Source organism: Sphingomonas sp. Marseille-Q8236 (assembly GCF_965112005.1).
The window spans coordinates 230,012-282,500 of the sequence record NZ_CBCOPO010000002.1; the positions used below are offsets into that span (position 1 = coordinate 230,012).

A 52,489-nucleotide genomic window follows, 5' to 3' on the forward strand; every position below is an offset into this window, starting at 1 on the left:
CGTCGCGGCGTTTCTATGCGGGCGGCGGGGCGTCGGTGCGTGGCTATGGTTTCCAGGCGATCGGGCCGCGCGATGCCAATAACGATCCGATCGGCGGGCGCAGCCTGGCGGAATTCTCGATCGAGGCGCGGGTGCGCACGTTCGGCAATTTCGGCGTCGTGCCGTTTCTGGATGCGGGCAATATCTCCACCTCGCCTCTGCCGCGCCTGACCGGACTGCGCTTCGGAACCGGACTGGGCGTGCGTTACTATTCCAATTTCGGGCCGATCCGCCTCGACGTGGGCACGCCGCTCAATCCCCAGCGCGGGGATAGTCGGGTCGCCGTCTATGTCTCGCTGGGACAGGCATTTTGAGCGAGGAGGGACCGATCGCGCCCGAACAGGCGCCGTCCCCGCCGCCGCGCCGGGGCATGCGCTGGTGGCGGATTCTGGGGATCGCGCTGGCGTCGCTGGTGGCGATCGTGGCGGCGGCATTGATGATCGTCGATACCTCGATCGGGCATCGCTGGGTCGCGGACCGGATCGGCGCGATCCGGACCGAGACGGGGTTGCGCTTCTCGGTCGGGCGGATCGACGGATCGGTCTATTCCGACATGCGGCTGGTCGATGTGCGCGTCTATGACCTTGACGGCCTGCTGGTACAGATACCCCGCGCACGGCTCGACTGGCGGCCCCTGGACTGGGCGCGCGGGACGCTGGACATTCGCCGGGCCGAGGCCCCGCTGGCGACGCTCTACCATGTGCCGCGCACCCGGAAGACAGGGCGGCAAAGCCCGATCCTGCCCGATTTCGACATCCGGATCGACCGGCTGCATCTTCAGCGTCTGATCCTCGCCAAGCCCGTATTGGGCCAAGTGCGGGTGGCCCGTGTCGATGCGCAGGCGGATATTCGCGACGGACACGCGCTGGTGACCGTGAACGGCGCGGTGGCGGGAAGCGACCGGTTGCGCCTGAAGTTGGATGCGCGGCCCGACCATGACCGTTTCGATCTGGCGGTCGAGGCACAGGGACGGCGCGATGGCCTGCTCGCCAGGATGGCAGGCGTGAGGGCGCCGGTGTCGCTAAGCGTCGCGGGGGCGGGGCGCTGGTCGCGTTGGGCGGGCCGCGCGCAGGGGGCAATCGGATCGGCACGGGCAGTCGATCTGTCGCTTTCGGCGCAATCGGGTCGCTATGCCCTGTCGGGGGAGGTCGCATCTTCGCTGGTCCTGCATGGTCGCTTGCAGCGACTGACCAGCCCGCGTGTCGTCGTTGCGGGGCAGGGGGATTTCGCCGACCGGCGGCTGAGCGGCGCGCTGGTGCTGCGCTCCCCGGCCTTGCGTCTCCGGACGCGGGGGCTGGTCGATTTAGGCAAGCGCCGGTTCGAGGGGGTGCGCATCGACGCCAGCCTGCTTCGACCCGAAGCGCTGTTCGCCAATATGAGCGGACAGGCGATCGCGCTGACCCTGCGGCTGGACGGCGCGTTCGAGCGGGCGGCGTTCGATTATCGCATGGCGGCGAACCGTTTTGCGTTCGACCGAACCGGGTTCGAGCAGGCGGCGGCGGTCGGCAAGGGGCAGCTTGCCGGGGGCTGGCCGCTGACGCTGCCGGTACGCTTCACGGCACAGCGCGTGACGGGGGTTGGCGAAGCGGCAGGCGGCATCCTTCATCGCCTGTCGGTGGCGGGCAATCTGCGCATCACCAAGCGCGAGATTTTGGGCCAGGGCTTGGCGCTGCGCTCCGACAAGCTGGCGGGGCGGCTGAACCTGCGTATCGACCTGACCAACGGCCGTTACGATGTCGGGCTGGACGGCGCGTTGCAGCGGTACCTGATACCCGGCCTCGGCATCGTCGATGTCCAGTCGCGCCTGACCGCGGTTCCGGGCGCAAATTGTCATGGGACGCGCATCGTCGGGCGGGGAGAAGCGCAGGTCCGGCGGTTCGACAACGCCTTTCTCCGCTCGCTGGCGGGGGGATTGCCGCATCTCACCACCGATCTGGAACGCGGGGCGGATGGGGTGTTCCACTTTCATCGCCTGGTCCTGACCGGACCCGACATCCGCCTGACCGGCGAGGCGATACGACGGAAAGACGGCACCTTCCGCTTCGTCGGCGGTGGGCGGCAGAAAAGCTATGGCCCGGTCCAGCTCGTGCTGGATGGGCATATCGAGCGCCCCGCTTTGGATCTGGTCCTGACCGCGCCCAACGCCGCGCTGGGCCTGCGCGATGTGCGCGCGCACCTGGACCCGACCGATCAGGGATATGCTTTCCGCGCTGCCGGGGGATCACGCCTTGGGCCGTTCCAGGCGGCGGGCGCGATTCTGTTGCCCAAGGGGCAGGATGCGGTCGTCCAGATCAATTCGCTCGACGTCGCGGGCACTCGCGCAACCGGGGCGCTGACCGTCGTGCAGGGCGGCTTTGCCGGTCGCCTGGGCGTGGCAGGCGGCGGCCTGTCGGGCGAGCTGCTGTTCCGGCCGGTGGGGGAGGTGCAGCGGATCGAGACCCACCTCGCCGCGCGCCAGGCGCAGATTTCGGGCATCGCCGTTCGCCAGGGGCGGCTGGACCTGATCGCGCTGCTCGATCCCGCCGGGGCCTCGGTCGAGGGGACGGCCAATGCGCAGGGGCTGCGGCACGGCGCCTTCAATATCGCCCAAATGGGCGGGACCGCCAAACTGCGTGGTGGCACCGGCGAGGTTCGCGTCGGTATATCCGGATCGCGCGGTCGTGCCTTCTCGATCCAGACGGTGACCCAGGTAGCGCCGAACCGTTTCGCCGTGACGGCGCAAGGGACACTCGACCGTCGCCCGCTCCAGTTCCTGTCGCCCGCCATCGTGACACGCGACGGCGATGGCTGGGTGCTGGCTCCGACCCGGTTGAGCTTCGCGGGCGGTGAGGCGAAGCTGGCGGGGCGGCTGGACCCGGACGGAACGGAGGTGCAGGCCAGCCTGACCCGGATGCCGCTGACCGTACTCGACATCGGCTATCCGGGGCTGGGGCTGGGCGGCAGCGCGACGGGGACGCTGGTCGTGCGGCAGGGGGCGGGCGCGCCGACGGGCAAGATCGACCTGACGATCCGGGGACTGACCCGCGCCGGGCTGGTCCTGACCTCGCGTCCGATCGACATGGGCGTGGCAGGCGTCCTGTCAGCCGACCGGCTGGGCGTTCGCGCCGTCATGGCGTCGGGCGGGCGAATCATCGGACGGGCGCAGGCCCTGCTCGTCCCGACCGCCGAGGGCGATTGGGCCAGCCGGATGCAGGCGGGGCGGCTGATCGCGCAGCTTCGCTATGCCGGGCCCGCCGATACGCTGTGGCGGCTGACCGGCGTGGAGATGTTCGACCTGTCCGGCCCCGTCGCCATCGGCGCGGACGTCAGCGGGTCGCTGAACCAGCCCGTCATTCGCGGCGCGGTGAAGGCGATCGGCGCACGGATCGAAAGCGGCACCACCGGTACCGTCCTGACCGATGTTCAGGCCAGCGGCAGGTTCGGTGGATCGCGCCTGGTCATCGATCGCTTCGCGGCACAGGCAGGGCGCGACGGCCGGGTCAGCGGGACCGGCCAGTTCGAATTCGCCGCCGCCAACGGCGTCGGCCTCGACCTGTCGCTCCAGGCGAGCAATGCGACGATGATCGCGCGCGACGATATCGGCGCGACGGTGACGGGGCCGTTGACCTTCCATTCGGACGGGGCTGGCGGCACGATCGCGGGCGATGTGGTGCTGAACCGCAGCCGCTATCGCCTGGGTCGCGCCACGGCCGCTACGGCGGTGCCGCAGCTCAACATCCGCGAGATCAACATTCCCGGTGGCGGGGAGGAAGACGACATGCCCCGCAAGCCATGGACACTGGCGATCCGCGCGCGGGCGCCCAATGGACTGATGGTCTCCGGCCTGGGACTGAACAGCGAATGGTCGGCGGAGTTGAAGATCGGCGGCGCGCCCGACAATCCGGCTATCACTGGACAGGCCACCCTGATCCGCGGCGATTACGACTTTGCCGGACGCGACTTCGATCTGGCGCGCGGCGTGATCCGCTTCGGCGGCGAAGTGCCCGCCAACCCCGCGCTAGACATTGCGGCCAATGCCAATGTCCAGGGCCTGAGCGCCTCGATCCGCGTCACGGGCACCGCGCTGAAACCCGAGATCGGTTTCTCCAGCACGCCCGCCTTGCCCAATGACGAGCTTTTGTCGCGCCTGCTGTTCGGGACCTCGATCGCCAGCCTGTCCGCGCCCGAGGCTCTGCAACTGGCGGCGGCAGTGGCGGCGTTGCAGGATGGCGGCGGCGGGTTGAACCCGATCAACGCGGTGCGACGTGCGGCGGGGCTCGACCGGCTGCGTGTCCTGCCCGCCGATGTGCAACAGGGGCGCGCCACCTCCGTCGCGGCGGGGAAGTATATCACCCGGCGGCTCTATGCGGAGATCATCACCGATGGGCAGGGTTACTCGGCCACTCAGGTCGAGTTCCAGGTGACCCGCTGGCTCTCGCTGCTCTCCAGCATATCGACACTGGGGCGGCAAAGCGTGAACGTTCGGATATCCAAGGACTATTGAGGCGTTGCCGCGCGCAACCGAACAGGAGCATCGCATGGAAAAGATCGCCTTCATCGCCCGGACCGGCGGGCCCGAGGTCATCGAATGGCGGGAGGCCGAACTGCCGCCCCCCGGCGCGGGCGAGGTGCGGATGCGGCATCATGCGGTCGGGCTGAACTATATCGACACCTATCACCGCAGCGGACTCTATCCGATCGATCTGCCCGGCGGGCTGGGGTCCGAGGCGGCGGGCGTGGTCGAGGCGGTGGGCGAAGGCGTCACCGACTTTGCGGTCGGCGACCGGGTCGGCGTGTTCGGCCCGGCGCGGGGTGCCTATGCGACCGCGCGCAATGTCTCCACCGATCTGCTGGTGCCGCTGCCCGAGAGCGTCGATGACCGGACGGCTGCGGCGATCCTGCTGAAAGGCGCGACCACCGCCTTCCTGATCGAGGATTGCGCCGAGGTCCGGACGGGCTGGACCGTGCTGGTCCATGCGGCGGCGGGTGGCGTCGGGCATCTGGCGGTCGGCTGGCTGAAGGCGATCGGCGCGAGCGTGATCGCCACGGTCGGCAGCGAGGCGAAGGCGGCGCGCGCTCGGGAAGCCGGGGCGGACCATGTCATCCTCAACCGGCAGGAGGATGTGGCCGCGCGGGTGCGCGACATCACCGGCGGGGCGGGCGTGCCGGTCGTACTGGACGGCGTGGGCAAGGCGACGTGGCAGGCCTCGCTCGACAGCGCGGCACGGCGCGGGCTGGTGGTCAGCTTCGGCAATGCCTCTGGCCCGGTCGACGGGGTGAATCTGGGCATATTGGCGTCCAAGGGATCGTTGTTCGTCACGCGCCCGACGCTGTTCGATTATGCCGTGTCGGCGCAGGACAAACGCCGCCTGATCGCGCGTGTCTTCGCGATGCTGGAGAAGGGGGCAATCACGCCGGAGATCGGGCAGAGCTTTGCGCTGACCGATGCGGCGGATGCGCACCGCGCGATCGAGGCAGGGGAAACGGTGGGGAGTACGGTGCTCATTCCGTGACGACACGGGGAAAGCCCAGGGGATATCCCTGGCCCCCAGACCGCAATAAGCTGACACCCAATTGATGTTCGGAGACCCCCCATGATCCCGCTCCTGTCGCTTGTCCTGCTGGCCGCCCAAACCACGGCGGTGTCGCCTCCTGCGCCCGCAACGACCGAGGCTCCCAAGCCCGTCATGGTCCGCGTCGCGATGCAGACCAGCCTGGGCCCGGTCGTCCTGGAGCTGGATCGCACCCACGCGCCCATCACCACGGCCAATTTCCTGCGCTATGTCGACCAGCATCGGCTGGACGGCGTGACCTTCTACCGGTCGGTCCGGCCCGCCGCGAATTTCGGCTTCGTCCAGTTCGGTATCCAGAACGAGCCCAAGCGCATCCTGCCCCCGATCGCGCATGAGCCCACGACCAGGACCGGCATCAAGCATCTCGACGGCACCATCTCGGTCGCACGGCTAGCGCCTGGTTCGGCACGCGGCGACTTCACGATCATGGTGGGCGACCAACCCTCGCTCGACGCCGATCCCTCCAAGCCCGGCGACAATCTGGGCTATGCCGCCTTCGGCCATGTCGTCGAGGGGATGGACGTGATCCACAGAATCCTCGACGCGCCCGCTGACCCGGCCAAGGGGCCGTTCAAGGGAGAGATGCTGGCCGCGCCGGTCAAGATACAGTCGGCCAAACGGGTGGCGGCGACGAAGTGAGCAAGACGCTTCTGATCCTTGGAACCGTGCGGCTGCCACCCGAGAACCTGGCGGCGGCTCGGCCCATCATGCGGCGCATGGTCGAGGCGAGCAGGGGGAGGATGGCTGCCTCGAATATGTCTATGCCGAAGATGTGCTGGATCCTGGTCTTATCCATGTGAAGGAAATGTGGGTCGATCAGGCGGCGCTGGACCGACATTTCGAGGCAGCTCACCTCACCGAATGGCGGGCGGCATGGCCCGGGCTGCGCATCGGCGACAGACGTTTGCGGATTTATGATGTCGGCCAAGCGCGTGACACCTGATCGACCATGGGATTGCCACGCGGTTTGAGCCGCTCACGGTCGTGATGGCCGGAGGATCATGCCGTAGACGGTATATGGAACAGGAATGCGGAAGAAGTGCGCGGGACGGGCCAATGGTGGAGGCCGCCCGCTGACAGCGATCAGCTGGCTTCAGACCGGCGCAGCGGCGTCGGTTTTCGTCCGCGTCATCAGGATGGGCCGATCGGCGACGCTATGGGCTGCGGTCTTGCGCCAGGACGCGTGATGCATGGAGCGCCTGGCGATCAAATAGAGACCGATAGCCCTAAGACCCAGGCTACATGTCCTGTCGTGATCGAAAGTCGAGTCTGGCCACACCACGACAGCGCGCGATATGTTGGCGCAACGCTCCGGTCCATGCCGCAATTGTCGGGCTTGCTTCCGAACCTATAGGCAGTTTTGGCGGTTCAGGCCGCGATAGAAGGCCGGATGCGGGCTCGACGCTGACGGATCTTGATCGGGACGGCAATCGCCACGAAGACGATCATGCCGATAAAGGCGAGGGCGGCGTCGGTCTGCTTTTCGGCAAGCGCCAAGGCGACCGCGCTGGGCAAGGCGATGATCGGGGTGATTTTGGTCATCCACCACAACCACGAACCCCAGCCCGGACGATCGCGGGCGTCCTGGCCGAAGAGCAGGAGAGCCATCGTACCCATGGCCTTCGCGCCCAGGGACATGATGACGATCGCGCTCACCATATCGGTCAAAGTGGCGAAGCCGAAGGCGACCATATGGCGTCTCCCAAAAAGAAAGGGGCCTTGCGGCCCCTTTCCCCGTAGTGACATCGTGCAGGGGCTGGATCAGCCGCTGTAGTACATGTCGTATTCGACCGGGCTGGGGGTCATTTCCCAGCGCATCACTTCGCTCATCTTCAGCTCGATATAGCTCTCGATCTGATCCTTGGTGAACACGTCGCCCTTCAGCAGGAAGTCGTGGTCGGCGGCCAGCGAATCGAGCGCTTCGCGGAGCGAACCGGCGACCGTGGGAACCTGGGCCAGCTCGGCGGGGGGCAGGTCGTACAGGTTCTTGTCCATCGCCTCGCCCGGATGGATCTTGTTCTGGATACCGTCCAGACCCGCCATCAGCAGCGCCGCATAGGCAAGATACGGGTTCGCCAGCGCGTCAGGGAAGCGCACTTCGACGCGCTTCGACTTCGGACCGGTGCCGTAGGGGATGCGGCACGAGGCCGAGCGGTTGCGCGCCGAGTAGGCGAGCAGCACCGGCGCTTCGTAACCCGGCACCAGCCGCTTGTAGCTGTTGGTGGTCGGGTTGGTGAAGGCGTTGATCGCCTTGGCATGCTTGATGATGCCGCCGATGAAGTACAGGCAGGTTTCCGACAGGCCGGCATAGCCGTTGCCGGCGAACAGCGGGGTCTTGCCTTCCCAGATCGAGAAGTGGGTGTGCATGCCCGAGCCGTTATCTTCCTTGATCGGCTTCGGCATGAAGGTCGCGGTCTTGCCATAGGCATGGGCGACCTGATGCACGACATACTTGTAGATCTGCATGCGGTCGGCGGTCTGGGTCAGCGTGCCGAAGGTCAGGCCCAGCTCGTGCTGCGCGGCGGCGACTTCGTGGTGGTGCTTGTCGCAGGGCAGACCCATTTCGAGCATGGTGGTGACCATCTCGCCACGGATGTCGACGGCCGAGTCGACCGGCGCGACGGGGAAGTAACCGCCCTTGGCACGCGGACGGTGGCCGAGATTGCCGCCCTCATATTCGCGGCCGGTGTTGGTCGGCAGCTCGATATCGTCGATCTTGAAGTAGGACGACGAATAGGTCGTGTCGAACTGCACGTCGTCGAACATGAAGAATTCGGCTTCCGGGCCGACATAGACGGTGTCGCCGATGCCGGTGGTCTTCACGAACGCCTCGGCGCGCTTGGCGGTCGAGCGCGGATCGCGCGCATAGAGCTCGCCAGTCGACGGCTCGACCACGTCGCAGAACACGATCAGCATCGGGGTGGCCGAGAAGGGATCGGTGTAGACGGCGTCGAGGTCCGGCTTCAGGACCATGTCCGACTCGTTGATCGCCTTCCAGCCCTCGATCGACGAACCGTCGAACATCAGGCCGTCGGTGAACTCGTCCTCGCCCAGGATCGAAGCGACCATGGTCAGATGCTGCCACTTGCCCTTCGGATCGGTGAAACGCAGATCGACCCACTCGATCTCTTCATCCTTGATCTTCTTCAGGATGTCGCTGGCCGTATTCGCCATGTGCCGTTCTCTCTCTGCTTAAGGCCGAGCCCCGGAAAAAGACCGGGACCGGTGAAAAGGTTTTAATTATCCCGGGTGTCATCCCGGTGACGATAAGGTGTCGGACGGGTCAGATCGCCGCGTCGTCGCGTTCGCCGGTGCGGATGCGGAGCGCCGTTTCGACCGGGATCACGAAAATCTTGCCGTCGCCGATGCGGCCGGTCTGCGCGGCGGCGGCGATCGCCTCCACCACGCGTTCGGCCAGACTGTCCTCGACGACCACTTCCAGCTTCACCTTGGGAAGGAAGTCGACGACATATTCGGCGCCGCGATAGAGTTCGGTATGACCCTTCTGGCGCCCGAAGCCCTTGGCCTCGGTGACGGTGATACCGGACACGCCGATCTCGTGCAGCGCTTCCTTCACCTCATCGAGCTTGAACGGCTTGATGATCGCCTCAATCTTTTTCACGAGCCTGAATGCCCCCGATGTTGTTCGAACCCTCGCCCGGCCCTGCGCGTAGCATGGACCGTGCCAACTGCCTTTCCCTCCTTAGAGGGTAAGAAATCGATAAGATCGGCGCCCGAAAAGCGGGCAGCAATCGGTATGATGCTCAAAATATGAGCACCGATCACAGGATGCTCCGAACGGCTTCGGGCGGACGGCCGATCACGACGCCCTTGTCGGTTTCGACCAGAGGGCGCTCGATCAGCATGGGATTGGCAGCCATCGCAGCCAGGATTGCTTCGTCCTCCGCGCCCGAAAGAACCTTGGCCTCCGCCTCGACCTTGCGCAGACCATCGTGCGGGGACAGTCCGCCCTTGGCATAGAGTCGCGCCAGTTCCTCGGCGTCCAGCGGTGTCTTGAGATATTCGATCACCGTCACATCCGCGCCCGCTTGCTTCAGCAGGGCCAGCGCCTCGCGCGATTTCGAGCAGCGCGGATTGTGGAGGATCGTCGCCTTCATCGCCACTGCTTGTGGCATGGGTGGCGGGCAATGTGGAGGGGTAATCCCGGCCTTTGGGCATATAAAAAGTCCCCTCCCGGATGGGGAGGGGGCCTTAAACCACTCTTTCCTGGTGATGGGGAAGAAAGGGGGCTCAAGCGTCCTGCTTGGCCAGCCATTCCTCCAGCCACTTGATCGTATAGTCGCCGGTCTGGAATTCGGGATCGTCCAGCAGCGACTGATGGAGCGGAATGGTGGTCTTCATTCCCTCGATCACGAATTCGTTCAGCGCGCGGCGCAGACGGCGCAACGCGCCTTCGCGGGTCGTGCCGTACACGATCAGCTTGGCGATCATGCTGTCGTAATAGGGCGGGACCTTGTAGCCCTGATACAGCCCGCTATCGACGCGGACATGCATGCCGCCCGGCGCATGATACATCTTCACCGTGCCCGGCGAGGGGGCGAAGGTGCGCGGATCTTCCGCGTTGATGCGGCATTCGATGGCGTGGCCGCGGAACTGCACGTCTTCCTGGCGCAGGGTCAGCGGATGGCCCTCGGCGACACGAATCTGTTCTCGGACCAGGTCCAGCCCGGTGATCATCTCCGTCACGGGATGTTCGACCTGAAGGCGGGTGTTCATTTCGATGAAATAGAACTCGCCGTCTTCCCACAGAAATTCGATCGTGCCCGCCCCGCGATAGCCCATATCGGCCATCGCCTTGGCGACCACACCGCCCATGCGCGAACGCTCCTCGGCCGTGATGATCGGCGAGGGGGCTTCCTCCAGCACCTTCTGGTGGCGGCGCTGCAGCGAGCAGTCGCGCTCGCCGAGATGGATCGCGTTGCCGTTGCCGTCGCCGAACACCTGGAATTCGATATGCCGGGGGTTGCCCAGATATTTTTCCATGTAGACGGTCGAATCGCCGAACGCGGCCTTCGCCTCCGAGCCCGCCTGCTGCATCAGCGTTTCGAGCTGATCTTCGGAGGGCACGACCTTCATGCCGCGACCGCCGCCGCCGCTGGCCGCCTTGATCAGCACGGGATAGCCGATCTCCGCTGCGAGCGCCTTGGCTTCCTCGACATCCGAGATCGCGCCGTCCGAGCCGGGCACCAGCGGCAGGCCGAGCGCACCCGCCGTCCGCTTGGCTTCGACCTTGTCGCCCATGATCCGGATATGTTCGGGCTTGGGGCCGACGAAGATCAGGCCATGCGCCTCGACGATCTCGGCGAACTTGGCGTTCTCCGAGAGGAAGCCATAGCCCGGGTGGATCGCGTCCGCGCCCGAAATCTCGGCGGCCGAGATGATGTTCGGGATGTTGAGATAGCTGTCCGTCGCGGAGGGCGGGCCGATGCACACCGCCTGGTCGGCGAGGCGCACATGCATGGCATCGGCGTCGGCCGTGGAGTGCACGGCGACGGTCTCGATCCCCATTTCGTGACAGGCGCGGTGGATGCGAAGCGCAATCTCACCGCGATTGGCGATCAGGAGTTTCTTGATCTGCGCCAAGGCGGCTTACTCGACGACGACCAGGGGCTGGTCGAACTCGACCGGCTGGCCGTTCTCGACCAGCACGGCGGTGACGGTGCCCGCCTGGTTCGCGGTGATCGGGTTCATCACCTTCATGGCTTCCACGATCAATAGCGTGTCACCGGCGGCGACCTTCTGGCCGACGGCGGCGAAGGGCTTGGCGCCGGGTTCCGCCGACAGATAGACGGTGCCGACCATCGGCGACTTCACCGCATTGGCCGAGACGGCCGGCGGGGCGGCTTCCGCCGGAGCAGCAGCGGCCACCGGGGCAGCCGCCGCCGGAGCGGGCGCGGCGGCGACGGGCGCGGGCGCATAGGCGACCTGCGCGGCGGGAGCCGCCTTGCGTGCGACGCGGATCTTGCGGTCGCCATGCTCGACCTCGATCTCGGTCAGGGCGGTGGCGTCGAGCAGCTCGGCGAGCTGACGGACGAGGTCGACATCGACCTTCATCGCTTGTTCAGTCTTTTCGGTCATGGGCAGCGCTCCTGTCAGAACCGGGCCGCGGCTTCAAGCGCGAGCAGATAGGATTGCGCGCCAAAACCCGCGATTGTGCCTTTTGCGGCACGCCCGATGAAGCTCTCATGACGGAATGGCTCCCGTGCATGAGGGTTGGATAGGTGAACCTCGATCACCGGGGTCGTCACCGACTTGATCGCATCATGGATCGCGATCGACGTATGGGTGAAGCCCCCGGCATTGAGCAGCACGGCCTTGGCCTCATAGGCCTGGGCCTCGTGCAGCCAGTCGATCAGATGGCCTTCATGGTTGGACTGGCGCATGTCGATCGCCAGGTCGAGCTCGCGCGCCCGATCCTCCAGCAGTCCCGCAATATCGTCCAGCGTGTCATGGCCATAGATATGCGGCTCGCGCAGGCCGAGCAGGTTCAGGTTCGGCCCGTTGAGGACATAGACGGTCGCGGACATCCGCACTCCCATGGTTGCGGCTCGGGGTGGCCGGGCCTAGATCGAAGGCCTTCCTTAACCGCATGCCCTATCCCACGTCGAGCGGGCAGCGACTTGCATGGTAAGTGACACTGATATGCCCCATACCGACGGAACCGTGACGATCACCGTGAATGGCGAGCACAAGCGCGTCGCCGCCGGCCTGTCGCTCGCCGATCTGGCGAGCCAGTTGGGGCTGGTGCCCGAAAAGGTGGCGGTGGAGCGCAATCTGGAGGTGGTGCCGCGCTCGACGCTGGCGCAGGTCGAGGTCGAGGATGGCGACGAGATCGAGATCGTCCACTTTGTCGGCGGCGGAGACCATGGCGCGGCCATCGATGACGACTCATGGGAAGTCGCGGGGCAGCGTTTCCGCTCACGCCTGATCGTCGGGACTGGCAAATACAAGGACTTCGCGCAGAACGCAGCTGCGGTCGAGGCGGCGGGGGCCGAGATCGTCACCGTCGCGGTCCGCCGGGTCAACGTGTCGGACCGCAACGCGCCGATGCTGACCGACTATATCGATCCGAAGAAGATCACCTATCTGCCCAACACGGCGGGCTGCTTCACCGCCGAGGATGCGATCCGCACGCTGCGTCTGGCGCGCGAGGCGGGTGGCTGGGAGCTGGTCAAGCTGGAGGTGCTGGGCGAGGCCCGGACGCTCTATCCTGACATGGTCGAGACGCTGCGCGCCACCGAGATCCTGGCCAAGGAAGGCTTCAAGCCCATGGTCTATTGCGTCGACGACCCCATCGCGGCCAAGCGGCTGGAGGATGTGGGCGCGGTCGCGATCATGCCGCTGGGCGCGCCGATCGGGTCGGGGCTGGGCATCCAGAACAAGGTGACGATCCGCCTGATCGTCGAGGGGGCAAAGGTCCCCGTGCTGGTCGATGCAGGCGTGGGCACCGCGTCCGAGGCGACGGTGGCGATGGAGCTGGGCTGCGACGGCGTGCTGATGAACACCGCGATCGCGGAGGCCAAGGACCCGGTGCTGATGGCGCGCGCGATGCGGGCCGGGGTGGAGGCAGGGCGCATGGCGTATCGTGCGGGACGCATGGGAATGCGGCGCTATGCCGACCCGTCGAGTCCGCTGGCCGGCCTTATCTGACGTTAATTTCAGGGAACTTGCCGCGTAACGAAGTGTTTTGTCTCCGAGTGTTCAACGGGATCGATCGATCCCCAGTAAATGGAGGCCGCGATGGGTGAGCTCACCGACAAGATCAAGGGCAACGTCAACGAACTGGTTGGCAAGGCCAAGGAAGCGATCGGCGATCACAATCACGACGCCGACCTGAAGGCAGAAGGCGAAGCCCAGCAGCTTAAGGGCAAGGGCCAGGAAATGAAGGGTTCGGTGAAGGGCGCTCTTGGCGACAACATCTGAACCTGCTAACAGTTTCTGACTAAAGCGATCAGCAACGAACTCGCCGCTCCGGTTATACCGGGGCGGCTTTCTTTTTTTGTGCAGCCAATAATTGTTGGTAAATCGATTGCATGATAGCGTTATCTTAAGTTTCAAAGTCTTGCAGGTCTCCAATCGTTCTTTGCTGTGTACGATTGCAGAGCAGCAGATGAGGGCTCGAAACTCCTGTTTCCGAGCCGTCCAAGTCAGCGTTGCGCGATCCGGGGGAGGGTCATGGCGGGCGTAATGACTTCGATGTCGGTTTTCAGATGGAGCAGCCGCACACCGGTTTCTGCCATGGCGCGAAGCAGGGCAGGGACGAAATCCTCGGTTCGGGTCACCGTTTCGCTCCAGCACCCATAGGCACGCGCCAGCGCCGCGAAGTCGGGATTGGCCAGCGTCGTTGCCGCCACCCGACCGGGATATTCGCGTTCCTGGTGCATTCGGATCGTGCCATAGCCGCTATTGTCGACGACGATCACCAGCATCGATACGCCATGCTGCACGGCGGTCGCCAGCTCCTGGCCGTTCATCAGGAAACACCCGTCGCCCGCCAGCGCGACGACGGTTCGCCCGGGATGGCGCAGCGCGGCGGCGGTGGCGGCGGGCACGCCATATCCCATCGCGCCACAGGTCGGGGCAAGCTGGCACCCCGGCTCATACCGCCAATAACGATGCCACCAGCCGGAGTAATTGCCGGCGCCATTGCAGATGATCGAGTCGGCGGGCAGCGCCTTTCGCATCGCGGCGACGCATTGGCCCAGGTCCAAGGTGACGCCGTCCCGCGCGGCCGGGTCGGACCAGGCCAGATAGTCGGCATGGGCTTCCGCGCCGGAGGGATGAGGCGTGCCCGCCTCGCTCGCCTGCAATTCGAGCAGGCCGACCGCCCGGTGAATGTCGCAGCATAAGGCGAGATCGGTGCGGTAGACGCTGTGCAGTTCCTCCGGGTCCGGGTGGATATGGACCAGCGTCTGTCCCGGATGATCGGGCGTAATGATGGCATAGCCATCGGTGGTCGCCTCCCCCAGACGCGCGCCCAGCCCGATCAACAGGTCGGCCTCTCGCACCCGCTTCACGAGGGCCGGGTTGGGGCCATAGCCCAGATTGCCCGCATAGACCGGGCAGGTGGCCGACACCGCATCCTGACGCCGAAACGCCGCGACCAACGGCACGCCCGCCGCTTCGCCCCATTGCTCAACCAGCGCGACCGTTTCGCTGTTCCAATACGCGCCGCCGATGATGGCGACGGGGCGCTGCGCCTTGGCGATCAGGTCGTGCACCGCGAGCACATCCTCGATCATCACGTCCTGCGACGGCCGTTCGATCCGGGGGCGGGGTGTAGCCTGTACCGGATCGCACAGCATGTCCTCGGGCAGCGCGAGGACGACCGGCCCCGGCCGCCCGTTCATCGCGGTGGCATAGGCACGGGCGACATATTCCGGAATGCGCGCGGCATCGTCGATACGAGCCGCCCATTTGGCGAGCGGCGCGAAAATCGCCTGAAAATCCACCTCCTGAAAGGCTTCGCGGTCGCGTGTGCCTCGGTCGACATCGCCGATGAACAGGATCATCGGCTGCGAATCCTGTCGCGCGACATGCACGCCGATCGCCGCGTTGGTCGCACCCGGTCCGCGCGTGACGAAGGCGACGCCCGGCCGCCCGGTCAGCGTCCCGTCGGCGCAGGCCATGAAGGTCACGCCGCCTTCCTGCCGACACGTGATGAGGTCGATGGTGGGCGTGTCGTGCAGCGCGTCGAGCACCGCCAGGAAGCTCTCGCCCGGCACGGTGAAGATACGTTCGCACCCCTGTTCGAGAAGCGCATCGACAAGCAGGCGTCCGCCGGTTCTGGTGGTCATGGGGCAAGCCTAGACCCGCTTCTTTCCAAAGCGCAAACGCTGGCCCCGCGCAAAGCGCAAATGCTGGCCCAGGCAAAGCGCAAGCGCTGGGTTGACCCGGCTCCACGCCTCCGCCTAACGCAACGGCAACCCTAGGGAGGACGCCCATGCAGAAGCTTTATCCCGACGCCGCCGCCGCGCTCGACGGCCTGCTCCATGACGGCATGACGATCTGCGCAGGGGGCTTTGGCCTGTGCGGTATCCCCGAACGGCTGATCGATGCGATCGAGGCGGCGGGGGCCAAGGACCTGACCATCGCCAGCAACAATGCCGGGATCGACGGCGTGGGGTTGGGCAAGCTGCTCCGCTCGCACCAGGTGAAGAAAATGATCTCCTCCTATGTCGGCGAGAATAAGGAGTTTGAGCGGCAATATCTAAGCGGCGAGCTGGAGGTCGAGTTCTGCCCGCAGGGCACTTTGGCGGAACGCTGCCGGGCGGGGGGCGCGGGCATCCCCGGTTTCTATACGAAGACCGGTGTCGGCACCAAGGTGGCCGAGGGCAAGGAAGTGAAGAGCTTCGACGGAGAGGACTATATCCTCGAGCGTGGCATTCGTGCCGACCTGTCGATCATCAAGGGGTGGAAGGCCGACGAGGCCGGGAACCTGATCTTTCGCAAGACCGCGCGCAACTTCAACCAGCCCATGGCGACCGCCGGACGCATCTGCGTCGCCGAGGTGGAGGAGGTGGTGCCGGTCGGCAGCCTCGATCCCGACCAGATCCATCTGCCCGGCATCTATGTGAAGCGGATGATCGTCGGTGCGCCGTACGAGAAGAAGATCGAGTTCCGCACGGTGCGCGAGCGGGCTTCGGCATGAGGAGGGCCCGTTTCGGCGCGGGCTTCGCCACGCTCGCGGCTGCCCTGACCCTGTCGGGTTGTGTCGTGGCGGTCGGCAACAACAGCCCGGCTTCACCACCCGTTGCCGCCGTCAATCCGAAGCTGGCGGGCATGCAGTATCTCTATGGCTCGGCGGAGGCGGACGCGATCTCGCGCCAGGCGTGGAACGCGCTCGTCACCTATGCGGCCGACCGGGTGCGTCGTCCGCCACGCGACAGCGTCGTATTGGAGCAAGGCGCGACGCCCGATAATCCACGCTTCGCATCCTGCGCGAGCAAGCGCCCGGCGGCGGTGTTCGACGTGGACGAAACCGTGCTGCTCAACCTCGGCTTCGAGCAGGACGATCTGACGGGCCGCGCCGACCGCGCCTTCGCAGGCCGCTGGCGCTCATGGGAGCAGGGCGATGGCCATGCGGTCTTGCCCGTGCCCGGTGCGGCGGCGGCGATCGCCGATCTGCGCACCATGGGCGTGACGGTCATTTTCAACACCAATCGCGACGATGCCGCCGGCGCGGCGCGGGCGATCGAGGCGGCGGGGCTGGGCCCGGCGGTCCATGGCGACACGCTGTTCGTCCGCACCGACACGAACACCGGCGATGGCAAGGATGCGCGTCGTTGGCGGATCGCCGAGCGCTATTGCGTCATCGCGATGGGCGGGGATCAGCTTGGCGATTTCAGCGACCTGTTCAACGTGCCCGGCACGGTTTCCCAACGTCGCGCCCTTGCCGATGGCCCGCGTGTCGCGGCGCTTTGGGGGCGCGGCTGGTTCGTCTTCCCGAACCCCGTCTATGGCAAGGCGCTGAAGGGCACCCCCGACGACATTTTTCCCGCCGACCGGCGGTGGCATCCGACAGGAGAGCAGTGACGATGGCCTGGACTCGTGACGAGATGGCCGCGCGTGCGGCCAAGGAACTGAAGGACGGCTTCTACGTCAATCTGGGCATCGGCATTCCGACCCTGGTGGCCAACCATATCCCGCAAGGGGTTGAGGTCACGCTGCAATCCGAAAACGGGATGCTGGGCATCGGGCCTTTCCCCTATGAGGACGAAGTCGATCCCGACCTGATCAACGCGGGCAAGCAGACGATCAGCGAACTACCGCACTCGGTCTATTTCTCCTCCGCCGACAGCTTCGCGATGATCCGGGGCGGGCATATCGACCTGACCGTGCTGGGTGCGATGGAGGTGTCCGAAGGCGGCGACATCGCCAACTGGATGATCCCCGGCAAGATGATCAAGGGCATGGGCGGCGCGATGGATCTGGTCGCGGGCGTCAAGAAGATCATCGTCGTCATGGAGCATAACGCCAAGGACGGCAGCCCCAAGTTCATTCCCGAATGCACGCTGCCGCTGACCGGGCGCAATGTGGTGGACATGATCGTCACCGATCTGGCGGTGTTCCAGCGCCCGGATCACGACAGCCCCTTCCGCCTGATCGAGTGCGCCCCCGGCGTGACGGCGGACGAGATCGCCGCCAAGACCACGGCCAGCTTCGAGCGCTGACACCATGGCCTATACCCTCATCACCGCGAACCGGAACTATTCGAGCTGGTCGCTGCGCCCCTGGCTGCTGATGAAGGCGCTGGGGATCGGCTCTGCCGACCGGATCGAACCGTTCGCCGCGACGGAGAATTACGAAGCGTTCCGCGCCTTTTCGCCGACCGGACAGGTGCCGGTGCTGCTGGATGGGGAGCGGGTGATATGGGATTCGCTGGGTATCGCGCTCTATTTGGCCGAGCGGCATCCGGGCGTCTGGCCGGAGGATGACGCCGCGCGCGCCTGGGCGATGTGCGCGGTGACGGAAATGCATGGCGGCTTCGCCGCGCTCAGGGCGGAACGGACGATGAATGTCGGGGTGCGGGTCGATGCCCGGCCCGCCTCCCCACGCCTGGAACGCGACGTGGCGCGGCTTGCCGAGCTATGGGGCGAGGGGCTGACGCGGTTCGGTGGGCCTTGGTTGGCGGGAGAGGTGTTTTCGGCGGTCGATGCCTTTTATGCCCCGGTCGCCTTTCGCGTGCGGACCTATGGCATCGACGTCGGCGCAGCGGGCGCGGCTTGGGTCGAGACGCTGCTGGCGCATCCTGCGGTTCGCGACTGGGAAGCGCAGGCCCTGGCGGAGACGTGGCGGGAGGAAGGCCATGAAGCGGAGTTGTTGGAATGTGGCAGCGTGCGCGAGGATTTCCGCGCCACGCCCTGAGCGCAGTCGAGGGTTCAGCGAGTCCTTATAACCGCGCCGTCTCCGGCATCACCAGCCGGTAGAGCACCAGCCCGCCGCCTGCGATCGCCGCGAGCAGCCAGAAGGCGGCGTGATAGCCCGCTCCGACGATCATCACTCCGGCCAGCGAGGTGCTGAGCGCGCCGCCGATCCCCTGGATCGTGGTCACCGCGCCCTGTGCGACATTGAACCGTCCGGAACCGCGCATGATCGCCGCGACGATCACCGGACCCAACGCTCCCAATATCCCCGCGCCCACGCCGTCGAGCAACTGGATGGCCAGCAACCAGCCGGGCGCGTCCGACAGGGTATAGAGCAAGCCACGCGCCGCCAGCACGGCAAACGCGACCAGCATGATGGGTCGGTGCCCCCAGTCCTCTGCCTTTCGTCCGACGATCATCGCCATCGGCACCATGACGAGTTGCGCCCCGACGATGCAGGCGGAGGTCAGCGAGGTTGCCTTGTCCCCGCCTACCTCACGCGCCAGCAACTGCCCCACCGATGGAAGCATCGCGGCGTTGGAGAGGTGGAACAGAAATCCCGTCACGGCGAACCAGGCCAGTGTCGGCGCGCCCTTCAAGGTCTGCCACAGGGAAGGGGGATCGCAATCCTCCTGCTCCTCTTCCTCTTCGGTACAGCCGCGCGCCATGGCATGATTGATCCGATTGGCATCGAGTGACAGGGTCGCGCCGATACTCAGCGCCGCCAGTCCCGCCATCAGCCAGAAGACCACCACGGGGCCAAATTTCCAGGCGAGCAGACCCGCCAGCGCGGCGGACACGGCGTTCCCGGCATGGTTGAACGCCTCGTTCCGCCCGATCCGCGCGGTGAAGGCCTTGGGCCCGACGATACCCAGCGAGATGGCGGCGATCCCCGGCGCGAAGACCGAGGCCGCGACGGCGGCCAGCGACTGGCCGGCGGCCACCGCCCAGAATCCGTCGACGAACGGTAGCGACAGGGACGCCAGCGTCACCGCGACCGCCGCGGCAACCAGCACCGCACGCTTGGCATGGACCCGGTCGATCAGCGCACCGGCAGGGGCATTGGCGATCAGCCCCGCGATCCCGGCGATGGTCATGACGACCCCCGCGCTTGCTTCGTTCCAGCCATGGCTCGGCCCGCGCACCGCGACCAGATAGATGGCGAGATACGGGCCCAGGCCGTCGCGGACATCGGCCAGGAAGAAGTTCATGGCATCCAGCGCGGGCAGGCGCTCGCGCCGCGCAAGGGGAGGCCGGTGCGGCGCGGCATTGGCCATGATGTCATACACCTGGGTTAAGGAAGAGGGACCGCCGGAACGCGGGATTCCGCCCACGGGTTCATGACAAATTCGACATCCGAAGCGCGACAACGAAATAACATTGCGTCCGGCCTTTGCCTCGCGCATGTTTTCGGATAACAGCGCCCCCATCATGGCCCAACGACCCCAGACTCTGTACGAGAAGATCTGGGCCGCCCACGTTGTCGAACGGCGGCCCGATGGCACCTGTCTCATCTATATCGACCGTCACCTCGTCCATGAGGTGACGAGCCCACAGGCTTTCGAAGGGCTTAGGGTCGCAGGACGCAAGGTACGGCGTCCCGAACTGACGCTCGCGGTCCCTGACCATAATCTGCCGACCACGCCGCGTGTCGGCGCGGATGGCCGGTTGCTGCCCATTGCCGACCCGGAAAGCGCACAGCAGTTGGAGGCGCTCCGCCGCAACACCGCCGAGTTCGGCATCGACTATATCGATGCGACGGCGGCGGCGCAGGGCATCGTCCATGTCGTCGGCCCCGAACAGGGCTTCACCCTGCCGGGCACGACGCTGGTCTGCGGGGACAGCCATACCTCCGCGCATGGCGCGCTGGGTGCGCTGGCCTTTGGCATCGGCACGTCGGAGGTCGAGCATGTGCTGGCGACCCAGACGCTGCTGCTTTCGCCGTCCAAGACGATGGAGGTCCGCGTCGACGGCACGCTGGGTTACGGCGTTTCGGCCAAGGACGTGGTGCTGGCGATCATCGGCAAGATCGGCGCGGCGGGCGGGACCGGCCATGTCATCGAGTTCACGGGCAGCGTGATCCGCGACCTGTCGGTCGAGGGACGCCTGACCATCGCCAACATGTCGATCGAGGGCGGCGCACGCGCCGGTCTGATCGCGCCCGACGAGACGACCTTCGCATATCTGAAGGGGCGTCCCATGGCGCCGCAGGGCGCGGAATGGGACAAGGCGGTGGCCTGGTGGCGGACGCTGCCCAGCGATCCGGGCGCGGTCTACGACAAGGTCGTGACGCTCGACGCCGCCGATATCGCACCCAACCTGACCTGGGGCACCAGCCCGGAGGATGTGGTGCCGATCACCGGCATCGTCCCCGATCCCGACAGCTTCGCCGATCCGTCCAAGCGCGAAGCGGCGCGCAAGTCGCTGGACTATATGGGTCTGGCGCCGGGCACCGCGATGCGGGACGTGGCGATCCAGCATGTCTTCATCGGCAGTTGCACCAACAGCCGGATCGAAGACCTCCGCGCCGCCGCCGCCGTGGCGCGCGATCGCAAGGTGGCCGATGGCGTCCGCGCGCTCGTCGTTCCCGGCTCGGGCCTGGTCAAGCGCCAGGCCGAGGCGGAGGGGCTGGACCGCGTCTTCGTGCAGGCGGGCTTCGAATGGCGCGAGCCGGGCTGTTCCATGTGCCTGGCCATGAACCCGGACAAGGTGCCTGCCGGCGAGCGTTGTGCCTCGACCTCCAACCGCAATTTCGTCGGGCGGCAGGGACCGGGCGCCCGCACCCATCTGCTTTCTCCCGCCATGGCGGCCGCGGCGGCGGTGACCGGGCGCCTTTCCGATGTTAGAGAGTTGATGCATCACGATTATGATCGTGAAGGCGTTTGATCGGCAAGGCAGGGGAGACATTCTATGAAGCACGTATTGGTCATGCTCGTCACCGGCGCGGTTCTGTGCGGCGCCGCCGCCTATGCCGCAGGCATCGCATCGCGCCCCGCCACGGCGGAGCAGCGCCGCTGACGCGGACGCTTTGAAGACAGGATAATCGCATGAATCCGGTTACGACCGTTTCCGGCACCGCCTATCCCTGGGGTGCCAAGAATATCGACACCGACGTCATCATTCCGGCGCATTGGTTGAAGACCATCACGCGCGCCGGGCTGGGACGCGGCGCGTTCGAAACGGTGCGGGCGCAGCCGAGCAATATCTTCGACGATCCCGCCTATGCGGGCGCACCGATCCTGATCGCGGGCGATAATTTCGGCTGCGGATCCAGTCGCGAGCATGCCGCATGGGCGCTGGCCGATATGGGCATACAGGCGGTGATCGCACCGAGCTTTTCGGACATCTTCTCGGGCAACGCCTTCAAGAATGGCATCGTGCCCGTGGTTCTGCCGCAGGAGGCGGTGGACCGGTTGCTGGATGTGGCCAAGGACCAACCGATCACGGTCGACCTGGAAACGATGAGCGTGACCACGCCGTTCCAGGATCGGTTTGCGTTCGAACTCGACCCTTTTCGTCGCGAGTGCCTGATGAACGGGCTCGACGAGGTGGGGCTGACCCTAGCCCGCGACGAAGCGATCGGTGCGTTCGAAGGACAGATGGCGACGGGCCGTCCGTGGATCGAGGGTCGCGCACGGCTTTCGGCGGACGCTGCCCAAGGCGCTTGAGCGGGGCTCGATAGCCCGTGCGCGTGGCCGTTGCGGCGTCCCGTTAAGACGCAGCGATCACCATCGCCGCGATGACGGCCCAGATCGCCAGCGATCCGATGATGCCATTGATGATGCCGATCATCGGGCCGCCATCATGGGGCGCGGGAAAGGTGTTGGGCATGGCTCTCTCCTAACCGGGAGACGAGGTCTTCACGGCTGTCGGGGCCGGGCGCTTCGTCTCGTTTTGCTAGTGATTACAATACGATCAGGGTGCTGCCCTGGTTCCCGTCGTTGCAGCTTCGTAACGACAATTGACCTGCTGTCTCGATGCCGCGCGGAGCATCGGTTGCGCGGGGCGGCGGTGCGCCCTATCTCGGGCGCATGATTATATTGCCCTTGGCGGGCAGGGGGATGGCGGATCGATGGACAGTTTTGACGAACGCAGGCGAGGGTATGAGGCCAAGTTCGTGGCGGATCAGGATATGATGTTCCGCATCACGGCGCGGCGCAACCGACTGGTCGCGCAATGGGCCGCCGAGCGCATGAAGCTGACCCCCGCCGAAACCGATGCCTATGCCAAGGCGGTCGTCCAGGCCGATTTCGAGGAAGCCGGTGACGAGGACGTGATCCGAAAGCTGCTGGGTGACCTGACCGCTGCCGGGATCGATGTGGACGAGGCCGAGGTCCGCCGCGCGCTGGACGAGCAACTGGTCGAGGCGCGCCGCCAACTGATGGAGAGCCGCTGACCATGCCGATGGCTGCCGACGATATTGCCGCGATGATCCGTGCCGCCATTCCCGATGCCCAGGTCGACATTACCGATCTGGCCGGCGACGGGGATCATTATGCCGCGCATGTGACCGCCGCCAGTTTCGCGGGCATGAGCCGGGTGGCCCGCACCCGTGCCGTCTATGCCGCGCTGGGCGGGCGCATGGGGGGCGAACTCCATGCGCTGCAACTGACGACCGCCGTGCCTGCCGGGGCTGACCCCGCGGCGCCGACCATTTCCTGAGGACGAATGATATGACCGACGATACGAATGCGCGCATCGATGCGCTGGTGAAGGACAATGCGGTCCTGCTGTTCATGAAGGGCACCCCGCTTTTCCCGCAATGCGGTTTTTCCAGCCGTGCGGTCGCGATCCTGAACCATCTGGACGTGCCGTTCGAAAGCGTTGACGTGCTGCAGGATCAGGGCATCCGCCAGGGGATCAAGGCCTATTCGGACTGGCCGACCATTCCGCAGCTTTATGTGAAGGGCGAATTCGTCGGTGGATCGGACATCATGATGGAGATGTACGAAAGCGGCGAACTGACCGAACTGGTCCAGGATGTGAAGACCGCATGATGCGATAGGGCCGGGTTTCGATCCGGCCCTTTCTTTTTGCGGTCGCGACACGATCGTCGCCTATTGACTACGCCTGTAATCGTAGTAGGATTACGTCTGTAGTCATGAGGAGGCGAGTCGATGGCCGAGCGTATCAGCGATGCCGAGCATGCGGTGATGGAGGTGCTTTGGGACGAAGCGCCGCTGACCGCGCAGGACGTGGCGGAGCGGGTCGATCCCGAACGCGGTTGGAGCACCAACACGGTCAAGACCCTGCTTGGCCGGTTGCTCTCCAAGGAAGCCATCGCGCATGAGGAACAGGGGCGGCGCTACCTCTATCGCCCGCTGGTCGCGCGCGACGATTATGTCGTCGGCGAATCGCGCCGTCTGATCGACCGGCTGTTCGGTGGGCGTCTGACTCCGCTGGTTGCGCATCTGGCAGAGCGTGACGAACTGACCGCGCAGGATATTTCCGAGATCGAGGCGCTGCTCAAGGAGCTGAAGGCGTGAGCGGCGAGGCCCTGGGCTGGATGGTGGAGGCGATGGTCGCCTCGACCCTCCTCATGGTGCTGGTCCTGCTGGCCCGCCGCCATGTCCGCGCCGCCTTTGGCCCGCAGATCGCCTATGCGCTCTGGGCGCTGCCGCTGCTCCGCCTGCTATTGCCGCGTATGCCGCATCAGGTCGCCGAACAGGCGACCCCGCCGCTGTCGGCGATGGGCGAGACGCTGAATACCTATGTCGTCCTGCCCGTGACGACCCAGCTCCCCGAACCCATCGCCGGGGCGAGCCTTTGGCCCAGCCTAGGGCAGGGGGTTGCGCTGTTCTGGATCGTCGGGGCCGCCGGTTTCCTGGCGTTCCAGTTGCTGCGGCACTGGCGGTTCCGCACGCGGTTGCTCGCCACGGCCGAGCCGCTGGAGGCCGTGGACGGCGTGCGCGTGGTCGCCAGCGACGGTGCACCAGGACCGCTCGCCTTCGGCATCTGGCATCGTTACGTCGCCTTTCCCCGCGACTTCGCGGAACGCTACGATGCCGATGAGCGCGACCTGGCGCTGGCGCATGAGCTGGGCCACCATGCCCGAGGCGACCTGATCGCCAATTGGATCGCGCTGGGCGTGCTGGCGCTGCACTGGTTCAACCCGGTGGCGTGGCGGGCCTTCCATGCCTTTCGCAGCGACCAGGAACTGGCGAACGACGCCCGCGTCCTGAAAGGGCGCAGCCGGGCCGACCGGCATGTCTATGCCTGCGCCATCGTCAAGGCCGCGCATGGCCGTGCCCTGTCGGGTGCATGCCATCTCCACACCATCGATGATCTGAAAGGGAGGCTGAAGATGTTGACCACTTCTCCGAAATCGCGTCGTCAGCTGGCGCTGGGCGGGGCGACGGTGTCGCTGCTGGTGCTGGGAGGTCTGGGGGCGACCGCATCGGGTACTCCGGCGGCGGCGGCATTGACCAAGAAGGTCGAACGCACGATCGGCGTAGACCTGACTACGCTGGCCGCGCCCGAGCAGATCGAAGCGCCGGAAACGCGTGAGACGCTCGAAGCGCCGGAGGTTCCCGAAACCGTCGCCGCCGTTGCGCCAGCCGCTCCGGTCGCTCTCCGTGCGCAAGCCGCATCGCCAGCCATGGCGGAAGCCCCCGCCGTACCGGCGGTCCCGGCCAAGCCGCATGCCTATGTCATTCGCAGCACAGGTTCGAAGACGTTGCGTATGGTCATGCCCGATGGCGACGAGAAGGTGATGACGGTGCATATCCCCGACATCCGTTCGCAGAAGTGCGGCGTCGGGGGCAGCGATAGCCGAACCAGCTTCACGACCAGCGGATCCAATGGCGGCACGGTCACGATCATCTGTACCGACCGGATCGAGGCGTCGGCCAAGGCTGCTTCCTTCTCGGTCCAGATGGCGCAGCGGATGGTGCGTGGCAATGTGGCCATGGCGTTGGCGAACATCGATATGGCGCGTCGGAATATCGAGCAGAACCGCACCCTGTCCGACGAAGCGCGCACCGAGGCGCTGGCCGGACTGAACAAGGCGATGACGGAACTGAAGGCCCAAATGGCCACGTCCGAGCGCGACTGATCGAACCCTTTACCCCAACTCGACCCCCGTACCCGTCAGCGGTACGGGGGTTGCCCTTTGTCCGCGGCTTGCCCACATGATTGATGATGGCTGAGCATCCGACCGGCATTCCGATCCTGCTTGAGCCGCTGGTCTCCCGCGTGCTCGCTCCCAATCCCTCGCCCTTCACCCATACAGGGACGCAGACCCATATCGTCGGCGACCGAGACGTGGCGGTGATCGATCCGGGGCCCGACGATCCCGTCCATCTCGATGCACTGCTCCGCGTGATCGCCGGGCGAAGGGTGGCGGCGATCGTCATCACCCATCATCACCGCGACCATAGCCCGGCCAGCCGTCCGCTGGCGCGGGCGACCGGTGCGCCGATCGTCGGGGCCGCTCCCTTCGCACCCGACTATGAGAACGGGCGCTCCGATGCGGCATTCGATCGCGACTATGCCCCCGACCTGATCCTGGCCGAGGGGGAGGGCGTTAACGGTGATGGCTGGACGCTGACTGCGCTGGCGACGCCGGGGCATACCTCCAACCATCTGGCCTTCGCGTTGCCCGAGACCAAGGCGCTTTTTTCCGGCGATCACGTCATGGGCTGGTCGACCAGCATCGTCTCGCCGCCCGACGGCGATATGGGCGACTATATGGCCAGTCTAGAAAAGCTGATGGAGCGCGACGATCGCATCTATTACCCTGGGCATGGCGAAGCGGTGGAGAATCCGCAGCGGCTGGTGCGCGGGATGCTGGGCCATCGCAAGCAGCGGGAGGGCCAGATATTGCGGTTGCTGGCGAGCGGCGAGGGGATGGCCGTCGCGGCGATGACCGCGCGAATGTATGTCGGATTGAACCCCAAATTGCTTCCGGCAGCGGAACGATCGGTCCTGGCGCATCTTTACGACCTGCGATCGCGCGGGCTGGTCCGCGAGGAAGGAGTATCATGGACGAGCACGGCGTAACTCCACCGACCATGGCGGCGCGATCGCGCGGCGGCGTCGGCCTGTTCCTGACCAAGGTCGCGGGTGCGCTGATCCTGCTGGTCCTGGCGGGCCTGATCGCGGTGTGGGGCGTGCAGCGTTATGTGGCCGACCGGCTGACCCCCGATCCCACGACGATCGCTCGTGCGAGCCTGGATGGGCTTCGCGAGCAGAACCGGCTTTCCGCCTTTGCCGCGCGCTATGTCGCGGTCGTCACCTCGCGCCAGTCGCAGCTCGGCTTTTCGACCGAGCGGACGCTGATCATGCCGGGCATGGTTCGCTACGAGGTCGATCTGGGCAAGCTGCGGCAACAGGATGTCCGCTGGGACGCCGGGACACGGACGCTTGCGGTCACGCTGCCCCCGGTGGAGATCGACGGGCCACAGGTCGATCTGTCGGCCATCCGCGAATATGGATCGGGCGGGGTGCTGACCACCTTTACCGATGCCGAACAGCGGCTGGACGCGGCCAATCGGACCGCCGGGCAGGTGGAGTTGATGCGCCAGGCGCGCGCGCCCTCGCCGATGAAACTGGCCCGCGACGCAACCCGGCGCGCGGTGGAGCGCAGCTTCGCCATGCCGCTCCGCGCCGCCGGAGTGGACGCGACCGTCAAGGTCCGCTTTTCCGACGAGCCGTCCAATGACGAACACTGGGACACCAGCCGGTCGATCCAGGAGGTTCTGGGCAACGCCGGATAATGTCGATGATTGTCGGCGCATCGCCTTGCGCCTAGGGGAGGTATCATGACCATCCAGACGAATCTGACGGGCCTCGACTTGCGCGCCGAGATCGATCGCCTCCGCAAGGAGCGCAACGCCGTCATCCTCGCTCATTATTACCAGAAGCCCGAGATTCAGGACCTCGCCGATTTCGTCGGCGACAGCCTGGACCTCAGCCGCAAGGCGCAGGCGACCGATGCGGACGTGATCGCGTTTTGCGGCGTGCGCTTCATGGCGGAGACGGCCAAGATCCTGTCGCCCGACAAGATCGTCGTGCTGCCCGACATGGCCGCCGGATGCAGCCTGGAGGATAGCTGCCCGCCCGAGCAGTTCGCCGAGTTCCGCGCGCAGCACCCCGACCATATCGCGCTGACCTATATCAACTGCTCGACCGAGGTGAAGGCGCTGTCCGACATCATCGTGACCTCGTCTTCGGCAGAGCAGATCCTGGCGCAGATCGATCCAGGCCAGAAGATCATCTTCGGACCCGACCGCAATCTGGGCGGCTATCTGGCGCGCAAGACGGGCCGTGACATGCTGCTGTGGCCGGGCGTGTGCATCGTGCACGAGGCGTTCAGCGAGACCGAGTTGCTCAAGCTGCGCGCCGAGCATCCCGATGCACCGATCGCCGCGCACCCCGAATGCCCGGCGGTGATCCTGGACCATGCCGATTATGTCGGATCGACGCGCGGCATCCTCGAGTTCGCGCAAAGCATTTCCGGTGACACGCTGATCGTCGCGACCGAACCGCACATCATCCACCAGATGCAAAAGGCGATGCCGGGCAAGACCTTCATCGGCGCCCCCGGCGCGGACGGCAACTGCAACTGCAACATCTGCCCCTATATGGCGCTCAACACGATGGAGAAGCTGTATCTGGCGCTCCGTGACCTGACCCCGCGGGTCGAGATCGAGGAAGGGCTGCGGCTTCAGGCGAAGAAGAGCCTGGATGCGATGCTGACGCTGGCCAGCGCTTCGGTCGGGCAGGGTGATCTGGGCCCGGTCCGCGCGGGATGATCGCCCCTTTCCACCTCGAGGGCTTTGATCTGGAGGCGTTCGTCACCGCAACGCTGGCGGAGGATTTGGGGCCGGGCGGCGATATCACCTCCGCTGCCGTGATCCCGGCCGATGCCCGCTTCGTCGGGACCATGGCCAGCCGGGATGCGATCACCGTCGCGGGCTTGCCCATTGCCGAAGCATTCTTCCGGCGGCTCGACCCCGATGTCACGATCGAACTTCTGGTCGAGGACGGTGCGGCGGTGCCAGCGGGCACGGCCTTGATGCGGCTTTCGGGGAGCGCCCGCGCGATGCTGACCGCCGAACGCTCGGCGCTGAACACCGTGCAGCATCTGTCGGGCATCGCAACCATGACGGCGGCCTATGTCGCGGCGATGGCGGGAAGCGGCGCGACGCTGCTCGACACGCGCAAGACGATCCCCGGCCTTCGCCTGATCGAGAAATATGCCACCCGCATGGGCGGTGCGCAGAACCATCGCTTGGGTCTGTGGGATGCGGCGATGATCAAGGACAATCACGTCGCGGTCGCGGGCGGCATCGGGCCTGCGGTCGCGGCAGCCAAGGCGGCGGGGATCGCGCGGATCATCGTCGAGGTCGATGAACTCGACCAGATCGAACCGGCGCTCGCGGCGGGTGCGACCCATCTGCTGCTCGACAATATGGGGCCGGACAGACTGGCCGAGGGCGTGCGGATCGTCGATGGTCGCGTCCCGACCGAGGCGTCGGGCGGCGTCCGCCTCGATACGATCCGCGCGCTGGCCGAAACCGGGGTCACCTATGTCAGTGTCGGCCGCTTGACCCAGTCGGCCCCGGCGGCGGATATCGGGCTGGATTTCGCGACCGCCTGAGACTGGCGGGTGGGAAAAGGGGAATGGGTGTGCGACCGAAATCGGTGATACTGGGCGAGCGATTGTCGTTCCTCGCCATCCTGTTGCTGCTGGTCCTGGCGGTGCTCGGCTGGTCCGATACGGTGGCGCAGGTCGGGATGGCGATCGCGGTGATCGCCAATGGGCTGTTGATCGGCCTGTTTCTGCTGGCGACGTGGCTCGTCACGCGGATGGCGAGCCGGGGCGGCTTGGTGTTTCTGATCGTCCTGACCGTGCTCAACCTGCTCGGTTTCCTCAATCAGGTGTCCGAAGGCGTCCTGGCCCAGGGGCTATTCGGCGTGCTGACCACGATACAGGCGGCGGCTTCGCTCGTTGCCGTCGTGATGCTGATGCGGCCCAATGCCATGGCCTGGTATCGAACGATGGCGGAGGTGGAAGCATGAAGAAGACCTTGATCGCGCTGGCGATGCTGACTGCGCCCCAGCTGGCGGGGGCGCAGACGCTGCAATGCGCCGCGCCATCGGGTGCGCAGAGCATTCGCCCCGATCTCGCGACCGACAGCCAGCCGATGCGTGTCCTGCCCATCGGCGGCTATACGCTGGCGATTACCTGGAGCCCGCAATATTGCCGCGATCCCAAGGGGGACAGCCGCTTCCAGTGCGGATCGGGCAACCGCTTCGGCTTTACCCTTCATGGCTTGTGGCCTGACGGCGAGGGCAAGGAGTGGCCGCAATATTGCCGCTCGACCGCGATCCTCCCGCAGGCGGTGGTCCGCCGCCATATCTGCGCCACGCCTTCGGCGCAGTTGATGCAGCATGAATGGGCCAAGCACGGCACCTGCATGGCGGGATATAGCCCGTCACGGTATTTTCGGCAGTCCAATGCGCTGTATTACCGGCTGCGCTTCCCCGACATGAATGCGCTGTCGCGGCGGGGCTCTCTGACGGCGGGCGATCTGGCGGCGGCGGTCGCGGCGGCGAACCGCGGAATGACGGCGGACATGATGCGCGTCACCGCCACGCGCGATGGCTGGCTCGACGAAATCTGGATCTGCCTGAACAAGGCATTCCGCTACAGCCGCTGCCCGGTGCACCAGGGTGGGCTGTCCCCCAATGCGCCGATCAAGATCTGGCGCGGCGGTCGCTGATCCCCTTATCCCTCCACCGTCACGGTGGAGGGGTGATGCTTGTCGAGATGCTTGCGGATGATCCGCAAGTTGCGCGTGTTGGAACGGAACAGCACATCCGCCGCGTCACCGACGAGCGGCACGAAGCCCAGCACCGCATCGAACCCGACATTGCCCATCATCCGCAGCATCTGGAACTTCGACAGGCCCAGGTTGCGCGCCTCCCAGATGATATAGCTGCCCAGCGCGGCGGCGGCGATGTCACCAACGACGGGGACCAGCCCCAACATCACGTCCAGCCCGACCGGGCGATTGATCCCGGGGATCCGAACGACGCGTTCGAGCAGCTTTTCCATCGCCTCGATCCGGCGACGGCTGGCGGCGATTCCCTTGTCGAGGGTAAGCGCGTCGAAGGCGATCGGGTCGATACGGGATGCGTTGGCCATGACTGTCAGTTGGGGGCACCCCGGAGATGGTTCAATGGATGCCATGCCCGGATATTGGGCTGATATTGCCGCAGCCGGTTGGTGACGAGCGACCAGCGCAAGGGGCGGGCCAGCGGAATGAACGGCGTATCGGCATTCAACGCCGCATCGGCCAGCGCGATGGCGCGGCTCCGTTCTGCTAGGGTCGGGGCGAGCCGTGCTCGCTCGATCGCGGCCTGTGCCGCTTCGCCGCACGGCGCGCAGGCGGTGGCCAGATACCAGCGCGCGCTGTCGAAGGCGGCGACCGCATCGATCAGGCGCAGATCGGCCTGGGCATCATCAGCCACCCGTTGCGGCGTGATCCCGATCCTTCGCAAGGTCGCGCCGATCTGCCCATATAGCAGATTGGCACCGGGGCCTTGGGGGAGCGCGATACGAAGGCTGACCGGCCGCCCCCAAGCCGCCACCCGAGCCCGAGCCGAAGCCCGCCGCTCGTCCAGCGTCAAAAGCGCCCAGCCCGGAATCTGCGGCGGTCCATCCGAATCCAGTGCATCGGGCAGAAGGCGATCGGTGGCCTCCCAATTGGGCGCCACGGCCGCGAGCAGGCTCGCCCGGTCGAAGGCCGAGGACAGGGCCTGGCGATTGGCGGGCTCGCCCAGAAATCCGTCGCGACTGGCGATCGCAAGCCCAAATAGTCCGGCGGCGGGATCGACGCGAACGGCGGTGGGGTTGATCTGAACCGCGTCCAGGAAAGGCCAGTCGGTAAACCGCCCGCCCAGCATCAGGTCCGATCGGCCCTTGGCAAAGCGCAAGATCGCCCGAGCGGGGCTTTCGGCGATCAGGCGGACATCGTCCTCGGGCGCCGGGGTCGCATCGTCATCGGGCTCGACACGCCTTGGATCGGGTATGGGACGGAGCAGGGGCGGGGGACCCGCGCGTACGATATGAAACGGGCCCGTGCCATGGCGGGATCGGTCGATGATCGCCATTTCGGGCTGGGCGAACAGCTTGAGGAGATCGGGACGGGGGCGCGAGAGCCGAACCTCGATCACTTGCGGCGTCATCACCACAATCTCGTCGATCGCGGTCAGAAAGGGGGTCAGCAGGTTGCCCGAGCGCGGCGACGCCAGGCGGCGCAGGATCGCCACGACCTGATCGGCGGTAACGGGGCTGCCGTCATTCCACTTGGCCTCACGCAACCGGAAGATGAAGCTGCCACCGTCATCGATGACGATCCAGCGCTCGGCCAGCCCCGGTTCGATCTGTCCATTGGCATCGAAGCGCACCAAGCCCTGCGCCAACGAGTCGCGCAGCAGGCGATGCGCGGTGTCGCCCTCGGTCGATGCCAATGGGCCATGGCCCGGTCCGGCATCCTGTCGCTGAACCGCACTGACGACGACGGCACCCGTATCGGCATGGCGGTCACAGGCACTGACGGCCAGCAGGGCGGCACCCAAAGCCATGGTGCGGACGGCGGGACTCGAACCCGCACTCCATAGGAAGCCGATTTTAAGTCGATGCTGGGCACTTGCCCTGAAGTGCCCTTTTCGACCTAGATTCATGCTCTTAGCGCTCTTCCGTGGTGAATGTGGGTGACCGGGAATACCCGCTTTTACCCCCATTTTCCTGGATCGATTACACCAAAATTACACATGGTTTGCCGTAGCAGGGCATCCGACCTTTGGGGCAGGGGCGTGATACATCCACCTACCACCAGGAGGGGTGTTGTGGCCGTTCGCTTGCACTTCGATGCTCCAATCTGATTTTTGCATCCGATCAAATGCCCTTCATGCTACCTCATATACAGACAGACGCACAAAACGCTGGCTTTTTAGGGCCGGTTGGCGACGATAGTATCCCTTAAACGGAGGAACTTCGAGTGAGCAACAACCGGCGTGTGTTGGCACAAGCGCTTGCTATCGATGCTTGGCACGAGCCAATGCGGTTCGATGGACAAACTTTTTCCGTGCATGTTGAACTTAGCTTTAAGAGTGGACGGATCGGTGGAGACGACCCAAATTTTCCGTTTACGTTTAACATAGCTTTAAAGCGCGCCCTTCTCATACTGAAAATGGAAGAGCCTTTAGTTATTGATAGAAGAACGGTAGCTAGAAGTATTCCTGCTAATACGGCAGAAATGACGCGGATTGTCGATGCTAGGGTCAGGACTCGTTGATCACAGCCAGAAGATGACGGTGGCAGCGAGGGTGACGGCGGCAAAGAAGGCAGTGGGGCAGCGATCGTAGCGGGTAGCGACCCGACGCCAGTCTTTGAGGCGGCCGAACATGATCTCGATGCGGCTGCGGCGCCGGTAGCGGCGCTTGTCGTATTTGACCGGCTCGTTGCGTGATCGCCGGCCCGGGATGCAGGGCTGGATGCCTTTGGCCTGGAGGGCGTCCCTGAACCAGTCGGCGTCGTAGCCGCGGTCGCCGAGCAGCCACTGCGCCTTCGGCATGTCATCCAGCAGCGCTGCCGCGCCGGTGTAGTCGCTGACCTGGCCCGCGGTCATGAAAAAGCTTAAGGGGCGCCCGTTTGCATCGGCGACGGCATGTAGCTTGGTATTCATACCGCCTTTGGTGCGGCCGATCAGGCGGCCAAGATCCCCTTTTTTACCCGCAGGCTTGATGCCGTGCGGTGCGCCTTCAGATAGGTTGCGTCGATCATGACCGTCTGCGGCTCGGCGCCAGCTGCAGCCAGACCTTCCATCATTCGCGTGAACACGCCGGCCTCGCCCCAACGCTTCCACCGATTGTACAGCGTCTTGTGGGGGCCATACTCGCTAGGCGCATCTCGCCAGCGAAGCCCGTTGCGATTGACGAATACGATGCCGCTCAGCACCCGCCGGTCGTCCACCCTCGGCTTGCCATGGCTCTTGGGAAAGAAGGGCCGCAGCCGCTCCATCTGCTCGTCCGTCAGCCAAAACAGGTCACTCATCTCGGTCTCCTTGCGGAGCCTGAATCAGATCGCGACGCTCACATCAATGGGTCCTGACCCTAGCCTTGCAGCAGCAGCAAATGACAATGGTTATATGTGGTGCTGCGCTTTTTCTGTCCGGTGTAGTGCTTCACGCTTTCGATGTGGTCCGTACGGGGCAGACGGATCAGTCCGGTAGGGATCGGCGGTCCGTATGGCGGGCTTATCGTGACGAAGTAAGCCGTATCGATGCCCAGGCTAGCGAAGATGGGCACCGGAAGCAGTGATGACCGTATGAGCTACGGACGATGGGGGCAGGAACGATCCTGCCCCTCTCTGTGCTATTCGCCCGATGTACCCAAATGCGCTTGGGCAGCAGCCTTAGCATCCGAAATCGACTTGCCCTTACGAACGGGCTTAGCACCCGCCTTATTAGTTTGCTCTGCCTTCGGGCTTTGACCGGGCTTACGACCGAGACCAATCTTCTTCGCCATGGCACGACGGCTTTCCGAATAGGTTTCGGACACCATCGGATAATCCGCCTTAAGGCCATAGCGATCCCGGTATTCTTCCGGGGTCAGGCCATTGGTCGCAAGGTGACGGCGTAGCGTCTTGTAGGGCTTGCCGTCGATCATCGAAATAATGTGATCCTTTGACGCCAGCGACTTTCGAACTGATACAGCCGGGATGTATTCGGTAGGAGCCTGTTGTTCAGTGCCTTGGGTGTCGCCGCCGCCGAGCAATGCTGAAACCGTTTCGTGCATCTTGCCAAGGAAGGCCGGAACCTCATCGGCAGGGGTGCGGGTGTTGGGATTGCCTAACCACGCGACAGTCAGGTCTGTTGCCAACTCTACGGCATTCACGTTTACGGCTTCGTCCGCCATGGTCGCTCCTTTGCTATGACCCTGTAATCATAATGGTAGCGGAAGGTTGCGGTCACGTTGATTTCGGACGTTCCACCCATAGGTAGGCTGACGGTCGACACCGCTAACCCATTGCAAATTGTTCATGCTTTGTTCTAACCTGTTTGGAACAATGGAGCATAGGTCATGCAGCACGATATGCAGCTAAGGGCAGCGGCAGAGGCGATCTACAACGAAGTATATCCGTCCGAGGAATGGAGCCCGCTGCCATTCGAGGACGCCGAGCGGTATGGCACGATCCATTACCGACAGGCGGTAGGGGCGGCACAGCGGGCAAGGGCCGTATTGTCCGCGGCCGGGGTGCAGTTGCAGCTAACCGCCGTCCTGTAAGCCGGTGTGCTGAACGATGACGAATATGACCATCTAAACCGGAAGCTGCGGAACCTAGAGCATTGCGCCCTTCATCGGCGAACGATTGAGGTTACCTGTTTACGATGTAGCCGGATTAAGCGGTTCGATGCCGTTGCCCTGTGGTGGCTCTTTCAGAGGCGGCATTGGGATGATGGTCAACGGATGCCGCCAAACGTTTTCGGTGCTCTAGCTGCCCTAAAACGGCAAATAGAGGGGCGATACGTTGGCGGATAACCCGTGATTGTCCAGACGACCAGCCGCCGTATCCTGATGATATAACACAGAAGCGGTCGGTTTCGCCGGTTAGGTTTGTGACGGCCATATGCTGACGGGCTAGGCAAAGCATCACAATATTAGGCGGCCGCGCTCTGGCTTATAAGCTTTGAGAACGACGAAGACCGTTTCCCCGCCGTTCCGGCCAATTTTTGATAATCAAAGCATATGGATAGACAAATATCAATTATTATAAAAGATGTTGATATAAATCTCTCAATCTCGTTGCGTATTAATGATGGGCTTTCAAATATTGTCTCGCGCTTTCTCCAATCCCCTATCTTGTTCATCATATATTCGAAGCTAGGGTTTTTCTTTGAAAAGGGAAACCATACGCCATGGGAGGATTTATAATTCACGTCGTTTCGAACGACAGATAGCCAGTTGCCAGCAGGAAATCGCCCTCGTGCAGTAAGAGCGTCGGCAATGTCAGAAAAAAACTTAGATAAAGTCTCGCGACGATCTTTGCTGGCTATACCTTTAAGCAATTCGGATGATATGTCTTGTATTAGGGCATGAAAGCATTTCCATAAGTCCTTATGGCTTTCATCATACTTAAAGAAATCGATATTATTCTCTTTTTCTTTGAAGCTCATCAAGTAATACCCTGATGAGAGCTTAGGGTCATATCCGGCTTCTGTAGAGCATCTCTTATTCAAAAATTTAACATGACCCGTTTCGAGATGGGAAAAGGATTTTCCAAAGAACCTCAGTATGGCGTGTGCCGAAAAAAAGGATGCATAATATGTCTGAATAAGTCGCCAAGCCGTAAAGTTTGGATAAGCCTTACTGCATTCTATCTCGAAAACAGTCTGGGCCGAATGAGTTGCGAATCGGAAGGCATCGATAGACAATGCCCCCTTTAATTCATTATCTATTTGGGCATAGAGCGAAAATACTGGCTGTAAATTGTTTACATAATAATTTCCGTCTATAAGCCACGTTTTCAATGGATCAAAAAATTTTTCACTATCAGTAAAACTTTTGTCAATCCAAAGGGGGCGTAGCAAATTCAATTCCAGAGCATTCAAAGTTGAAACTCCCCCTTGAAATGCTTTTCGAGGTATTCCATAATCTTCGATTGCGAAGTGCCGGAAAGCCTTGCTACCTGAATATTGTCAAATAGAGGCCCTAAGACGGTATCAAAATTATCAACAGAGTAGTCAGGGCCAAATCTATCTTTAACACGCCGAGCTGCTTGTATAAAAAATCCAACAACAGCCCGAAATGTTACACTATTGCATAGTATATCTGGATCACCATTGCTTCTGATTATCTGATCCCTAATGCTAGCCAAGTATTCAGATAGGATGGATTTTACTTCCAAACTGCTTCTAGCTGCTAGGGCTGGATATATACTTTTCAAAGCGGCGTTAAATGTAACTCTAGATATCTTTGAGCTAACGCGCTTCGCCGGGGAAAGTTTGCCAAATAGAGGGCTATTTGGATCAGAATTCATTAAGTCAAATACTTCCCTGAAAAGCTGATCTTCCGAATTCTCGTATTCTGCCTGTTTTTTTATGTCCAAAAGCAATTCGGACGGAACACCCCTTTGCTTAGAGTTTATATCAATAAACAATCTAGATTCGTCTCGTCGGCTAAGTCCATCATAGACTATAACAGGAACCCTAATTTTTGTTTCGGCAATCTTAAATCCGTAAACTCGATGCTGGCCATCTAATATTAGAAAAGAATTGGGCAAGACCTCGAAGCTTATTGTTTTATTGCGTGACTCATATTCCAGCCCGCAAATTTCCTGGGCAGAAAGAATTATTGACGTCGGGATCGTCCCATGCCCGGAGTCAATGTAAGCTGCTATCTCTTTAGCCCTCTTCTTATCGAGTAGGCGTTGGAATCCTGTTTCTGGGTCCGTTTCTCTCGTTGAAACGGACGTGCAGCCCGCGAGTACGTCGCTAGGCATGGCTAGTTGATAAAACCTATGTTCGCCCTGCGTTAGCAGTACGGCGGAGTAGCTTTCTCTTGCCACGGAGGCTCCAATTCGAAATATTTGAAGGTAAATTGACGCTTCTTGTCCGGTTACGTCAAGTCGGCGCTCGCGGTTCTAACCGCGCCTTCCTAACCACCGGCTATGACGGCGATCCGGCTGCCCATGTCGTTGGGGCCGTCCACCCCAAGGCTATGCCGATTATAGTCGATGATGATGACTATGAGCGCTGGCTAACCGCACCTGTTGAGGATGCCCTGGGGCGGGCTGTGCCGTTTCCATCGCAATTATTACGCGATGCCAAACTTAACACCCTTTAAATTGCCATTAGAGGGCCTTGGGGTACAATTCTATTGCGTCGGCTATCATGCAGCCAAATATTCAAAAGGGCTCTGTGCGGCCTTTAAAATCGGATATCAGCGTTATCGAGCCTTATTCATCGATGTTGAGGCGTATTCGTAAAGCAAAGGTCGAAGTCCCAGGGCGGATTTCGACCCTGCTTTCCTGTTCATCCAGATTTTTAAGGTGAAACTATCTGTATCCTCACCATCCTTCTGATTCCTTGATCGTGCTAAGGTCTATTGGAATGAGGAGAGAAGAGAGAGATAGATAGAAAATCACTTAATTATAGGTCTAATGTTTGTATTTTTGAAAAACATATCACTTAACACGGCTTTGGCAACAGCTGCATAATCAACAGGCGCTCTGATGGCGTCATGGACGGGTAGGGCGGTTATTCCATGGTCATAGGCCAAGCAATGAACCGCATCTATGACGATGGTACTTTCAATATAGAACAGGTCAGCCCAGCTATGGGAGCTATCTACCCATTCTTTTATAATGGGAAGGTTTTTCAATACGTTGTCTCTTACTAGATCAATTGAAAATCGAGCCCGCACATTGGGTATGCCTTTGTTTTTTTCAAGGAAATCAACCGTCTCCTTAGGCCATGCCTTATGGTAACCGGAATTGCCTATGGTCAGGTTGACCCACGATTTGACGATCTCGCGCGGGTAAGGCGAAAAATCATACAAATCGACGTTGTTGGAAAACGATTTGCCAAGGAGGAAGTGCAGCAGTGTCAAAAAGCACGCGCTAATATCCACTTCTAAAGTTTCCTGACCATTGATCTTGATCTTTCTGCGCTCTTCGCGCTCAAGGCTTTGGAAGTCGGCATATGCTCGACCACCCTTTTTGAAATCGTGGCCGGGCTGATCCCCAAGATTGAAGCCGCGATACAAGGCGATATCGAGCTCTTCGCCATTTGGCCCAGTGATGACCTGTTTGGCGTAATGGCGGTTGATTTCCCGGATTTGGCGGGCGTGATCCTTGACGGCTGGGTTTGTCCAATCGACCGGAAGCAGCGCGCCGCGCTCACGGTTGCGCCCCTTGCGTTTCGAGGTGGCTCGAAGCTGGATCGGCGGAATGTCATCGGCTGCGCGGGGGTACGTAAAATGGGAGCGACGATTAGCGGGGGTGATCCCGTGGGTTGCTAGGTGGTCGGTTAGCTTGGGCGTCGCGTAAATCCGGGTAATGACGCCCAGGATATCATTAAAGCCACGTTTTCCTGCATCGATGCGGGCAAAGCCGTTCCGCTGCATATCGTCCATGACACGCTTAAAGGATTGATAGCCAACCGCATCGGCCTTGGATGCGTCAGGGTCCGCGGGGGTGAAGGTGTTTGCATCCATCGGGCGGAAGCAAGGGCGAACAGGGGCATACGACGCAGCCCGTACAAGCTCGGCAATGGCTGCCCCAAGGGCAAGCATGTATTGGTCACTTGGCTTTTTGCGATTGCCCCGAAGCTCAATGATTTGGCTTGCCAGTGCATCGGTCGCATTCATTGCCGCCTCGCTTCGGGGGCGAGACGTAAGGTGCATGGGGGCGGTAGGTTGGTCGCGTAGGTTTGGCGCTGTGGGGCTAGGCTGTTCGGCGTTAGGTAGCGGTAATTCAAGTGCTGTATCGGTCATTTGAGGATCCGCAAGCAGCAGGATCGCTGCGGGAGCGCATTCATCTACACATATTCCACACCGAGAAAACAGATCGTGGCGGGGTTAGTGACCGGGTTACTGACAGGTTTACTGGTTTTCTATTCCGATACTCGTATTATGTTTGAATATATTTAGTAAAATTTAGGAATTTCGTATGATTTGATGTTAAGTTTGCTCGTATATTGTTAAAATGCTGCCATGCATAAACTTATGAAAAATCAAGAGTTCTAACTGATTAGGGTTGCAGAAGGCATTTCGGGTCAGTTGGAAAGGGTGTTGGCGTGGGATCGCGGCGAAAAACCACGATCCTCACGGGCCAAAGATGAAAACCGAGTTGCAGTTGCTATAGGGCTGCCGCTTTCAGGTCTAAATCTTGCCCCTCTACGAAGGCTTGAAGTTCTCTGAGCCAATAGAACCGCCTGCCGCCCACGCGGAATGAGTGCGGCGGCAGTCCTCTGCCGTTTCGGTTCGCAAGCGTTTTTACAGATAGGCCAAGGAATGCAGCTGCGTCGTGTCGGGTGAGCCGTCCGTCCGGTGTGACCTTCACTTTCACCATTTCCATTCTGAAAATCCAGTATTAGTCGATGTCGTGCGAGTCGAGTCGCGAATCGACGGATATCGGGTCAGTCTAGAGTCGCAAACCTTTAGTCGTAACGATGCTTGCGCGGCTATTATAGGGATTATTGGTTTCTTTATAGGCCAGATATTTGACGAATTTCTATCAGTGATCCTGATGGAATGAAGAGGTATTTTATGGCGCTCACGTTTTCAGTTTTGAATCGAGCTGCAATTCGAGTTTTAACGGCAGGTAATAAGCTGTCCGAGCATGGGGTGATTGTAGAGCGTCTTTCGAACGGCGATTTGCGATGGAAGGTCAACGTCATGGTCGATGGGCAGCGTATCCACCGTACCATCGGCCGCGAGAGCGAGGGCGTGACCCGCGAGCAAGCCGTGCGCGCTATTGAAGCGTTCCGTACGAAGGCGAGGGAAGGGCGGTTGGACCTGCCGAAGGGTAGGAAGAGCCACGCTACCTTTGCCGAATTGGCACCGGAATACGTCAAGCGGCTTGAAGAAATTGGGGGCAAGAACATGAAGGCCAAGCGCCAGCATGTCGCCAAGCAGTTGGTGCCTTTCTTCGGTTCGTACCGCGCTGACCGCATTACGACCGCATTGGTCCAGGATTATACGCATAGTCGCTTGGCTACGGGGTTGAAGCAAGCGACCGTCAACCGGGAGCTAGCGACCTTATCTCACCTCCTACGGCGTATGGTCAAATGGGGATGGATTAAGCCCGAAGCCATTCCTGACATAGAAAAGGGGCAGGAGCCTCGAAAGCCGATTGTTGTCCTTTCCGAACAAGACGCCCAAGCCCTAATGAAGGCCGCTATCGCGGATCGAGATGATCGGCTCTGGCTGTTCGTCGCATTCGGGTTGAACACCGCTATGCGACACGGAGAAATCCTGACGGTGCGCTACGAACACATCAATTTTGAAGCCCGTCGTATTTTTATACCGAAGGCCAAAGCGGGTGAGCGAGAGCAGCCTATTACGCCTGCCCTGGCTGCCATGATAAAGCGCCAGCAAGAGGCGGACGGGAAGGATGCAACGTGGCTGTTCCCGAGCAATAGCGTGCGAGCCAAGCAGCCTCATAGGTCCAACATGGCAAAGGCATTCTTAAGGGCAGTGATTCGCGCTGGCCTATCGCCCGACAAGGTGACGCCACACGTTATGAGGCATACCGCTATAACCCGGCTTGTTAAGGCGGGCGTAGACCTGCCAACCATCCAGCGGATCAGCGGGCATAAGACGTTGGCGATGGTCCTGCGCTACGTCCACATTCATGGAACGCATATCGACGCCGCCATATCGGCCATCGACAATTCCTTTGAAGGCGCAATTACACCAGAATTACACCAGCTTTCGAAGCCCGTCTCCGCCTTGGGATCGCTGCCCGCCTAAAAGGGCAGCAATATCAAAGCGGTAGGCCATGGTGCGGACGGCGGGACTCGAACCCGCACTCCATAGGAAGCCGATTTTAAGTCGGCAGCGTCTACCGGTTTCGCCACGTCCGCGCACTTCGACAGGAAGAGACGAGGTCGCCGCAAAGGTCAAGTCGCGAGCGACCCTTCGTCAGCAGGACTCGGTACTGCCGCGTCGAAATGCCGTTTGGGCAGGAGCGATCAACCCGCCTCGACGTTCAGGCGGGCACGCATTTCCTTGCCGGGCTTAAAATAGGGAACGCGCTTGGCGATCACCGCGACGGTCTCTCCGGTCCGAGGATTGCGACCCGTCCGTGCGCCGCGCGAGCGGGTCGAAAAGGCACCGAAACCCCGCAATTCGACACGGCCGTCATCCGCGAGACGCTTGGTGATCTCGTCGAAGAAAATGGTCACAATCAATTCGACTTCGCGCGGGTTGAGCCCCGGATTGTGGTGGCTGATTTTTTGCACAAGTTCCGAACGGATCATCGTCTAGTCCCAAGATACAGACGAGGCGTTCTTAACCTGTGTTTCTCGCTGCTGAAAGTTTTTTTATTATACGATTAAGCCACTGAACAGGCTAATTAAGTTCCTGTCTAGGCAAAACCGGGACACGTTGTGAGAAACGTGTCCCGGTCCAGTAGCTTACTTCTGGGTACGCGCCTTCAGCGCTTCGCCCAGAATGTCGCCCAGCGACGCGCCCGAGTCGGACGAACCGTACTGAGCCACCGCCTGTTTCTCTTCGGCGATCTGCATCGCCTTGACCGAGAAGGTCGGCTTCTTCGAACGATCGAAGCCGGTGACCATCGCGTCGAACTTCTGGCCGACCTGGAAGCGCTCGGGGCGCTGCTCGTCACGGTCGCGACCCAGATCGGTGCGCTTGATGAAGCCGGTCGCACCATCGTCGCCAGCCTGGACTTCGAGGCCCGCGTCGCGGACTTCGAGGACGATCACGGTGACGACCTGGTTCTTGTTCAGACGATCGCCAGCCGCAGCCACGCCGCCGGCGACGGGGCCGCCGCGCTCGAGCTGCTTCATGCCGAGCGAGATGCGCTCCTTCTCGGGGTCGATGTCCAGAACAACGGCCTGAACGACTTCGCCCTTGCGGTGCAGGTTGAGGGCATCCTCACCCGACACGCCCCAAGCGATGTCCGACATGTGGACCATGCCGTCGACATCGTTGTCCAGGCCGATGAACAGGCCGAACTCGGTCGCGTTCTTGACTTCGCCCTCGACGGTCGAGCCGATCGGATGAGCGGCGGCGAACGCCTCCCACGGATTGGCCTGAGCCTGCTTGAGGCCGAGCGAGATGCGGCGCTTTTCCTGATCGACCTCGAGGACGACCACATCGACTTCCTGCGAGGTCGACACGATCTTGCCCGGATGGACGTTCTTCTTGGTCCAGGACATTTCCGACACGTGGACCAGGCCTTCGATGCCCGGCTCCAGCTCGACGAACGCACCATATTCGGTGATGTTCGTGACGCGGCCCGACAGCTTCGCACCGACCGGGTACTTGGCGCCGGCGCCATCCCACGGATCGCTCTCGAGCTGCTTCATGCCGAGCGAGATGCGCTGCGTGTCCTTGTTGATACGGATGATCTGGACGCGCACGGTGTCGCCGATCGCGATCATCTCCGACGGATGATTGACGCGCTTGTACGACAGGTCGGTGACGTGCAGCAGGCCGTCGATGCCGCCCAGGTCGACGAACGCACCGTAATCGGTGATGTTCTTGACGACGCCGTCGATGATCTGACCCTCGGCCAGGCTCTGGATCAGGCCCGAACGCTGCTCGGCGCGGGTCTCTTCCAGGACCGCGCGACGCGACACGACGATGTTGCCGCGCTTGCGGTCCATCTTCAGGATCTGGAACGGCTGCGGGATGTCCATCAGCGGGGTGACGTCGCGGACGGGGCGGATATCGACCTGCGAACCCGGCAGGAACGCCACGGCGCCGTTCAGGTCGACGGTGAAGCCACCCTTCACGCGGCCGAAGATCACGCCTTCGACGCGGGCCGACTTCGAGAATTCGAGCTCCAGCTTGTCCCAGGCGGCCTCGCGGCGCGCGCGGTCGCGGCTGAGCATCGCTTCGCCGTGCATGTTCTCGACGCGGTCGACATAGACCTCGACCTCGTCACCGACCTTCAGGTCGGCCTTCTGGCCGGGGGCAGCGAATTCGCGGAGGGGCACACGGCCTTCCGACTTCAGACCGACGTCGATGACGGCCATGTCGTTTTCGATCGCGGTGACGGTGCCATGCACGACGCGACCCTCGAAGCTGTCGGCACCGCCGAACATGTCATCGAGCATCGCCGCGAAATCGTCGCGCGTGGGCTGGGGGTTGGTTGCCATAAAAGGGTTAGGTTCCTGATAGTTTTCCGCCTCTGGCCGGGGCATGCCCCAAGCCTTCGACGATGGCCGCGCCGACCCCATGCCGACGCCACCAGGCCCGAAGATTGTGCTGAAACACGGAAAAGCGGCGGTCCGCGAAAAATGCGGAAAGGACGCTGAGGACAGGGCCTCGCGTCAGCCTCTCCGCGGAACAGGGTCCGCGAGCGGGGCGCCTATAGCCGAAAACGGGTTTCGGCGCAAGGTAAGGGCTATCCTCCCCGGCACGGGGAGGGGGACCAAGCGCAGCATGGTGGAGGGGGCGTGCCGATAGGGGCGTCCTGTGCGGCTGACCGCCCTCCGTCAGCGCTGGCGCGCTGCCACCTCCCCATGCTGGGGAGGATTAGATCAGCGGACCTTGGCGGCCACTTGCGCGTCGACGAACTGGATGGCGCGGGCGACGGCCGCGTCGATCGTCAGGCTGGACGTATCGAGCGCTGCGGCGTCCGCGGCCTGGGTGAGGGGGGCCGTCGCCCGCCCGCTGTCGCGCTCGTCGCGGGCGCGGATGTCGGCCAGCACCTGTTCGAAGGTCGCGGTCGCACCGTTCGCGGCCAGTTCGTTATGCCGACGGCGCGCGCGGACCTGTGGGCTGGCCTTGACGAACAGCTTGGCATCGGCGTCCGGCGCGATGACCGTGCCGATATCGCGCCCGTCGAGGATCGCGCCGCCCGGCTGGTTGGCGAACCGCTTCTGCCGCTGGAGAAGGGCTGCGCGAACTAGGGGATGCGCCGACACGACCGAGGCGAGCTTGCCCGTCTCGTCGTCGCGAAGGATCGGATCGGCGAGCAGGCCATCATCGAAACTGCAGGCGGCGACGGCATCGGCTTCCTTGGTCGGGTCGAGGCCCATCGCCCGGACCGTCGCCGCCACCGCGCGATAGAGCAGCCCGGTATCCAGATGCGGCAGCCCATAATGTCGGGCGAGCGCGCGGGCGATGGTGCCCTTGCCGCTGGCCGCCGGACCGTCGACCGCAATGATCATGCGAAGGCCCCCAGCGTCTCCAGCGTATCGAAGAACACGGGATAGCTGGTCGCGACCGGGGCGGCATCGTCCAGCGTGATGGGCTCGCGGGCGTTGAGCGCGGCGATCGTCATGCTCATCGCGATGCGGTGGTCGAGCAGGGTGGCGATGGTGGCGCCGCCGGGAATGGGCTCCCCGCCGGTGCCGGTTACGGCCATGCCGTCCTCAAATTCCTCGCAGGCCACGCCGCACGCGCCGAGCGCATCGGCCATCGCGGTGATGCGGTCCGACTCCTTGACGCGCAATTCCTCGGCGCCCCGCGCGATGGTCGTGCCGCTGGCATAGGCCGCCGCGACGAACAGCACGGGATATTCGTCGATCATGCTCGGCGTCAGTTCGGGCGGGACTTCGATCGCCGAGAGGGGGGCGTGACGGACTCGGAGATCGGCGACCGGCTCGCCACCGACGATGCGCGCGTCGAGCTCGGTGATGTCGGCGCCCATCATCTTGAGCGCGGCGATGATACCGGTGCGGGTCGGGTTCATGCCGACATTGGTGATCGTCACGTCCGCGCCCGGCACGATCGAGCCCGCGACCAGCCAGAAGGCTGCCGATGACGGATCGCCCGGCACGACGATATTCTGGGGCTTCAGCTCCGCCTCGCCGCGAATCGTGATGATCCGGCCCTCGGCGGAGGGGGTGACGGTCAGGTCCGCGCCGAATCCGGCCAGCATGCGCTCGCTATGGTCGCGAGTCGCGATCGGTTCGATCACCACCGTCTCGCCCGGCGTGTTGAGCCCGGCGAGCAGGATCGCCGACTTCACCTGCGCCGAGGCGACGGGCAGGGTGTAGCGGATCGGCACGGCGGGGCTGATCCCGCGGACCATCAGGGGCAGGCGGCCGCCCGGCGTATCCTGGAACTGCGCGCCCATTTGCGACAGCGGTTCGATGACGCGGCCCATGGGGCGCTTGGAAAGCGAGGCGTCGCCGATAAAGGTCGCGGTGATCGGGTGGCTGGCGACCAGACCCATCAAAAGACGTGTGGACGTGCCGGAATTGCCCATGTCGAGTGCCGTCTGCGGCTGGAGCAGGCCACCGACCCCGACACCGTGGATCACCCACACCCCGTCATCCTGACGGACGATGTCCGCGCCCATCGCGCGCATCGCCGCGGCGGTGGCGAGCACGTCCTCGCCCTCCAACAGTCCTTGCACCCGGCTTTCACCGACCGCCAGCGCGGAGAGCATCAGCGAGCGGTGGCTGATCGATTTGTCGCCCGGAACGGCGATGGTGCCGCGAAGGGCGGCGGCGGCTCGCACGGTGCGAGGCTGGGGAAGGTTATGCGCCATGATGGCGCGGGCTTTTGACAGGGGCCTTGCGCTGTGGCAAGGCGCGCCCACTTTTCGCTCCGGCGGAAAACCCAATCCGAAAGGTATGAACGGCATGATCAAGCCGGAATGGGGCACGAAGCGTACGTGCCCGAAATGCGCGACGCGCTTTTACGACCTCGAAAAGGACGACCCCGTCACCTGCATCATTTGCGGGACGCAGTGGGAGCCTGAGCCCATCCTGAAGTCGAAGCAGCCTCTGCCCTTCGAGCAGAACAAGCCCGAGAACAAGGAAGCCGACAGTGATCTGGCGGGCGGCGACGACGAAGATCTGGACATCACCGGTGAGGACGAAGAGCCCTCGCCCGACGATGAAGTCGATCTGGGCGGCGACGACGATCTGGGCGTGGAAACGTCCAGCGAGGACGACGAACACTAAGTTGTCCGATGGGCTCGGCGGGCGCTCGAAAAAAGTGCTTGCCGAGCCCCGGCGGCCCCGCTAGTGGGCTGCCTCCACAGCGGAATGGGGCCGTAGCTCAGCTGGGAGAGCGTCGCAATGGCATTGCGAAGGTCAGGGGTTCGATCCCCCTCGGCTCCACCATTCCGCCGGAACGCCAGCGTTTAGCAGAAGCGCTGACAGGCAAGCCCGCTTCCCGCCGGGACTTCGCCAAATCGATGGGGCCGTAGCTCAGCTGGGAGAGCGTCGCAATGGCATTGCGAAGGTCAGGGGTTCGATCCCCCTCGGCTCCACCACTTCTTCGACATCTCTAAAGTGATCCCGCCGCCCTGGTGATTCCTGGGCGGTTTCCTGTGTTCGGGCATCGACGGCGCGGCGAGCAGGACCGATCGGCATCCTGCCCTGCAAGCCGATCTCCTTACCCATCGCTCCGGCGAAGACTGGGGCCGGGGCCCCGTCAAGACCGGACTGATGCGACGTGCCAGCGTCTACCCGACCGGATCCTCGCCTTCGCTGGGACGGAGTGCCGGAATTGCAGTGATTGGCCGCAAGGGGAGGCCCGTAGACGCCGGTCGGCGCTATACCAGCGCCAGCCGCCGGTGCATCTGATGGACCGGGTTCTGAATGTCGCCTGTCATGTCGCCCAAGCAAAAGCGGGCGACCTCGCGTGCCAGCGTTTCGGCTTCCTGCGCCAGGGCCCGCGCGGAGTCGGTGGCTTGCTCGACCATCGCAGCATTGCGCTGGGTGACGCCGTCCATCTCCGCAACGGCGCAGTTGACCTGTTGCAAACCGACCGACTGCTGACTGGCCGAAGCCGCGATCTGCGAGACCAGTTCGCTGATTTCGCCGATCCGGCTGATGATCCGTTGCAGTGCTTCGCCCGCCTCGTTGACCAGCGCCACGCCAGCCCCGACCTGATCGGATGAGGTCAGGATGCGGGTCTTCACGTCCTTGGCCGCATCGGCCGAGCGCTGCGCAAGCGCGCGGACTTCGCTCGCGACCACCGCGAAACCCTTGCCCGCTTCCCCGGCCCGGGCCGCCTCGACCCCTGCATTCAGCGCGAGGAGATTGGTCTGGAAGGAGATGCCGTCGATGACGCTGATGATCTCGCTGATTTCGGACGAGGATCGTTCGATTCCGCCCATCGCCTCGACCGCGCGGCGGACGATCTGACCCGATTCCTCGGCCTCCTGTCGCGCCTCGCCGACGATCTGGTTGGCGCGGGATGCACCTTCGGCGGTCTGGCGGACGGTGCTGGTGATCTGCTGCATCGCGGCGGCGGTCTCCTCGAGCGAGGCGGCCTGCTGCTTGGTGCGATCGGACAGGTCGTCCGATGCCTGGCGAATGTCGCCCGATCCGACCCGGATATGCTCGCCCGACTGGGTCACGACGCCGAGCGTCGCGCGCATCTGCGCGCGCATCGCCTCGAAACTGTCGGCCAGCGCCTGATATTCCTTGGGCAGACCGACGAGCGAGGCGGTCAGGTCACCCTTGGCCATCCGGTCGAAGACGTCTCCGCATCGCTCGATCACGGCGCGGCGTCCGGCCTGCTCGGCCTCGAAATAGGCGGCCAGCGCGATGTCCATGTCGATCAGCGACGCCTTGACCAATGCCGTCGCCGCACGGGCGCGCCGCCGCGCGCCGAACGGCCAGAACAGCCGGCCGAGGATCAGCTTGGGCAGGACATATTCGAGCATCCGGGCATAGCCGCTGATATACCATGTCGGCGCCAGCCCGATCCGCGCATGGACCTGCCCGATATGGGTCGAGGCGGCGGCATAGTCGCGGTCGAGCGGGCGGGAGAACAGCTTGCGCCAATGCTCCATCTGCTTGTCGCGGGCGTGATCCATATGCGCCTGCGACGCGAAGAGGTCGCGAATCTGCGAGGTCCCTGCGATATGCTGGTACAGCCTGGTCAGCGCGGCCGGTGCATGACGCTCGATCGCGCGCTTGATCGTCGGAAACGTCGCGTAGCTTCGCCCATCATAATCGAAGGCGGCCAGCCGCTGGTCGAAATTGATCTGCTCCGCTCCGCTCATAACCCCCTCATTCCACTCCTGATTTGCAGCGCTACGCTAAGGCGGAGATGGTTAAGGAGCGGTGGGCGACTTCGGGGCTGGAAATGGGTTTCTTACTGATTTAGGTCAAATGCGCGGACGGGCCGGGGCGGTTTGCGCGCCCCGGCTTTCATGCTCAGGCTGTCAGCCCATGATGGCGAAGCAGCGCGTCCGGCTCCGGCGCACGTCCCCGGAAGGCGCGGAAATTGTCGGCCGCCGGACGGCTCGCCCCGCGCGCCAGCACCTCGCGGCGAAAACGGTCGCCCGCCGCCTGACCTTCCTCGGCAAAGGCGGCAAAGGCATCCGCCGACAGCAGCTCGGCCCAGAGATAGCTGTAATAGCCCGCCGCATAACCGCCCGCGAAGATATGGCTGAAGCTGTGCGGGAAACGATTCCATTCGGGCGGGCGGATCACCGCCACCTCGTCGCGTACCGCGTTCAGCACCTGTAGCACCCGGCCACCCTGAACGGGGTCATAGTCGCGGTGCAAGCGCAGGTCGAAGGTCGCGAACTCGACCTGGCGCAGCAGGAACAGCCCCGCCTGGAAGCGTCGCGCCGCCAGCATCTTGGCGAACAAGGCATCGGGCAAAGGCTCGCCCGTTTCGACATGCGCCGACAGGTCGGTCAGCGTCGCGCGGTCCCAGGCGAAATTCTCCATGAACTGGCTGGGCAGCTCGACCGCATCCCATTCGACGCCCGAAATCCCGCCGATCGAGGGCAGGTCGACCTCGGTCAGCAGATGGTGCAGCACATGCCCGAACTCGTGCAGCAGCGTGACGACATCGCCATGCGCCAGCAGGGCAGGGGTGTCCCCCGTCGCGGGCGGAAAGTTGCAGGTCAGATAGGCGATCGGCCGATGGAACCGATCGGCATCGCGGAAGCGCGGGCGGCACACATCCATCCAGGCTCCGCCCCGCTTGCCCGCGCGCGCATGGAAGTCGCAATAGACGCCCGCGACGATCTCGCCGCTCGCATCCTGCACGTCATAATAGCGGACATCGGCATTCCATACCGATACGCCCGGCCGCTCGACCAGGCGGATGCCGTAAAGCCGTTCGATCAGGGCGATCGTGCCTTCCATTACGCGGGGCAGCGGGAAATAGGCGCGGATCGCCTCACGATCGACGCCGAACCGCTCGCGGCGGATATGCTCGGCGATATAACCTGTGTCCCAGGGCTCCAGCTTGGCGATGCCGAATTTCTCAGCGGCATAGGCGGTCGCCTCCGCCAGCTCGCGTTCGGCCAGCGGCCGGGCGCGGGCGGCCAGGTCGGACAGGAAGGCCAGCGCCTCGTCCGCGGACTGCGCCATCTTGGTCTCGACAGACCGCGCGGCGGCATTCTCGAACCCGAGCAGCCTTGCGGCCTCGTGTCGAAGCGCCAGGATGCGATCGATCCGTGCGCTATTGTCATGGGCCGGATCGGCCGCCTGATCCGAGGCGCGGGTGGCATAAGCCTTGGCCACGCGCGCGCGCAGATCGCGATTGTCGGCCTGGGTCAGGATCGCCTGTACGCTCGGTTCGCGCAACGTCACCAGCCAGCCGTCCAGTCCCTTTTCGGCGGCATAGGCGGCCAGGATCGCCTTGGCATTGTCGGTCAGGCCCGACAGCAGCGCCTCGTCGATGATATGCTCGCTCCACGCTTCGCTCGAATCGAGCACGGCATTGCCGAATTCGGTGGTCAGCTTGTTCAGCTCGACCCCGATCTCGCGGAACCGCGCCTTGGCATCATCGTCCAGCCCGACGCCCGACAGCGTAAAATCCCGCCGTGCCAGCGTGACGGCGCGCGCCTCGGCTTCGGTCAGTGGGGCCAGATCGACCCGGTTGAACGCGGCGAACAGACGCGGATCCTGTCCCGCCTCCAGCCCGTATTCGGCCAGCTTGGCCTGCGCCTCTGCAAAGGCAGCACGCGATTCGGGGGTGTCGGCGACCGAATGCAGATGCCCAGCGGGTGACCAGCCGCGCGCGATGGCAAAGCCCGCGCGCTCGCTGGCCAGCATGACATCGCCGAAGTCGCTTGCGTTAAACCCGCCGATGCGGTCGGCGGCGGCACGGGCATCGGCAATCATCTGGTCCACCGCGGGCACCAGATGCTCGGGCCGGATCGCGGCGAAGTCAGGAAGGTCGGTATCGGCGAGAAGCGGATTCATGGTCATTCGGCATCCTTGAGCAACATGGTGCGCAACGCCATCTCGGCAGCGTCGACGCTTTCGGCAAGTCCCTGCGTCGCCAGCCAGTGCCGATCATGATGACAATCGGCATAGCGGGCGCCGTGGTCGCAGATCAAAGTCGCGATCGATCCGCACTGCCCCGCCGCGGTCATTTCCAGCGCCAGCATCGCCGCGGCCACGAAGTTGGTCCCCGTCGACGGACCCACCGGCCGACCGAGCATTTCGCTCGCAATCCGCATCCCGGCGATGGAAACCGCATCGGGCAGCTTCATCATCCGGTCGATCGTGCCGGGCAGGAAGGACGGCTCGACTCGGGGGCGGCCGACCCCTTCGATCCGCGAAGGGCGGGTGCAGAGCGCCGCAGGGTCCCGATCGCGATAGCCCGCGAAAAAGGCGCTATGTTCGACATCGGCGACGCATAACCGGGTGGGCAGGCCGCGATGGCGGCAGTGGCGGCCGATGGTCGCGGCCGTCCCTCCCGTTCCCGCGCCGACGACGATCCAATCGGGGACCATATGCGGCTCCCCCGCCATCTGGGTCAGGATCGCCGAGCCGATATTGTCGCACCGCCAGTCGGTGGCCGGCGCGGCATTGGTGAACTGGTCGAGATAGACGCCGCCCAGCGCGTCGGCCAGATCGCGCGCTTCGTCATAAAGGTTGTGCGGCTCGACCAGATGGCACTGGCCACCATGCGCGGTGATCGCGCGGATCTTGGCGGGGGCGGTGCTGGCGGGCATGACCGCGTGGAAAGGCAGGTCGAGCAACCGGGCGAAATAGGCCTCCGACACGGCGGTCGAGCCCGAGGACGCCTCGATTAGCGGCCGCCCCTCACGGATGACGCCCGCGACCACGCCGCTGGTGAACAGCGAACGCGCCAGCCGGTGCTTTAGGCTGCCGGTGGGGTGGGCCGACTCGTCCTTCATGTACAGGTCTATGGATGGTGCCGCGGGAAGGCCGACGGCCAGCAACGGCGTTTCGGGACAACGCCGACGATCGCGATCGAGCACCGCCAGGGCCTTGGCGACGAACGCCCGGTCCACCGCTCGTTCGGCGGTTTCTATCCCCAGCATCTCGGCAATCGAAAGATCAGGGGCAGGGCGGTTCTCGGCGGTCATCAACATGGCATTCCCCTTTGCGTGCGATAAGGATATGCCGTTCGGCGTGCCAAATCATACCAAAGTTCCCGGCTTCGCGCGGGTTATGGTGTGAGAATTTTGCGGATAAATGCGATATGGTCGATAAAATTGATAGCGCCATTCTTGCCGAGCTACAGTCCGATGCCAGTCTGTCCGTCGCGGAAATCGCGGCGCGCGTGAACCTGTCGCAAAATGCCTGCTGGCGGCGCATTCGGCGGTTGGAGGAAGAGGGATATATCCTGCGGCGCGTCGCGCTGCTCGATCCGGAGAAGCTGGAGGCGGGGATGGCTGTCTTCGTCAGTGTCCGCACGGCCGAGCACTCCGCCGCATGGCTGGACGAATTCGCCCGCGCCGTCAGCGATATGCCCGAGGTGGTGGAATTTTATCGCATGGCGGGGGAGGTCGATTATCTGCTGAAAATTCGGGTCGCGGATATCAAGGCCTATGACCGCGTCTATAAGCGCTTGATCGAGCGTGTCCGCCTCATCGATGTCAGCGCCGCCTTCGCCATGGAAGAGATCAAGCACAGCACGGCGATCCCGTTGCCGGGCATGGGGCGATAGCCCAATTCAGCACAAATTGCATTTCGTGCAATTTCGTTTGCTAATGTTGCAATTGCGTCAACCATCGCTGCGGTGCACAAGGAACACGCCTTTCAGGCATCCTCTCCTAAAAACTTTTCGGCCGGTCGCTTGACCGGCCTTTTTTTTGGTCCGCATTTCCCCTAGGGAAGCTTTGCATCGTCGGCCAAACACACAAAAGAATCGACAATCGGGAGCGGAAGCCGCCGGGAAGACCGGCACCGGCAGGACGATCGGGGCGGGGGTTGAGCGATTCGGGCATCGCTCCCCCCTCTTCAGCCAAAAAGCGATGAAACGGCGACGGTGAAACACCTGTCCGGCTTTTCGCGCGATGGCGGGTGATCCAAAGATGACTTTACCGGCCATCAGGGCCTATCGGTTGGATTTGACGGCGCTTTCGAGGTGGCAAAGCCCCTGCGCCTTATG

The 52,489-nt window shown here is 63.4% G+C and carries 53 protein-coding genes and 3 tRNA genes (1 of these 56 only partly in view); 31 read left to right on the plus strand and 25 right to left on the minus strand.

What is annotated here, in order from left to right:
• The 5 genes from ACWPWT_RS13445 to ACWPWT_RS13465 form a co-directional block, all read left to right on the plus strand.
• Window positions 1-353 carry the 3' portion of an autotransporter assembly complex protein TamA gene (locus ACWPWT_RS13445; protein WP_454280097.1) on the plus strand. 1,684 nt of this gene lie to the left of the window's left edge, so 353 of the gene's 2,037 nt are visible here — the last part of the coding sequence; the start codon falls outside the window, past its left edge; the stop codon is at window positions 351-353.
• A gap of 56 nt (window positions 354-409) precedes the next feature.
• The gene (locus tag ACWPWT_RS13450) at window positions 410-4,522 is read left to right on the plus strand and encodes a translocation/assembly module TamB domain-containing protein (protein WP_454280971.1); all 4,113 of its coding nucleotides are present in this window, start codon (window positions 410-412) and stop codon (window positions 4,520-4,522) included.
• A 34-nt stretch (window positions 4,523-4,556) separates the two neighbouring features.
• Window positions 4,557-5,531 (plus strand): quinone oxidoreductase family protein, encoded by a 975-nt coding sequence (locus ACWPWT_RS13455; RefSeq protein WP_454280098.1) that lies wholly within the window; start codon window positions 4,557-4,559, stop codon window positions 5,529-5,531.
• An 81-nt stretch (window positions 5,532-5,612) separates the two neighbouring features.
• A complete protein-coding gene (locus ACWPWT_RS13460; protein WP_454280099.1) occupies window positions 5,613-6,230 on the plus strand; it encodes a peptidylprolyl isomerase in 618 nt (205 codons plus the stop codon).
• 133 nt (window positions 6,231-6,363) lie between these two features.
• A complete protein-coding gene (locus ACWPWT_RS13465; RefSeq protein WP_454280100.1) occupies window positions 6,364-6,534 on the plus strand; it encodes a putative quinol monooxygenase in 171 nt (56 codons plus the stop codon).
• A gap of 425 nt (window positions 6,535-6,959) precedes the next feature.
• Here ACWPWT_RS13465 and ACWPWT_RS13470 read toward each other — a convergent pair whose 3' ends face one another.
• From ACWPWT_RS13470 to aroQ, 7 genes are all read right to left on the minus strand, one after another.
• A complete protein-coding gene (locus tag ACWPWT_RS13470; protein WP_454280101.1) occupies window positions 6,960-7,283 on the minus strand; it encodes a hypothetical protein in 324 nt (107 codons plus the stop codon).
• Between the two features lie 69 nt (window positions 7,284-7,352).
• The gene (gene glnA, locus ACWPWT_RS13475; RefSeq protein ID WP_219019458.1) at window positions 7,353-8,765 is read right to left on the minus strand and encodes a type I glutamate--ammonia ligase; all 1,413 of its coding nucleotides are present in this window, start codon (window positions 8,763-8,765) and stop codon (window positions 7,353-7,355) included.
• A gap of 109 nt (window positions 8,766-8,874) precedes the next feature.
• Window positions 8,875-9,213, minus strand: a complete 339-nt coding sequence (locus tag ACWPWT_RS13480) for a P-II family nitrogen regulator (protein WP_261270056.1) — start codon at window positions 9,211-9,213, stop codon at window positions 8,875-8,877.
• Between the two features lie 160 nt (window positions 9,214-9,373).
• Window positions 9,374-9,709, minus strand: coding sequence for an arsenate reductase family protein (locus ACWPWT_RS13485; protein ID WP_454280102.1), 336 nt, complete (start codon window positions 9,707-9,709; stop codon window positions 9,374-9,376).
• A 133-nt stretch (window positions 9,710-9,842) separates the two neighbouring features.
• Window positions 9,843-11,195 carry an acetyl-CoA carboxylase biotin carboxylase subunit gene (accC, locus tag ACWPWT_RS13490; protein ID WP_261270054.1) on the minus strand — a complete coding sequence of 451 codons (1,353 nt, stop codon included), beginning with the start codon at window positions 11,193-11,195 and terminating at the stop codon, window positions 9,843-9,845.
• A gap of 6 nt (window positions 11,196-11,201) precedes the next feature.
• The gene (gene accB / locus ACWPWT_RS13495; protein ID WP_454280103.1) at window positions 11,202-11,690 is read right to left on the minus strand and encodes an acetyl-CoA carboxylase biotin carboxyl carrier protein; all 489 of its coding nucleotides are present in this window, start codon (window positions 11,688-11,690) and stop codon (window positions 11,202-11,204) included.
• A 14-nt stretch (window positions 11,691-11,704) separates the two neighbouring features.
• Window positions 11,705-12,139, minus strand: coding sequence for a type II 3-dehydroquinate dehydratase (aroQ, locus tag ACWPWT_RS13500; protein ID WP_454280104.1), 435 nt, complete (start codon window positions 12,137-12,139; stop codon window positions 11,705-11,707).
• 115 nt (window positions 12,140-12,254) lie between these two features.
• On the opposite strand from aroQ, the gene thiS reads away from it, so the two are divergent.
• Together thiS and ACWPWT_RS13510 are read left to right on the plus strand one after the other, a co-directional pair.
• Window positions 12,255-13,262: a sulfur carrier protein ThiS gene (gene thiS, locus ACWPWT_RS13505; RefSeq protein WP_454280105.1), complete on the plus strand. Its 1,008-nt coding sequence runs from the start codon at window positions 12,255-12,257 to the stop codon at window positions 13,260-13,262.
• A 90-nt stretch (window positions 13,263-13,352) separates the two neighbouring features.
• Window positions 13,353-13,535, plus strand: a complete 183-nt coding sequence (locus tag ACWPWT_RS13510) for a CsbD family protein (RefSeq protein ID WP_261270051.1) — start codon at window positions 13,353-13,355, stop codon at window positions 13,533-13,535.
• Window positions 13,536-13,759: 224 nt separating this feature from the next.
• Here ACWPWT_RS13510 and ACWPWT_RS13515 read toward each other — a convergent pair whose 3' ends face one another.
• Window positions 13,760-15,409: a thiamine pyrophosphate-binding protein gene (locus tag ACWPWT_RS13515; protein WP_454280106.1), complete on the minus strand. Its 1,650-nt coding sequence runs from the start codon at window positions 15,407-15,409 to the stop codon at window positions 13,760-13,762.
• A gap of 146 nt (window positions 15,410-15,555) precedes the next feature.
• On the opposite strand from ACWPWT_RS13515, the gene ACWPWT_RS13520 reads away from it, so the two are divergent.
• From ACWPWT_RS13520 to ACWPWT_RS13535, 4 genes are read left to right on the plus strand one after another with little or no spacing between them, the layout of a single operon-like run.
• Window positions 15,556-16,263 (plus strand): CoA transferase subunit A, encoded by a 708-nt coding sequence (locus ACWPWT_RS13520; RefSeq protein ID WP_454280107.1) that lies wholly within the window; start codon window positions 15,556-15,558, stop codon window positions 16,261-16,263.
• Window positions 16,260-17,147 (plus strand): HAD family acid phosphatase, encoded by an 888-nt coding sequence (locus ACWPWT_RS13525; RefSeq protein ID WP_454280108.1) that lies wholly within the window; start codon window positions 16,260-16,262, stop codon window positions 17,145-17,147. The genes ACWPWT_RS13520 and ACWPWT_RS13525 overlap by 4 nt, the downstream gene beginning before the upstream one ends.
• Window positions 17,148-17,149: 2 nt before the next feature.
• Window positions 17,150-17,785 (plus strand): CoA transferase subunit B, encoded by a 636-nt coding sequence (locus tag ACWPWT_RS13530; protein WP_261270047.1) that lies wholly within the window; start codon window positions 17,150-17,152, stop codon window positions 17,783-17,785.
• Window positions 17,786-17,789: 4 nt separating this feature from the next.
• A complete protein-coding gene (locus ACWPWT_RS13535; RefSeq protein ID WP_454280109.1) occupies window positions 17,790-18,479 on the plus strand; it encodes a glutathione S-transferase family protein in 690 nt (229 codons plus the stop codon).
• A gap of 25 nt (window positions 18,480-18,504) precedes the next feature.
• Here ACWPWT_RS13535 and ACWPWT_RS13540 read toward each other — a convergent pair whose 3' ends face one another.
• On the minus strand, window positions 18,505-19,755 hold the full coding sequence (locus tag ACWPWT_RS13540; protein WP_454280110.1) for an MFS transporter: 1,251 nt from the start codon (window positions 19,753-19,755) through the stop codon (window positions 18,505-18,507).
• Between the two features lie 154 nt (window positions 19,756-19,909).
• On the opposite strand from ACWPWT_RS13540, the gene leuC reads away from it, so the two are divergent.
• The 13 genes from leuC to ACWPWT_RS13605 all read left to right on the plus strand — a co-directional run bounded on the left by leuC (window position 19,910) and on the right by ACWPWT_RS13605 (window position 30,207).
• Entirely contained in the window at window positions 19,910-21,364 is a 1,455-nt protein-coding gene (gene leuC / locus ACWPWT_RS13545; RefSeq protein ID WP_454280111.1) for a 3-isopropylmalate dehydratase large subunit, read from the plus strand.
• A gap of 161 nt (window positions 21,365-21,525) precedes the next feature.
• Window positions 21,526-22,146 carry a 3-isopropylmalate dehydratase small subunit gene (gene leuD / locus ACWPWT_RS13550; RefSeq protein WP_454280112.1) on the plus strand — a complete coding sequence of 207 codons (621 nt, stop codon included), beginning with the start codon at window positions 21,526-21,528 and terminating at the stop codon, window positions 22,144-22,146.
• A 404-nt stretch (window positions 22,147-22,550) separates the two neighbouring features.
• A complete protein-coding gene (locus tag ACWPWT_RS13555) occupies window positions 22,551-22,874 on the plus strand; it encodes a DUF1476 domain-containing protein (RefSeq protein ID WP_261270042.1) in 324 nt (107 codons plus the stop codon).
• Window positions 22,875-22,876: 2 nt separating this feature from the next.
• Window positions 22,877-23,140, plus strand: a complete 264-nt coding sequence (locus ACWPWT_RS13560) for a BolA/IbaG family iron-sulfur metabolism protein (protein ID WP_454280113.1) — start codon at window positions 22,877-22,879, stop codon at window positions 23,138-23,140.
• An 11-nt stretch (window positions 23,141-23,151) separates the two neighbouring features.
• Window positions 23,152-23,475: a Grx4 family monothiol glutaredoxin gene (gene grxD / locus ACWPWT_RS13565; protein WP_454280114.1), complete on the plus strand. Its 324-nt coding sequence runs from the start codon at window positions 23,152-23,154 to the stop codon at window positions 23,473-23,475.
• Between the two features lie 120 nt (window positions 23,476-23,595).
• Window positions 23,596-23,964 carry a BlaI/MecI/CopY family transcriptional regulator gene (locus ACWPWT_RS13570; protein ID WP_261270040.1) on the plus strand — a complete coding sequence of 123 codons (369 nt, stop codon included), beginning with the start codon at window positions 23,596-23,598 and terminating at the stop codon, window positions 23,962-23,964.
• Window positions 23,961-25,532 (plus strand): M56 family metallopeptidase, encoded by a 1,572-nt coding sequence (locus ACWPWT_RS13575; RefSeq protein ID WP_454280115.1) that lies wholly within the window; start codon window positions 23,961-23,963, stop codon window positions 25,530-25,532. The genes ACWPWT_RS13570 and ACWPWT_RS13575 overlap by 4 nt, the downstream gene beginning before the upstream one ends.
• A gap of 86 nt (window positions 25,533-25,618) precedes the next feature.
• On the plus strand, window positions 25,619-26,479 hold the full coding sequence (locus tag ACWPWT_RS13580) for an MBL fold metallo-hydrolase (protein ID WP_454280116.1): 861 nt from the start codon (window positions 25,619-25,621) through the stop codon (window positions 26,477-26,479).
• Window positions 26,461-27,195, plus strand: coding sequence for a DUF4230 domain-containing protein (locus tag ACWPWT_RS13585; protein ID WP_454280117.1), 735 nt, complete (start codon window positions 26,461-26,463; stop codon window positions 27,193-27,195). Before ACWPWT_RS13580 ends, ACWPWT_RS13585 begins: the two co-directional genes overlap by 19 nt.
• A 45-nt stretch (window positions 27,196-27,240) precedes the next feature.
• The gene (nadA, locus tag ACWPWT_RS13590; protein WP_261270036.1) at window positions 27,241-28,233 is read left to right on the plus strand and encodes a quinolinate synthase NadA; all 993 of its coding nucleotides are present in this window, start codon (window positions 27,241-27,243) and stop codon (window positions 28,231-28,233) included.
• Entirely contained in the window at window positions 28,230-29,081 is an 852-nt protein-coding gene (gene nadC / locus ACWPWT_RS13595) for a carboxylating nicotinate-nucleotide diphosphorylase (RefSeq protein ID WP_454280118.1), read from the plus strand. Before nadA ends, nadC begins: the two co-directional genes overlap by 4 nt.
• 29 nt (window positions 29,082-29,110) lie before the next feature.
• The gene (locus tag ACWPWT_RS13600) at window positions 29,111-29,503 is read left to right on the plus strand and encodes a hypothetical protein (RefSeq protein WP_454280119.1); all 393 of its coding nucleotides are present in this window, start codon (window positions 29,111-29,113) and stop codon (window positions 29,501-29,503) included.
• The gene (locus ACWPWT_RS13605) at window positions 29,500-30,207 is read left to right on the plus strand and encodes a ribonuclease T2 family protein (RefSeq protein WP_454280120.1); all 708 of its coding nucleotides are present in this window, start codon (window positions 29,500-29,502) and stop codon (window positions 30,205-30,207) included. The genes ACWPWT_RS13600 and ACWPWT_RS13605 overlap by 4 nt, the downstream gene beginning before the upstream one ends.
• Before the next feature lie 5 nt (window positions 30,208-30,212).
• Here the strand turns inward: ACWPWT_RS13605 and ACWPWT_RS13610 are convergent, their stop codons facing one another.
• Complete coding sequence (locus tag ACWPWT_RS13610; RefSeq protein WP_454280121.1) at window positions 30,213-30,632, minus strand: DUF4112 domain-containing protein; 420 nt, start codon at window positions 30,630-30,632, stop codon at window positions 30,213-30,215.
• A 5-nt stretch (window positions 30,633-30,637) separates the two neighbouring features.
• Window positions 30,638-32,074, minus strand: coding sequence for an ABC transporter substrate-binding protein (locus ACWPWT_RS13615; RefSeq protein WP_454280122.1), 1,437 nt, complete (start codon window positions 32,072-32,074; stop codon window positions 30,638-30,640).
• A gap of 416 nt (window positions 32,075-32,490) precedes the next feature.
• Between ACWPWT_RS13615 and ACWPWT_RS13620 the strand changes: the two genes are divergently transcribed.
• Window positions 32,491-32,787 carry a hypothetical protein gene (locus ACWPWT_RS13620; protein ID WP_454280123.1) on the plus strand — a complete coding sequence of 99 codons (297 nt, stop codon included), beginning with the start codon at window positions 32,491-32,493 and terminating at the stop codon, window positions 32,785-32,787.
• Here ACWPWT_RS13620 and ACWPWT_RS13625 read toward each other — a convergent pair.
• Both ACWPWT_RS13625 and ACWPWT_RS13630 read right to left on the minus strand, forming a co-directional pair.
• Window positions 32,788-33,545, minus strand: a protein-coding gene (locus tag ACWPWT_RS13625; protein WP_454278138.1) for an IS5 family transposase whose coding sequence is annotated in 2 segments (ribosomal slippage) — window positions 32,788-33,212 and window positions 33,212-33,545 — 759 coding nt in all. Because the reading frame shifts where the segments join, the coding sequence is not laid out codon by codon here. It lies immediately after the preceding gene.
• Window positions 33,546-33,865: 320 nt separating this feature from the next.
• Entirely contained in the window at window positions 33,866-34,408 is a 543-nt protein-coding gene (locus tag ACWPWT_RS13630; RefSeq protein WP_454280124.1) for a MucR family transcriptional regulator, read from the minus strand.
• Between the two features lie 165 nt (window positions 34,409-34,573).
• Here ACWPWT_RS13630 and ACWPWT_RS13635 point away from each other — a divergent pair, with 165 nt between their 5' ends.
• The gene (locus tag ACWPWT_RS13635) at window positions 34,574-34,777 is read left to right on the plus strand and encodes a hypothetical protein (RefSeq protein ID WP_454280125.1); all 204 of its coding nucleotides are present in this window, start codon (window positions 34,574-34,576) and stop codon (window positions 34,775-34,777) included.
• A 374-nt stretch (window positions 34,778-35,151) separates the two neighbouring features.
• Here ACWPWT_RS13635 and ACWPWT_RS13640 read toward each other — a convergent pair whose 3' ends face one another.
• From ACWPWT_RS13640 to ACWPWT_RS13655, 4 genes are all read right to left on the minus strand, one after another.
• Entirely contained in the window at window positions 35,152-36,102 is a 951-nt protein-coding gene (locus tag ACWPWT_RS13640; protein ID WP_454280126.1) for a hypothetical protein, read from the minus strand.
• On the minus strand, window positions 36,099-37,058 hold the full coding sequence (locus ACWPWT_RS13645) for a DGQHR domain-containing protein (RefSeq protein WP_454280127.1): 960 nt from the start codon (window positions 37,056-37,058) through the stop codon (window positions 36,099-36,101). Before ACWPWT_RS13645 ends, ACWPWT_RS13640 begins: the two co-directional genes overlap by 4 nt.
• Window positions 37,059-37,633: 575 nt before the next feature.
• Entirely contained in the window at window positions 37,634-38,860 is a 1,227-nt protein-coding gene (locus tag ACWPWT_RS13650) for a hypothetical protein (protein ID WP_454280128.1), read from the minus strand.
• A 490-nt stretch (window positions 38,861-39,350) separates the two neighbouring features.
• Window positions 39,351-39,569, minus strand: coding sequence for a helix-turn-helix transcriptional regulator (locus tag ACWPWT_RS13655; protein ID WP_454280129.1), 219 nt, complete (start codon window positions 39,567-39,569; stop codon window positions 39,351-39,353).
• A gap of 191 nt (window positions 39,570-39,760) precedes the next feature.
• Here ACWPWT_RS13655 and ACWPWT_RS13660 point away from each other — a divergent pair, with 191 nt between their 5' ends.
• Window positions 39,761-40,966, plus strand: coding sequence for a tyrosine-type recombinase/integrase (locus ACWPWT_RS13660; protein WP_454280130.1), 1,206 nt, complete (start codon window positions 39,761-39,763; stop codon window positions 40,964-40,966).
• Window positions 40,967-40,995: 29 nt separating this feature from the next.
• Here ACWPWT_RS13660 and ACWPWT_RS13665 read toward each other — a convergent pair.
• From ACWPWT_RS13665 to aroA, 5 genes are all read right to left on the minus strand, one after another.
• Window positions 40,996-41,079: transfer RNA gene (locus tag ACWPWT_RS13665), tRNA-Leu, on the minus strand.
• Window positions 41,080-41,187: 108 nt separating this feature from the next.
• Window positions 41,188-41,475, minus strand: a complete 288-nt coding sequence (locus ACWPWT_RS13670; protein ID WP_261270030.1) for an integration host factor subunit beta — start codon at window positions 41,473-41,475, stop codon at window positions 41,188-41,190.
• Between the two features lie 156 nt (window positions 41,476-41,631).
• A complete protein-coding gene (gene rpsA / locus ACWPWT_RS13675; RefSeq protein WP_454280131.1) occupies window positions 41,632-43,341 on the minus strand; it encodes a 30S ribosomal protein S1 in 1,710 nt (569 codons plus the stop codon).
• Between the two features lie 384 nt (window positions 43,342-43,725).
• Window positions 43,726-44,358, minus strand: coding sequence for a (d)CMP kinase (locus ACWPWT_RS13680; RefSeq protein WP_454280132.1), 633 nt, complete (start codon window positions 44,356-44,358; stop codon window positions 43,726-43,728).
• Window positions 44,355-45,686, minus strand: coding sequence for a 3-phosphoshikimate 1-carboxyvinyltransferase (gene aroA / locus ACWPWT_RS13685; protein ID WP_454280133.1), 1,332 nt, complete (start codon window positions 45,684-45,686; stop codon window positions 44,355-44,357). The genes ACWPWT_RS13680 and aroA overlap by 4 nt, the downstream gene beginning before the upstream one ends.
• A 94-nt stretch (window positions 45,687-45,780) precedes the next feature.
• Here aroA and ACWPWT_RS13690 point away from each other — a divergent pair, with 94 nt between their 5' ends.
• The 3 genes from ACWPWT_RS13690 to ACWPWT_RS13700 all read left to right on the plus strand — a co-directional run bounded on the left by ACWPWT_RS13690 (window position 45,781) and on the right by ACWPWT_RS13700 (window position 46,418).
• The gene (locus ACWPWT_RS13690; protein ID WP_454280972.1) at window positions 45,781-46,104 is read left to right on the plus strand and encodes a TIGR02300 family protein; all 324 of its coding nucleotides are present in this window, start codon (window positions 45,781-45,783) and stop codon (window positions 46,102-46,104) included.
• Between the two features lie 86 nt (window positions 46,105-46,190).
• Window positions 46,191-46,266: transfer RNA gene (locus ACWPWT_RS13695), tRNA-Ala, on the plus strand.
• Between the two features lie 76 nt (window positions 46,267-46,342).
• A tRNA-Ala gene (locus ACWPWT_RS13700) sits at window positions 46,343-46,418 on the plus strand.
• Window positions 46,419-46,700: 282 nt separating this feature from the next.
• Here ACWPWT_RS13700 and ACWPWT_RS13705 read toward each other — a convergent pair.
• From ACWPWT_RS13705 to ACWPWT_RS13715, 3 genes are all read right to left on the minus strand, one after another.
• Complete coding sequence (locus tag ACWPWT_RS13705; RefSeq protein WP_454280134.1) at window positions 46,701-48,161, minus strand: methyl-accepting chemotaxis protein; 1,461 nt, start codon at window positions 48,159-48,161, stop codon at window positions 46,701-46,703.
• A gap of 154 nt (window positions 48,162-48,315) precedes the next feature.
• Window positions 48,316-50,331: a M3 family metallopeptidase gene (locus ACWPWT_RS13710; protein ID WP_454280135.1), complete on the minus strand. Its 2,016-nt coding sequence runs from the start codon at window positions 50,329-50,331 to the stop codon at window positions 48,316-48,318.
• Window positions 50,328-51,467: a PLP-dependent cysteine synthase family protein gene (locus ACWPWT_RS13715; protein WP_454280136.1), complete on the minus strand. Its 1,140-nt coding sequence runs from the start codon at window positions 51,465-51,467 to the stop codon at window positions 50,328-50,330. Before ACWPWT_RS13715 ends, ACWPWT_RS13710 begins: the two co-directional genes overlap by 4 nt.
• 110 nt (window positions 51,468-51,577) lie before the next feature.
• On the opposite strand from ACWPWT_RS13715, the gene ACWPWT_RS13720 reads away from it, so the two are divergent.
• Window positions 51,578-52,045: an Lrp/AsnC family transcriptional regulator gene (locus tag ACWPWT_RS13720; RefSeq protein ID WP_454280137.1), complete on the plus strand. Its 468-nt coding sequence runs from the start codon at window positions 51,578-51,580 to the stop codon at window positions 52,043-52,045.
• Window positions 52,046-52,489 lie beyond the last annotated feature (444 nt).

What these genes read in the sequence shown, in the direction of transcription:
- ACWPWT_RS13555 (WP_261270042.1), top strand. Translation starts at nt 22,551, where the DNA reads ATGGACAGTTTTGACGAACGCAGGCGAGGGTATGAGGCCAAGTTCGTG.
- ACWPWT_RS13715 (WP_454280136.1), bottom strand. Translation starts at nt 51,467, where the DNA reads ATGTTGATGACCGCCGAGAACCGCCCTGCCCCTGATCTTTCGATTGCC.
- grxD (WP_454280114.1), top strand. Translation starts at nt 23,152, where the DNA reads ATGACCGACGATACGAATGCGCGCATCGATGCGCTGGTGAAGGACAAT.
- ACWPWT_RS13705 (WP_454280134.1), bottom strand. Translation starts at nt 48,161, where the DNA reads ATGAGCGGAGCGGAGCAGATCAATTTCGACCAGCGGCTGGCCGCCTTC.
- accB (WP_454280103.1), bottom strand. Translation starts at nt 11,690, where the DNA reads ATGACCGAAAAGACTGAACAAGCGATGAAGGTCGATGTCGACCTCGTC.
- ACWPWT_RS13530 (WP_261270047.1), top strand. Translation starts at nt 17,150, where the DNA reads ATGGCCTGGACTCGTGACGAGATGGCCGCGCGTGCGGCCAAGGAACTG.
- thiS (WP_454280105.1), top strand. Translation starts at nt 12,255, where the DNA reads ATGCCCCATACCGACGGAACCGTGACGATCACCGTGAATGGCGAGCAC.
- ACWPWT_RS13580 (WP_454280116.1), top strand. Translation starts at nt 25,619, where the DNA reads ATGGCTGAGCATCCGACCGGCATTCCGATCCTGCTTGAGCCGCTGGTC.
- ACWPWT_RS13460 (WP_454280099.1), top strand. Translation starts at nt 5,613, where the DNA reads ATGATCCCGCTCCTGTCGCTTGTCCTGCTGGCCGCCCAAACCACGGCG.
- nadC (WP_454280118.1), top strand. Translation starts at nt 28,230, where the DNA reads ATGATCGCCCCTTTCCACCTCGAGGGCTTTGATCTGGAGGCGTTCGTC.
- ACWPWT_RS13615 (WP_454280122.1), bottom strand. Translation starts at nt 32,074, where the DNA reads ATGGCTTTGGGTGCCGCCCTGCTGGCCGTCAGTGCCTGTGACCGCCAT.
- glnA (WP_219019458.1), bottom strand. Translation starts at nt 8,765, where the DNA reads ATGGCGAATACGGCCAGCGACATCCTGAAGAAGATCAAGGATGAAGAG.
- ACWPWT_RS13585 (WP_454280117.1), top strand. Translation starts at nt 26,461, where the DNA reads ATGGACGAGCACGGCGTAACTCCACCGACCATGGCGGCGCGATCGCGC.
- ACWPWT_RS13680 (WP_454280132.1), bottom strand. Translation starts at nt 44,358, where the DNA reads ATGATCATTGCGGTCGACGGTCCGGCGGCCAGCGGCAAGGGCACCATC.
- ACWPWT_RS13540 (WP_454280110.1), bottom strand. Translation starts at nt 19,755, where the DNA reads ATGGCCAATGCCGCGCCGCACCGGCCTCCCCTTGCGCGGCGCGAGCGC.
- ACWPWT_RS13655 (WP_454280129.1), bottom strand. Translation starts at nt 39,569, where the DNA reads ATGGAAATGGTGAAAGTGAAGGTCACACCGGACGGACGGCTCACCCGA.
- ACWPWT_RS13605 (WP_454280120.1), top strand. Translation starts at nt 29,500, where the DNA reads ATGAAGAAGACCTTGATCGCGCTGGCGATGCTGACTGCGCCCCAGCTG.
- ACWPWT_RS13630 (WP_454280124.1), bottom strand. Translation starts at nt 34,408, where the DNA reads ATGGCGGACGAAGCCGTAAACGTGAATGCCGTAGAGTTGGCAACAGAC.
- ACWPWT_RS13570 (WP_261270040.1), top strand. Translation starts at nt 23,596, where the DNA reads ATGGCCGAGCGTATCAGCGATGCCGAGCATGCGGTGATGGAGGTGCTT.
- ACWPWT_RS13560 (WP_454280113.1), top strand. Translation starts at nt 22,877, where the DNA reads ATGCCGATGGCTGCCGACGATATTGCCGCGATGATCCGTGCCGCCATT.
- ACWPWT_RS13670 (WP_261270030.1), bottom strand. Translation starts at nt 41,475, where the DNA reads ATGATCCGTTCGGAACTTGTGCAAAAAATCAGCCACCACAATCCGGGG.
- rpsA (WP_454280131.1), bottom strand. Translation starts at nt 43,341, where the DNA reads ATGGCAACCAACCCCCAGCCCACGCGCGACGATTTCGCGGCGATGCTC.
- leuC (WP_454280111.1), top strand. Translation starts at nt 19,910, where the DNA reads ATGGCCCAACGACCCCAGACTCTGTACGAGAAGATCTGGGCCGCCCAC.
- nadA (WP_261270036.1), top strand. Translation starts at nt 27,241, where the DNA reads ATGACCATCCAGACGAATCTGACGGGCCTCGACTTGCGCGCCGAGATC.
- aroA (WP_454280133.1), bottom strand. Translation starts at nt 45,686, where the DNA reads ATGGCGCATAACCTTCCCCAGCCTCGCACCGTGCGAGCCGCCGCCGCC.
- ACWPWT_RS13635 (WP_454280125.1), top strand. Translation starts at nt 34,574, where the DNA reads ATGCAGCACGATATGCAGCTAAGGGCAGCGGCAGAGGCGATCTACAAC.
- ACWPWT_RS13485 (WP_454280102.1), bottom strand. Translation starts at nt 9,709, where the DNA reads ATGAAGGCGACGATCCTCCACAATCCGCGCTGCTCGAAATCGCGCGAG.
- ACWPWT_RS13515 (WP_454280106.1), bottom strand. Translation starts at nt 15,409, where the DNA reads ATGACCACCAGAACCGGCGGACGCCTGCTTGTCGATGCGCTTCTCGAA.
- ACWPWT_RS13510 (WP_261270051.1), top strand. Translation starts at nt 13,353, where the DNA reads ATGGGTGAGCTCACCGACAAGATCAAGGGCAACGTCAACGAACTGGTT.
- ACWPWT_RS13535 (WP_454280109.1), top strand. Translation starts at nt 17,790, where the DNA reads ATGGCCTATACCCTCATCACCGCGAACCGGAACTATTCGAGCTGGTCG.
- ACWPWT_RS13660 (WP_454280130.1), top strand. Translation starts at nt 39,761, where the DNA reads ATGGCGCTCACGTTTTCAGTTTTGAATCGAGCTGCAATTCGAGTTTTA.
- ACWPWT_RS13450 (WP_454280971.1), top strand. Translation starts at nt 410, where the DNA reads ATGCGCTGGTGGCGGATTCTGGGGATCGCGCTGGCGTCGCTGGTGGCG.
- ACWPWT_RS13520 (WP_454280107.1), top strand. Translation starts at nt 15,556, where the DNA reads ATGCAGAAGCTTTATCCCGACGCCGCCGCCGCGCTCGACGGCCTGCTC.
- ACWPWT_RS13455 (WP_454280098.1), top strand. Translation starts at nt 4,557, where the DNA reads ATGGAAAAGATCGCCTTCATCGCCCGGACCGGCGGGCCCGAGGTCATC.
- aroQ (WP_454280104.1), bottom strand. Translation starts at nt 12,139, where the DNA reads ATGTCCGCGACCGTCTATGTCCTCAACGGGCCGAACCTGAACCTGCTC.
- leuD (WP_454280112.1), top strand. Translation starts at nt 21,526, where the DNA reads ATGAATCCGGTTACGACCGTTTCCGGCACCGCCTATCCCTGGGGTGCC.
- ACWPWT_RS13690 (WP_454280972.1), top strand. Translation starts at nt 45,781, where the DNA reads ATGATCAAGCCGGAATGGGGCACGAAGCGTACGTGCCCGAAATGCGCG.
- ACWPWT_RS13470 (WP_454280101.1), bottom strand. Translation starts at nt 7,283, where the DNA reads ATGGTCGCCTTCGGCTTCGCCACTTTGACCGATATGGTGAGCGCGATC.
- ACWPWT_RS13720 (WP_454280137.1), top strand. Translation starts at nt 51,578, where the DNA reads ATGGTCGATAAAATTGATAGCGCCATTCTTGCCGAGCTACAGTCCGAT.
- ACWPWT_RS13710 (WP_454280135.1), bottom strand. Translation starts at nt 50,331, where the DNA reads ATGACCATGAATCCGCTTCTCGCCGATACCGACCTTCCTGACTTCGCC.
- ACWPWT_RS13610 (WP_454280121.1), bottom strand. Translation starts at nt 30,632, where the DNA reads ATGGCCAACGCATCCCGTATCGACCCGATCGCCTTCGACGCGCTTACC.
- ACWPWT_RS13650 (WP_454280128.1), bottom strand. Translation starts at nt 38,860, where the DNA reads ATGAATGCGACCGATGCACTGGCAAGCCAAATCATTGAGCTTCGGGGC.
- ACWPWT_RS13525 (WP_454280108.1), top strand. Translation starts at nt 16,260, where the DNA reads ATGAGGAGGGCCCGTTTCGGCGCGGGCTTCGCCACGCTCGCGGCTGCC.